This is a genomic window from Bradyrhizobium acaciae, from assembly GCF_020889785.1.
GTDB lineage: Bacteria > Pseudomonadota > Alphaproteobacteria > Rhizobiales > Xanthobacteraceae > Bradyrhizobium > Bradyrhizobium acaciae.
Genome location: NZ_JACMYK010000048.1, coordinates 1 through 47,328, shown reverse-complemented (window position 1 = coordinate 47,328; position 47,328 = coordinate 1). Strand labels below are relative to the sequence as shown.

Below are 47,328 nucleotides of genomic sequence, written 5' to 3'. Positions count from 1 at the left end.
ACGGGCACTGCCGCCTCTCCCCTTGTGGGAGAGGCAAAGTGGAGCGAGTTGCTAAGGGGCGCCCTACGTCGGCGACATCGCGCCCTTGATCGCACCCGCGGGCTGTGACGTGCCGGCCAGCCTTGCACGCTCGGTGTTCGGCCACAGCAGCAGCAAGCCGAGCACGCCCGATCCCGCCATGATCGCGGCGTTGATGGTGAAGCCGCTCATATAGCCGGCCATCGGCGTGGTCGCGTGCTGGATCACATTGCCCATCACCTGCGGCGCCAGAATGCCCGACAACGTGTACAGCGCACCATAGATCGCGATCATCGCGCCGCGCTGCGACACCGGCGTAAACTCGCCGAGCATCGCCGGGCACACTACATAGATCGCGCCGCACAGGCCGGAGCCGATCACCAGCAGCGGTATCAGCCAGCCGGTCGGAACGTAGGGCAGCGTGGCGAGAATGCAGCCGCCGACGATCAAGGGCACCGAACCGAGAACGCCGCGCGCGCCACGCGTGGTGAAGCCGCGCGCCAGCATCAGCTGCGAGATCCAGCCGGACAGGATCACGACAACCGCGCCGAAGACCCACGGCAGGATCGAGATGAAATTGGCCTGCTTCTGGGTGTAGCCCAGCCCTTCGATAATGAACGACGTGAACCAGGTGAGCCCGAGCGACAGCGCCCAATAGGCGCCGAAGGTCGCGGCAACGCAGCCGATGAAGGTGCGCGACGTCAAGAGCCTCCAGTAGGGGACCCGTTGCTCGTCGGCGACAACCGCTGACGTCGACGCCAGCGGTCCTTCCTTGCCGAACGCGAACCAGGCGACGGCCCAGAGCAGGCTGACGATGCCAAGCACACCGAAGGCAAGATGCCAGCTATAAGTGTTGATGACCCAGCCCAGCGCAGGCATCGTCAGGATCACGCCGAACGCCGAGCCTTGCGACAGGATCGCGGTCGGCAGCGTGCGCTTCTCGTCGGGGAACCACTTGTAGATCGCATGAATGGCAACCGCCGCCGCCGGTCCTTCGCCGGCGCCGAGGATGATGCGACAGATCACCAGCGTCGTGAAGTCGACAGTCCCGACCATCGGAAACTGCGTCACCGCCCAGATCAGCGCCAGGATCAGCAGAATCCAACGCGTCGACGCGCGGTTGGCGACGAAGCCGATCACGATCGCCGAGATCGAGAACAAATAGAAGAACGACGATCCGAGGGTGCCGAACTGCTCCGGCGTGAGACCCAGATCCTTCTTGATCGGGACGCCGGCCAGACCGACCACGATCTTGTCCGCAAAGTTCACCACCATGAATAGGAAGAGAAGGAAGGTGATCTGCCAGGCGCCTTTGGGCGTCCCCGTTGACGTCCACTTGGACGTCGGTTGCGTCGTCATGTCTGGCTCCCCGTCGTTTCGTTTTTTGGCTTCGTAAGTTCGGCCCCGTCAGGCGATGCTAGCCACGCCTCGGCGCGCAACGCAACACCGCATTTCCTCGGGGCCCGGCGCTCCCCGCGCGCTGCTGACGGCCGATCACGATCGCGTCGGCGCGCCAGTTGAAGCGGTGAACTGTCATGGCCGCCCTGCTATGTTCGGGGCCAACGAAAAGCCCGGGGTTATTTCATGAACAGATTGATCCTTCGCGCGGTCGCCTGCACTGCGCTCGCGACCGCCACGCTGCTCGCCGCGCCGGCTGTCCGCGCAGATGACGCCGTCAGTCCCGACTACGCGGCGATCGTCGCCGCTCCCGATCGCAGCGATGCGGATCGCCAGGTCGACCAGCGCCGCCAGCCGGCCAAGATGCTGGCCTTCGCCGGCGTCAAGCCGGGCATGACCGTCCTCGACATGGCAGCCAGCGCCGGCTACAGCACCGAATTGCTGGCGCGCACCGTCGCCCCATCGGGTAAGATCTACGCGCAGGACTCGGCTACCGTGCTCGAGCGCTTCGTCAAGGACAAGTTCGACAACCGGGCGAAGGCGCCCGCGATGAAGAACGTGGTGCACGTGGTGCGGGACTATGACGACCCGATCCCGCCCGAGGTCAAGAACCTCGACATGATCACCTTCTTCTTTTTCTATCACGACATCAGCTATCTGCCGGTCGATCGCGCCGCGATGAACAAGAAGATGTTCGCCGCGCTCAAGCCCGGCGGCTACCTGATCATCGCGGACCACTCGGCCAAGGCCGGCGACGGCACCAACGTCGCCAAGACGCTGCACCGGATCGAGGAAAGCACCCTGAAGCAGGAGATCGAGGCCGCCGGCTTCAAGCTGGTCGCCGAGGGCGATTTCCTGCATCATGCGGAGGACCCGAAGGACATTCCCGTCTTCAAGGCGCCGGTGCCGATCGACGAGTTCGTCCTGAAATACCAGAAGCCGCAATGAGGCACGGCCATCGCTTCATCTGACCAGACCGCCGCGGTGCTTCGCGTCACCGGCCTGACCAAGAGTTACCGCTCTGCCGGTGAAGACGTCGCGGTGCTCCGCGGCGTCGATCTCACTGTCGCGACCGGCGAGAGCGTCGCGCTATCGGGCGAATCCGGCAGCGGCAAGAGCACGCTGCTGCATCTGATCGCGGGGCTCGATGCCGCCGACAGCGGCGAGATCGCCCTCGCCGGCCTCCTCGTCTCCGGACTCAACGACGCCGGCCGCGCCGAGCTGCGGCGCGACCGGCTGGGCCTCGTATTCCAGCAGTTCAATCTGATCCCGAGCCTGACGGTCGCGGACAATCTCGTGTTCCAGTCGCGCATCGCCGGTCGGCACGATGCCGCCTGGCATGACGAATTGATCGAGCGCCTCGGCTTGAAAAACCTGCTGAAGCGCTATCCCGAGCAATTGTCCGGCGGCCAGCAGCAGCGCGTCGCGATCGGCCGCGCGCTGGCGCCGAAGCCATTGTTGCTGCTCGCCGACGAGCCGACCGGCAATCTCGACGAGGACACTGCCGATGAGGTTCTGCATCTCGCGCGCGATCTCGTTGTGCGCACGGGCTGCGGTTTCCTGATGGTCACCCACAGCGCGCGGCTCGCCGCGACGCTCGACCGCCAGGTCACCCTGCATGCCGGAGTGGTCGCGTGAGGCGCCCGCTCTGGATCCTCGCCGTGCTGCTCAGCCATTGGCGGCGGCATCCGATGCAGCTTGCGACGCTGCTGATCGGGCTGATCTCGGCGACCGCGCTGTGGAGCGGCGTGCAGGCGCTGAACCAGCAAGCCCGCTTCGCCTATGACCGCGCCGCCGCAACCTTCGGCGGCGCACGCACCGCTGTTCTGGTCGGCAAGGACAGCGCGACCTTCCCGCAACAACTGTTCGTCGACCTGCGCCGCGCCGGCTGGCCGGTGTCGCCGATGCTGGAGGGCCGCGTCCAGATCGACGGGCGCAGCTTCCGCCTGCTCGGCGTCGAGCCGGTGACGCTGCCGTCCGAGGTCGGCAATGCGCCGGCGGTCGGCCGCGGCAGCCTGCAATCCTTCGTCACGCCGCCGGGCGAGGTGCTGGTGGCGCCGGAAACGCTGCGCGATCTCGGCCTCAAGGACGGCGACCGGCCACAGGCGAATGGCCTCACGCTGCCGCCGCTGCGTGTGCAGGCGGAGCTCGCGCCCGGCGCGCTGATCGTCGATATCGGCATCGCGCAGGACATTCTGAAGCTGCCCGGCCAGCTGTCGCGTCTGCTGGTCGGCAAGTCCAAAGCACCGCATGCAACGCTCGAAAGCGTGGCGGGTGACAAGCTCCGCCTAGTCGAGCCGAGCGCCGAGAGCGACCTCGAACGGCTGACCGACAGCTTCCATCTCAACCTCACCGCGTTCGGCCTGCTGTCGTTCTTCGTCGGCCTGTTCATCGTCAACTCCGCGATCGGACTTGCCTTCGAGCAGCGGCTGCCGATGCTGCGGACGCTGCGCGCCTGCGGGGTCTCGGCGCGGATGCTCAACACCGTGCTGGTGATCGAGCTGGTGTCGCTGGCGCTGGTCGCAGGCCTGATCGGCCTGGTCTGCGGCTATTTCATCGCAGCGGCTTTGCTGCCCGATGTCGCCGCCTCCCTGCGCGGGCTCTACGGCGCGCAGATTCCCGGGCAGCTTTCACTGAAGCCTGTCTGGTGGTTTGCCGGCATCGCGATCAGCATTCTCGGTGCGCTGGCCGCCGCTGCCGCGAGCCTCGCCAAGGCGATCCGGATGCCGGTTCTGGCGACGGCGCAGCCGCAGGCCTGGCAGCAGGCGCAGCGGCGCTGGCTGATGTTGCAGAGCGTAGCGGCGCTCGCGGTGTTTGCGGTCGCTGCGGCACTCGTTCAGTTCGGCGATTCCCTGATCGCGGGCTTTGCCGTGCTGGCCGCGCTGATGCTCGGCGCGGCCTTGATCCTGCCGATGATCCTGCAGATCGCGCTCGCGCTCGGCCAGCGCAGCGCGCGGGCACCGGTCGGCATCTGGTTCTGGGCCGACAGCCGCCAGCAGCTGTCGGGCTTGTCGCTGGCGCTGATGGCGCTGCTGCTCGCACTGGCCGTCAATGTCGGCGTCGGCACCATGGTGGAAAGCTTCAGCCGCACCTTCCTGGTCTGGCTCGACGGAAGGCTCGCCGCCGACGTCTACATCAGCGCCGCCAGCGATCAGCAGGCAAAGGAGATCAAGGCCTGGCTGCGCGATCGTCCGGAGGTTCAGGCCATCCTGCCCGGCGGCCGCGCCGACACCCAGCTCGGCGGCACGCCGATCGAGGTGCTCGGCCTGCCCGACCACGCGACCTATCGCGACAACTGGCCGCTGCTCGAGAGCACGGCGAATGCCTGGATCAGGCTGCGCCCCGGCGACGCCGGCCTGATCAGCGAGCAACTGTCGCGGCGGATGAAGCTTGCGATCGGCGATCATATCGAGGTACCCGCCCCCGGCGGCAGCTGGCCGCTCGAGATCGTCGGCATCTATGCCGATTACGGCAACCCCAAGGGCCAGATCGCGGTCAACTTCGCCGCGCTGACGCGCCACTTCCCGCAGACGCCGCTGACCCGGATCGGGCTCCGCGTCGCGCCCGATCACATCGCGCCGCTGATCACGGCGTTGCAGGAGAAGTTCGGCCTCGACGACCGCAACGTTGCCGACCAGGCGACGATGAAGCGGGAATCGAAACGGGTGTTCAATCGCACCTTTTCGGTCACTGCGGCGCTCAATGCCTTCACGCTCGGCGTCGCCGGCATCGCGCTTTTGACCAGCCTGCTGACGCTCGCCAATTCGCGGCTGCCGCAGCTCGCGCCGCTATGGGCGATCGGCCTTACGCGGCGGCGGCTCGCGGCACTCGAGCTGCTGAAGACCATGGCGGTTGCGCTGATCACCGCGCTGTTCGCGCTGCCGCTCGGTCTATTGGTCGCGTGGTGCCTGCTTGCGATCGTCAATGTAAAAGCGTTCGGCTGGCGACTGCCATTCCACGTCTTCCCGTTGCAGCTGATCGAGCTGCTTGCGGTGGCGATGGCCGCGGCGCTCTGTGCCGCTGCGCTCCCGGTCGCTAGACTGGCCCGCATGCAGCCGGCCACCCTGATCCGGACCTTCGCCAATGAGCGTTAGCGGCACCATCACGCGTCGCGCCTTCGCCGGCGGCGCAATGGCGCTGGCGCTGGGCGGCAAGAGCTTTGCGCAGGGCTTCGCCGGGCTCGGCGAGAGCGCCGAGGGCTTTGCCGCCGTCACGCCGGGCAAGCCGTTCACGTTCCCCGCCGATCAGGGCCCGCACCCGGAATTCCGGATCGAATGGTGGTACGTGACCGCGAACCTGTCCGATGCCGGCGGCGCGGCCTATGGCGCGCAATGGACGCTGTTTCGCCAGGCGATGAAGCCGGGCGGCCCCAGCGAAGGTTGGGCCAACCAGCAACTCTGGATGGGCCACGCCGCAGTCACCAGCGCCGGCACACATCGCTTCAGCGAGACCTTTGCGCGCGGCGGCGTCGGGCAGGCCGGTGTCGAGGCCGCGCCGTTCCGCGCCTGGATCGACGCCTGGGAGCTGCGCGGGCTCGATGCATTCGATCCGCAACGCATCGCGCCGCTCGAGCTCAAGGCCTCCGCTGCCGACTTCAGCACTACGCTCCGCCTCGACGCCGAGCGCGCGCTGGTGCTGCAAGGCGACCACGGCTACAGCCGCAAGTCGGACCGCGGACAGGCCTCCTACTACTACAGCCAGCCGTTCTACAAGGCGTCCGGCCGCATCGTGATCGACGACAAACCCGTCGACGTCACAGGCACGGCCTGGATGGATCGCGAGTGGAGCAGCCAGCCGCTCGCCGCCGACCAGACCGGCTGGGACTGGTTCTCGCTGCATCTGCCCGGCGACGAAAAGCTGATGCTGTACCGGCTGCGCCAGAAGGATGGCCACGAGAACCTGTTCGGCAACTGGATCACGCCGGACGGCCGCTCGGCCGAGATCGCAGCGAGCGGCAACAGCATCACGCCGATGGCGACCACCGAGATCGGGCACCGCAAGCTGCCGACATCATGGCGCGTCACCCTGCCCGCACGTGGCCTCGCCATCGAGACCACGCCGCTCAATCCAAAAGCCTGGATGGGAACCAGCTTCCCCTATTGGGAAGGCCCAATCCGCTTCTCAGGCAGCCACGCGGGAAACGGCTATCTTGAGATGACGGGATACTAGGACGCCGACGGAAGATCGGCGCAAAAAAGCCTTGCAGTCACGCCGGGCCTCGTTGCCCCGTCATGACATCGGGGCCAACAGAAACCAGAGGAAGCGCCTGACATGTACCACTACACGGCCATCGTCACCTGCCTTGCGGTCGCGCTTTACTTCTTCCTCGCGACCCAGGTCGCGCGCGCCCGCATCCGCTACGGGGTCAAGCTGCCGGCGATCACGGGCAATGCGGATTTCGAGCGCATCTACCGGATCCAGATGAACACGCTGGAATGGACCCCGATCTTCCTGCCGTCGCTGTGGCTGTTTGCGATCTACATCGGCGATGCCGCGGCCGCCGCCGTCGGCGCGATCTGGGTGATCGGCCGTATCGTCTACTTCATCGGCTATCGCGAGGCGGTGGCGAAACGCAGCCCGGGATTCTTCATCCAGGCCCTGGCGGCCACCATCCTGTGGGTCGGCGCAATCGGGGGCGCGGTGTGGCAGCTGGCGCATTGAGGCCGAGACGGTGTCGCGCACTCACTGTCGTCCCGGGGCTGGACCCGGGCCCCAGTTTTGCGATGGCTGGGGCCCGAGCCCGTCGCAACACCCAGGTGCGGTGGTTATGGGTCCCTGCGTTCGCAGGGACGACGGTGATGTTGTATCGCGCGTTGCGTGATACGTCAGCTCCGCGTCACTTGGTCAGCGGGCAGCCGCTTTCCTTGGCGGTGAAGAATGCCTTGTCGCCGGGCACCACGGCGATCTGCTTGTAATAGTCCCAGGGCTTCTTCGATTCCGACGGCTTCTTGACCTCGAATAGATACATGTCGTGCACCATGCGGCCGTTCGCGAGCACCTTGCCCTGCGCGAAGGCGTCATCGACCGGCAGCTCCTTCAGCTTCTTGGTCACCGCGTCGGAGTCCTTCGTGCCGGCGGCTTTGACCGCCTTGAGATAGCTCAGGGTCGCCGAATAGGTACCCGCCTGGATCATGTTCGGCATGCGGCCCGTGCGCTTGAAGAAGCGTTCAGAAAAGGCACGCGTCTTGTCATCGCGATCCCAGTAGAAGCCCTCGGTCAGGACCAGCCCCTGCGCGGTCTCAAGCCCGAGACCGTGCACGTCCGAAAGCACCATGAGCAGGCCGGCGAGCTTCTGACCGCCCTTCACGATGCCGAATTCAGCCGCCTGCTTGATCGAATTGACCGTGTCGAGACCGGCATTGGCGAGCCCGATGACCTTGGCCTTCGAGCTCTGTGCCTGCAGCAGGAAAGAGGAGAAGTCCGACGAGTTGAGCGGCACGCGAACCGAGCCCAATACCTGACCGCCACTCTCTTTTACGATTTCGCTGGTATCCTTTTCCAGCGCATAGCCGAACGCATAGTCGGCGGTGAGGAAGAACCAGCTGTCGCCCCCCGCCTTCACCAGTGCGCTGCCGGTGCCGACGGCGAGCGCGCGTGTGTCGAACGCCCAATGGAAACCGTAGGGCGTGCAGGCATCGCCGGTGATGCGCGAGGTCGCCGCGCCCACCACGATGTCGATCTTCTTCTTCTCGTTGGACAGTTCCTGGACCGCGAGCGCGACCGACGACGTCGTCAGCTCGGTGATCATGTCAACACCCTCGGTGTCGTACCAGCGCCGCGCGATCGCGGTCGCGAGGTCGGGCTTGTTCTGGTGATCGGCGGTGATCATCTCGATCTTCTGGCCGAGCACCTCGCCGCCGAAATCCTCGATCGCCATCCTGGCGGCTTCGACCGAGTACTTTCCGCCGTAGTCAGCGTAGACGCCCGACTGGTCGTTCAGGATGCCGATCTTGACACCCTGGGCCATCGCCGGCGCCGCAAGCATCAGGCTGCACGCCGCGACGGCGGCCAAAAATCCCGACTTCATTGTTATGCTCTCCCAGCAGTTTTCTCATCAGGAAAAATCGACGCGACATTATTTTATAACCCCGCGCCTGCCCATCGATTTCAGTTCAGCCAATAGTATGGGCTTAGAGGCCTCGCACGAAACCTAGACCCGTCACCCTGAGGAGCGCGGAACGCGCGTCTCGAAGGGTCGACGGCCACCAGCCGGGCCGTGCATCCTTCGAGGCTCGCTCCGCTCGCACCTCAGGATGACGGGAAGGACTCGTGCACCGGAATGCTTGCTCGCCCGCTATCCCGCCACGGTCGCCGCGGGCTCCTTCGGCTTGCCCTCGTTCTTTCCTTCCGCGAGGTTGCGCACCACCATGTAGAAGATCGGCGTGAAGACCAGGCCGAACAGGGTGACGCCGAGCATGCCGAAGAACACGGCAACGCCGACCGCCTGCCGCATCTCCGAGCCCGAGCCGGTCGACACCACCAGCGGCAGCACGCCGAGGATGAAGGCGAACGACGTCATCAGGATCGGCCGCAGGCGGAGCCGGCAGGCCTCGATCACCGCCTCCAGCCGCGGCCGGCCCTCGAGCTCGATATCGCGCGCGAACTCGACGATCAGGATCGCGTTCTTGGCGGCAAGCCCCACCAGCACCACGAAACCGATCTGGGTCAGGATGTTGACGTCCTGGCCCATGATGCGCACGCCGATCGTAGCTGCGAACAGGCACATCGGCACGATCAGGATCACCGCGAACGGCAACGTCCAGCTGCCATATTGCGCGGCCAGCACCAGATAGACGAACAGCACGCAGATCGGGAACACGTAGAGGCCGGCATTGGCGCCGTTGACCTGCTGGTAGGACAGGTCGGTCCACTCGAACGAGAAGCCGCTCGGCAGGGTTTCGTCCGCGATCTTCTTGATGGTGTTGAGCGCCGTCGTCGAGCTGACGCCCGGCGCCGGCTCACCCTGCAACTCGGACGCCGAGTAGAGATTGTAGCGCGCGACGCGGTCGGGGCCCGAGATGTCCTTGAAGTCGACGACGCTGCCGAGCATCACCATGTCGCCACTGGCGTTGCGGGTGCGCAGCCGCGACAGATCGGTAGTTTCCTTGCGGAACGGCAGATCGGCCTGCGCGGTGACGTGGTAGGTGCGCCCGAACAGGTTGAAGTCGTTGACATAGGTCGAGCCGAAATAGGTCTCGATCGTGTCGGTGATGTTGGCGATGGGAACGCCGAGCTTCTGCGCCTTGACGCGATCGATATCGACGAACAGCTGCGGGGTGTTCGCAGAATACGGCGAGAACACCGAGGTCAGGTTCGGCGACTTGCGCGCAGCCTGTACCAGCTCGTCGGTCGCGGACGCCAGCAGTTCGGGCCCGCGCCCCTGCCGGTCCTGGACACGGATGGTGAAACCACCGCCGGTGCCGATGCCGGGCACGGCCGGCGGCGGAATGACGATGATGAAGGCGCCTTGGATCACCGACAGGCGCTTGCGCAAATCGGCCGTGATCGCAGTCGCCGTCAGCCCCTTCTTCAGGCGAGCCTCCGGCTCGTCGAACACCGGGAACAGCGCCGCGGCATTGCCCGCTTGCGTGCGCGTCGCGCCGGAGAAGCCGGCGAACGCCGCGACGCGGACGATGCCCGGAGTATCCAGCGCAATCCGCTCGATCTCCCGCACAACAGCGGTGGTCCGCGCCAGCGATGCGGCGCCCGGCAGTTGCGCCGAGATGATGACGTAGCCGCGATCCTGCGCCGGGATGAAGCCCTGCGAGGTGGTCGCGAGCAGCCAGCCGGCGCTGCCGATCAAGACGAGGTAGACCGCGACCATCACCACGGTGTGCCGGATCACGAAGTCGGCGACACCGGCATAGCCGTGGGCCAGCCGGTCGAACACCCGGTTGAACAGTGCGGTGAAGCTGTCCCAGCCGCGCGCGATGATGTTCCAGCGTGCAGGCGGGCGTTTCTCCTCGTGCGGCACCAGGATCTGCGAGGCCAGCGCCGGCGACAGCGTCAGCGAACAGAAGCAGGAGATCGCGGTCGCGACCGCGATCGTGACCGCGAATTGCTGGAAGAACTGCCCGGAGATGCCGCCGAGGAAGGCGGTCGGCACGAACACCGCGCACAGCACCAGCGCGATCGAGACCAGCGCGCCGCCGACCTCCTCCATGGTCTTGAGCGCAGCCTCGCGCCTGGACATGCCGTGTTCGAGATGCCGCTCGACATTCTCGACCACCACGATGGCGTCGTCGACCACGATGCCGACCGCCAGCACGAGGCCGAACAGCGTCAGATTGTTGATCGAGAAGCCGAGCGCGGCCATCACCGCGAAGGTGCCGACCAGCGACACCGGGATCGCGATGATCGGGATGATCGCAGGCCGCCAGCCCTGCAGGAACACCAGCACCACGATGACGACGAGCGCCATCGCCTCGTAGATGGTCTTGATCAGCTCATGAACCGATTGGGCGATGAATTCGGTCGGGTTGTAGCCGATATTGTAGTCGAGCCCCTTCGGGAAGCCCGCCTTCATCCGCTCCATCGTGTCGGTGATGCCCTTGGCGGTGGCGAGCGCGTTCGATCCCGGCCGTTGCGTCACCAGCAGCGCGACCGCCGATTTGCGCAGCAGGAAGCTGTTGGTAGCGTAGGACAGCGCGCCGAGCTCGACGCGGGCAACGTCGCGCAGCCGCACGGTGCGGCCGTCGGAGCCGGCCTTCACCACGATGTCCTCGAACTGCCTGATGTCCTTGAGGCGGCCGGTGAAGACGAGGTTCGGCTGGAATGCGCGATCGGCGATCGGCGGCTCGGCGATCTGGCCGCCCGCGATCTGCAAATTCTGCGCCCGGATCGCCGCCAATACCTCGGTCGAGGTCAGGCCGAGATTGGCGATCCGGTCCGGATCGAGCCAGAGCCGCATGGAGTAATCGCGCGCGCCGAACATCTGGATATCGCCAACGCCATCGAGCCGCAGCAGCTGGTCGCGAACCTGCAGCAGCGCGTAGTTGGAGATGTAGAGCTGGTCGAACGTGTCGTCGGGCGACAGCATGAACACGACCATCAGGATATCGGGCGAGTTCTTGCGCGTGGTCACGCCGTTGCGCTGCACTTCCTCGGGCAGCCGCGGCTGCGCGATGGCGACGCGGTTCTGCACCAGCACCTGGGCCTTGTCGAGGTCGGTGCCGAGCTTGAAGGTCGCGGTGATCGTGAGCTGGCCGTTCGAGGTCGCCTGGCTGTAGAGATACAGCATGTCCTCGACGCCGTTGATCTCCTGCTCGATCGGAGCGGCGACGGTGTCGGACACGGTCTGCGCCGAAGCGCCGGGATATTGCGTCGTCACCACGACGGTCGGCGGCACGACCTGCGGATATTCCGAGACCGGCAGCGTCGGATAGGCAATCGCGCCGACGATCAGCAGCACGATCGACAGCACCATCGCGAGGATGGGCTGGTTGATGGAAAGCCTTCCGAGATTCATGGCTTCGCACCTGCCGCGGGCTTGGCATCAGCAGCGGGCTTGTCGCCTGCCGGAGCTTTAGTTTCCGCAGGCGCCTGCGCTATTTTCGGCGTCACCTTGGCGCCGACGCGGGCGCGCTGCAGCCCGTCGACGATCACGTGATCCTCCGGCTTGAGGCCTTCGCGGATCACGCGCAGGCCCTCATCCAGCGGCCCGAGCGTCACCGCTCTTGCTTCCACCGTGTTGTCGTCCTTGACCACGAACACGATCTTGCGCGACTGGTCGGTGGCGATGGCGGTGTCCGGAATCAGCAGCGCCTCATAGGGCGAGGAGCCGATCAGGCGGACGCGGCCGAACTGGCCGGGCAGGATCGAAAGATCCTTGTTCGGGATCACCGCGCGGCTGCGCAGCGTTGCGGTCGAGACATCGAGGCGGTTGTCGAGGAAGTCCATCTTGCCTTCATGCGAGGGCTTGGTCTCGCCGGTCAGCGTCACCTGCACCGGATTCGCCGTGTCGCGCGAGCTCGGCCGCCGGCCTTCGAACCACAGCTTGCTGTTGCGCTGGTAGGTCGCCTCGTCGACGTCGAAATAGATGTAGATCGGATCGAGCGACACGATCGAGGTCAGCAGCGTCGCGCCGCCCTCGCTGCCCTGCACGAGGTTACCCGGGGTCACCAGATGGCGGCTGACGCGGCCGGTGATCGGCGCCAGCACATGGGTGAATTCGACGTTGAGCTGCGCGGCCTTCAGCGTGCCCTCGGCTTGCGTCTCGGCTGCGCGCGCCGCCTGCAACGCCTGGCGGCGCTGGTCGACGACCTGCTCCGAGACCGCGCTGGTCTGCACCAGGTTGAGCCCGCGCTCGAGATCGCGCTTGGCAAGCTCGCCCTTGGCGCGCGCGTCGGCGAGTTGACCTTCGGCCTGCAGCACGACCGCCTCGAACGGCCGCGGATCGATGATGTAAAGCAGATCGCCGGCATGGACGATCGCACCGTCCTTGAACTCGACGCTGTTGACGAAGCCGCCGACGCGGGCGCGGACCTGGACTTCCTCGATCGCCTCGAAGCGGCCGGTGAACTCGTCCCAATCGGTGACGGTGCGCTTGACCGGCTGTGCGACGGTCACGGGCGGCGCCGGCGGCGCGGCCTGCGATTGCGCGCTCTTGTCGTCGCAGCCGCCGAGCGTCAGCGCGGCAAGCAAGCCAATCGGCGCAAGGCCGAGCCAGCACGCCCTGACGAATGCCCTGACGAATTCCTGGCGGCGAAGCGAATGACGCTCGACGCCGCTCACCGGAACCGGACGCTCCGTTCTGTCAATCGAACTCAATTCCCTCTCCCCAAAAGACCACGAAGCACGCCGACCAAAGCAGGGCTACGAAAGTCGCAACGAAATTGCGGTGATTCAACACGGATGGACCACCGCAATGTCGCGGCAGCGGACGTCACAGATGTGGCCGCACCCCAGTCTGTTCAAGATGGCGGCCGGATCAAGCAAATAGTTGCGTAGTCTGAAAGCCTTACGACACGCTCGCGAAACCGTGACGACGAAAAGGGGCAGTTTGGCTGGCCTATCGAAGGCGGAAGGTCACAGACGGATCGTCCCGAATCAATCACAGCGCGAACTCGCTTCACGGATTCGTCACCCTGCCTCGGGTTCGACTTTTGGCGCAACAACCTCGGCGCGCAGATGCCAGGATCGGTGGAGTTCCATCACTCTACCTCTCGCTGCAAGACGAAATCATCGTTAACGACGCGGTTGTCATCCGCACACACATTGACACGCGAAAATTTCGCCAATACGGTCATGGTTGCCAAAGCATGAATTTTGTTGGCCGGCCGCATTTTTCTCGGACATTCATTGTGTTTTGTCGCGGCGCGAGTGTGTGAAAGCGACTACGTAAATGGCAAGCGCATTTGACCTTGCTGCAGCCACGGCTCCGCGGACATCGCGGCCTTCTCGAATTGCAGGCGACTCGGCGCGATCGCCGGTCGCGGGCGGTCAACTTCAACGTGTGAACGGCTTCACACGTCATCGTCCCCAACAATTGTAAATATTGATCGGCTTCCAGGCCGGTCGCAGGAGCGCTCATGACGACCATACCTGCCTATACAATCGGTGGTTTAACTCGCCCCGAGCTTCACCTCGATCCAACCGGACATATCATCCTCGATCCGGCCGCGCAGGCGTTCGCCGACACGTATGGTCTGCAATATCTCTACCTTGGTTGCCCTCCCGGCACGCTGTGGCCGCCAGTCCAGGGCTTCCTGGCGCCACCGACCGACACCAATTCCAGCACCAACACCGTCGTCGAAGGCGCGGCAGCCAACACCTCGGTCGGCATTACCGCGCAGTCGAGCAGCCTGATCGGCCTTCCCGTCACCTATTCGCTGACCGCGGATTCCTCCCATGGCGGCTTCAAGGTCGATCCGAACACCGGCGTGGTCTCGGTCGCCGATCCCGCCAAGGTCGACTTCGAAAGCTCCGGCGGCAGCTACATCGTCAATGTGCAGGCAACCGACGGCGTCTTCGTCTCGTCGCAGAGCTTCGTGATCGCGGTCAGCAATGCGCCGCCCTCGACGCCGGTCGACAGCAACGCCGTCGCCAATGCCGTCAACGAAGGCGCCGCGGTCAATACCCTGGTCGGCATCACCGCAGCGTCGACCGACGTCAACGGCCCCGGCGTCACCTATTCGCTGACGGCGGATTCTTCCAACGGCGGCTTCAAGATCGATCCCAATACCGGCGTCGTCACCGTCGCCGATTCCACCAAAATCGACTTCGAGACCGCACCGGGCCACGCCTATACCATCACCGTGCAGGCCAGCGACGGCCATGGCGGCATCAGTTCGCAGAGCTTCACGATCAACGTCAACGACGTTCCGGTGTCGACGCCGGTCGACGTCAATCCCGCCGCCAACAGCGTGGTCGAAGGCGCCGCCGTCAACACGCTGGTCGGCATCACCGCGTCAGCGGTCGATCCGAACGGTCCGGCAACCACCTACTCGCTGACCGGCGACACCTCCGGCGGCGGCTTCAAGATCGATCCCAATACCGGCGTCGTCACGGTGGGCGATCCGACCAAGCTCGACTATGAGAGCGCGCCCGGCCACGCCTACACCATCACCGTGCACGCAACTGCCGGCGCGACCTCGTCGACCCAGACCTTCACCATCGGCGTCACCGACGCGCCGCCGTCGGCACCGACCGATACCGACGTCACCGCCAACTCGGTGGTGGAAGGCGCCGCGATCGGCACCACGGTCGGGATCACCGCGCACGCCACCGACATCAATGGCGGCGCCGTGACCTATTCGCTGGTCGGCGATGCGCACGGCTTCACCATCGATGCTGCGACCGGTGTCGTCACCGTCGCCGATCCGACCAAGATCGATTTCGAAACCGCCCCCGGCCACGCCTACACCATCACCGCGCAGGCCAGCGACGGCACGCTGACCAGCACGCAGACCTTCACTATCAACGTCACCGACGTCGCGCCATCGACCCCGGTCGACAGCGATGCCACCGCCAACCACGTCGTCGAGGGCGCGGCCACCGGCACCGCGGTCGGCGTCACCGCGCACGCGACCGACGTCAACGGTCCCGGCGTCACCTATTCACTGACCGGCGACACCTCCGGCGGCGGTTTCGCGATCGATCCGACGACCGGCATCATCACCGTCGCCGACTCGACCAAGCTCAACTACGAGAGCGCGCCCGGCCACGCCTACACCGTGACGGCAACCGCCAGCGACGGCACGCTCGCGAGCTCGCAGACCTTCACCATCGACGTCACCAACGCTCCGCCCTCGACCCCGGTCGACGCCGATGCCACGCCCAATTCGGTCGCCGAAGGCGCCGCCGCCGGCACCACCGTGGGAGTCACTGTATCCTCGATCGATGTCAACGGCCCGCCGGTCACCTATTCGCTGGTCGGCGACAGCTCCGGCGGCGGCTTCACGATCGATGCGACAACCGGCGTCGTCACCGTCGCCGATCCCACCAAGATCGATTACGAAACCAGCGGCGCGGGTCACAGCTATACCATCACCGCGCAGACCAGCGACGGCCAGGGCGGCACCAGCACGCAGAGCTTCACCATCAACGTCTCCGACGTCGCGCCGTCGACCCCGGTCGACAGCGACGTCGCCGCCAACACCGTCGCTGAAGGCGCAGCCGCGGGTTCCATCGTCGGCATCACAGCGTCTGCAACCGACGTCAACGGCCCGACCGTGACCTATTCGCTGATCGGCGACACCTCCGGCGGCGGCTTCACCATCAACGCCGCGACCGGCGTCGTCACCGTCGCCGATCCGACCAAGATCGACTACGAGAGCAGCGGCCCAACCCATTCCTACACGGTGACCGCGCAAGCCAGCGACGGCACGCTTGGGAGTTCGCAGACCTTCACCATCAACGTCTCCGACGTTGCGCCGTCAGCCCCGGTCGACAGCGACGCCGCGGCCAACAGGGTCGTCGAAGGCGGCGCCGCCGGCACCACGGTCGGCGTCACCGCGTCTTCGACCGACGTCAATGGTCCCGCCGTGACCTATTCGCTGATCGGCGACACTTCCGGCGGCGGCTTCACCATCGATGCGACAACCGGCGTCATCACCGTCGCCGATCCCACCAAGATCGACTACGAGAGCAGCGGCCCGACCCATTCCTACACGGTGACCGCGCAAGCCAGCGACGGCACGCTCACGAGCTCGCAGACCTTCACCATCGCCGTCAACGACGCCGCGCCGTCGACCCCGGTCGATGCCGACGTCGCCACCAACACGATCACCGAGGGCGCGGCCGCCGGCTCGACCGTCGGCATCACCGCGTCCGCGACCGACGTCAACGGCCCGGCCGTGACCTATTCGCTGATCGGCGACACCTCCGGCGGCGGCTTCACCATCAACGCGACGACGGGTGTTATCACCGTCACCGACCCCACCAAGATCGATTACGAGAGCAGCGGCCCCACCCATTCCTACACGGTAACCGCCCAGGCCAGCGACGGCACGCTGGCGAGCTCGCAGACGTTCACCATCGCCGTCACCGACGTCGCGCCGTCGACCCCGGCCGACAGCGACGGCGCCGCCAACCGCGTCGCGGTCGGCGCGCCGGTGGGCAGCTATGCCCACCTGACGGCGTCCTCGACCGACGTCAACGGACCCGCAGTGACCTATTCGCTGGTCGGCGACACCTCCGGCGGCGGCTTCACGATCGACCCCAACACCGGCAAGGTCACGGTCGCCGATCCGACCAAGATCGTCTTCGATCCCGCGAACCCGTCCTACGACGTCACGGTCGACTCCTCCGACGGCACGCTGCACAGCCAGCAGACCTTCATCATCCAGGTCGTCGTCGATCAGGCACCAGTCGTGACTGCCGGCCATACCCTGAACTACACGGAAAATCAGGCCGCGACCGCGATCGATACGGCGATCACCGTATCCGACGCCGACGACGCCAATCTGGTGTCCGCGACGGTGCACATCACCGGCAATTATGTGCCCGGCGAGGACGTTCTCGGCTTCAACCCGCAGAACGGCATCACAGGCTCTTTCGACGCCGCGACCGGAACGCTGACGCTGACCGGCACCTCCAGCGTCGCGAACTACCAGGCCGCGCTGGCGTCGGTGACTTACTTCAACACCAGCGACAATCCGTCCGGACTGGCGCGCACCGTGACGATCACCGCCAATGACGGCACGCTCGACAGCACGCCCGTCACCGACACCATCAACGTCACCCCGGTCAACGACCCGCCCGTGGTCACCGCCGGCCACACCCTGAACTACACCGAGAACCAGGCCGCGACCGCGTTCGACCCCGCGATCACCGTCACCGACGTCGACAACACCACGCTGGCCGGTGCGACGGTGCAGATCACCGGCAACTATGCCAACGGCCAGGATATCCTGGGTTTCACCAACACCGCCAATATCACCGGCACGTTCGATGCCGCGACCGGCAAACTGACGTTGACCGGCACCGACACGGTCGCCAACTACCAGGCCGCGCTGGCGTCGGTGACCTATGTCAACACCAGCGACAACCCGTCGGGCCTGGCGCGCACGGTGACCATCATCGCCAATGACGGCGCGGCGAACTCCACGCCGGTCACCGACACCATCAACGTCACGCCGGTCAACGATCCGCCGGTCACGACAGCCGGCGGCACGCTGAACTACATCGAGAACCAGGTCGCGACCGTGATCGACGCGTCGGTCAGCGTGTCCGACGTCGACAGCGCCAACATGGCGGGCGCCACGGTTGCCATCACCGGCGGCTTCGCCGCCGGCCAGGACGTGCTCGGCTTCGTCGGCCAGAACGGCATCAGCGGATCGTATAATGCCGCGACCGGCGTGCTGACGCTGACCGGCTCCTCCAGCGTCGCCAACTACAAGGCCGCGCTCGATTCCATCACCTATTTCAACTCCAGCGACAATCCGTCCGGGGCGGATCGCACCGTCAGCTTCACCGTCAACGACGGCTCGCTGGACAGCAACACCTCGACCGCGACCATTCACGTCACGCCGGTCAACGACGCGCCGGTGATCAGCTTCGGCGCCATCACTGGATTCACCGAACCGCCGAACGGCACGCCGGCGGCGAACTCGACACCGGTCACGATCACGCCGAACCTGACGATCACGGACGCCGAAGGCAACAACCTGACCGATGCGACCTTCGTGCTGAACGATCTGAAGCCGTCGGATGCGCTCTCGATTGCGGGGCACGCCGGCAGCAGCGGCGATATCGGCGGCATCCACTTCGACATCACCAGCACCGCCGGCACCGAAACGATCAGCTTCACCGGCACCGACACGCTGGCGCACTACAATGCGGCGCTCGGCCTGATCCAGTTCAACAACACCAGCGAAAACCCCGACACCACCGCGCGCTCCTATACCCTGACCGTGCACGATGACGGCGGCACCGCGAACGGCGGCAACAACACCGGGACGGGGTCGACGACCGGAAGCGTGACTGCGGTGGACGATGCGCCGACCGCGACGGTGCCGGCGGATAATTCGATCGGCACCGCATTCTCGCATACCAATCTCGCGATTTCCGGCCTGTCCGTCGCCGACGTCGATTCCGACCCCGGCACCGTCACGGCCACGATCAGCTCAGCTCATGCGGCGCTGAGCTTCAATACCAACGGGCTCTCGGGCTTCACCAACAACAACAGCCACACCGTCACGCTCACGGGAACGGCCGCGCAGGTCAACACCGCGCTGGCGACGCTGACCTACAACAGCGACGACGGCTTCACCGGCACCGATACGGTGACGCTGAACGTCGGCGACAACGGCCACAACGGCACCGGCGGGCCGCTCTCATCGGGCGCCCAGACCTTCCATGTCGGCGTCGTCCCGCAGGTGTTCTACATCGACAATTCGACGGGCGGCACCAGCCTCAACCTCGGTACCCAGCACGATCCATACACCTCGATCGCGGCCTTCAACGCGGCAAATCCGGCCGGCTCCGGCGATTACGTCGTGCTCGAGCACGGCACCGGCACCTACAGCGAAGCCAACGGCATCAATCTCGCCAACGGCGTCAACCTGATCGGCGGTAGCCATACCCTGCAGTTCACCAATCCGGTGACCGGCCAGGTGGTCACCGCGAATGCCGGCTCCGGCTCGGATCCGGTGATCAAGGTCACCGGCGCCGACAATGGCATCGACCTGCTCGGCACGTCGGGCCACACCATCACCGGCGTCAGCATCGACACCTCGGCCTCGACCGGTATCGGCATCAGCGACGACGGCAACAATGTCGGCACCGTCTCGATGTCCGACATCGTAATCAAGACCGCCAGTGGCGCCGGCATGAGCTTCACCCATGGCGGCACGATTACCGTCACCGGCAGCAACAACACCATCACATCAGGCACCGGCACCGCGCTCGACGTCGAGAACACCAATATCGGATCGGGCAACATCACCTTCCAGAGCATCACGTCGAGTGGCGGGTCCAACAACGGCATCATCCTCTCCAATACCGGCACGGCCGCCGGCAATGGCGGCCTGCACGTCACCGGCGACGGCTCGACGGCGGGCAGCGGCGGCACGATCACCGACAAGACCGGCGCCGACGGCAGCACGACGCAGGGCAGCGGCATCTACCTGAACAATACCAAGGACGTTGAGATCTCCTATCTGACGATGCACGACTTCCAGAACTACGGCATTGTCGGCACCAGCGTCACCGGCCTTGCCCTCGGCAACACGACGGTGACCGGCACCAACGGCGACAATGTCGGCGGCATCGGCGAAGGCGACGTCTACTTCACCGGCCTGTCCGGCACGGCCTCGGTGACCAACTCGACCTTCACGGGCGCGGCACTCGATGCGTTCCACGTCTTCAACAACAGCGGTCAGATCCTCAACCGCATCACCATCACCGGCTCGACCTTCGCCACCAATTCGGCGTCCGGAAACCAGTCGGGCGATGCGCTGGTGTTCCAGGCCACCGACGGAACGTTCAACGCGACGATTCAGGGCTCGACGTTCACGTCGGCGCGCGGCGACCTGTTCCAGCTCGATTTGCATGGCGGCGTCAGCTCGGACCTGGTGCTGGGCGGCGCGACCGCCGCGCTCGGAAACAGCTTCTCGAACAACAACCAGAACATCGTCTCTGGCGGCGGCGGCATCACCATCAGTTCCGGCGGGACCGGCGACCACGCCAACCTGACCTTCGACATTGCGAACAATACCATGCGCGATGCCCTCGGCTCGGCGCTCGGTATCAGCACCGGATCGGGAGCAAGCTCGTTTACCGGCACGATCGATTCCAACACGATCGGCGTCGCGGGCACTGCCAATAGCGGATCCGCCCAAGGCAGCGATATCGGCTTCATCACCGATGGCGGCGCCAATTCCAGCGTCACGATCACCAACAACCATCTGTATCAGTACAACAACGACGGCATCTACCTGCAGACCGGTGACGCGGTCGACGGCGGCAACGCCCTATTGACCGCAATCGTCATGGGCAACACGGTGTCCAACCCCGGCGGATTCGGCAATCACGGCTTTGAGCTCAACGCCGGCACGGTCGCGGGCGATGCGCAGAGCGTCTCGCTGACGCTGGGCGGCAGCGGTACCCAGAAAAATCAGTTCCTCGGTTCGGGCGCGAATGGCGGTACCGATATCCGGCTGCGCGATCGCGACAACACCACCGTCGGCCTGCACGCGGGCGATGGCACGTCCTACAGCGGCAGCGCGACCGATACCGCGGCAATTGCGAGCTACGTTCTGGCGCACAATACCGTCACCACGGCGCCGACAGTCAGCGTCACGGCGGCCAGCACCCACGGATTCGGCGCATCGCCGCTGCTCGCCGCGGACGGCGGCGTTCAGGCCGATGTCGCGACCCCCGGTGAAACCCACCTGACACAGAGCGAGCTCAACTCGGTGGTGTCGTCGGCGATCGCGCAATGGGCGGCAGCAGGCGCCAGCACGGCCCAGCTCTTCCTCCTGCATGCCGTGACCTTCAGCGTCGCCGATCTGGGGGGCCAGATTGTCGGTCTGGAAAGTGCCGGCCACATCACGATCGACACCGCTGCCGCCGGCCACGGCTGGTATATCGACCCGACACCGTCGGACAATTTCGAGTTCACGCACGCCCTCAATGCGTCCGGCACCGATCTGCTGACCGATTCGTCGACCGCAGCGGCGGGGCATCTCGATCTCCTGACCACCGTGACGCATGAATTGGGACATGTGCTCGGCCTCCCCGACACCATCTCGCCGTCCGATGTCCACGACCTGATGTATATCGGCCTTGCCGACGGCGAGCGGCGGCTGCCGAGCGCCGCCGACGTCGCGAAAACCGGCGTGACGCCGAGCACCAGTTACACGCAACAGAACTTCGTGTTCGCACAGACCGACACGTTCGCGGGCCAGCAGGCGACCAACCCATCGCCGACCGGCGCGAGCCACTCCGACCTCGCGGCGTTTGCCCAGAATGCCCAGGCACTGACCGATCTGTTCAGCGGGCAGTCCAGTTCCGGCACAGCCTGGTGGTCGGGCCACGAGACGCAACTCGCCGCCATGGGCGGTACACCGGTCGACAACCACGTCCAGACCCATCACGATCTGGTGGTCTGATCCAACGTCGCGCAACAACAACGCCTGCCGGCACGATCCGGCAGGCGTCCTGCATTTTGGTCGCGCTGCATTCGCGTCGATCGCAATCGTGAAGAATTCGTGACCGTTGCAATGACGCGAACGTGCAAAAATTGCAAACGCCCGACAATCGTTGAGGTTGCACTGTTTGCAAAACACGCTATCGTGCAGACGTTGCACACGCAGCATCATTGCTTCGAATTATTCACAAATCATACGACGTATTCGCGGAGGACCGATGGCCGAGCCGTTTCTTTCCGAAATCCGCATGATGTCGTTCAACTTTCCGCCAAAGGGTTGGGCGTTTTGCAACGGCCAGTTGCTGCCGATCAATCAGAATCAGGCGCTGTTCTCGTTGCTGGGCACGACCTATGGCGGGAATGGGCAAACCACTTTTGCCCTGCCCGACCTTCGCGGCCGGGTGCCGATCAGCATGGGCTCTGGCTACACGCTCGGCCAACGTAGCGGCGAAGAGGGCCACACGCTCACGATCAACGAGATGGCGCAGCACAATCATTTGGCCAACGCCACCAACAACAACGGTACCCAGCCGATCGATGCGGGCGCTTATCTCGGCGCGTTCAACAACGGCTACAGCACCTCGATGGCCAACATCACCACGCTCAATCCCCTGACCGTAGGCAATGTCGGCGGCAGCCAGGCCCATCAGAACATGCAACCATTCCTGACGATCAATTTCAGCATCGCCCTCCAGGGCATTTTCCCCTCGCAGACCTGACGAGAAGCGCCGATGGCACAACCTTATGTAGGCGAAATCCGTATGTTCGGCGGCAATTTCGCCCCGGTGGGATGGAATTTCTGTGACGGCAGCCTGTTGCCGATCTCCGACTACGAAACGCTGTTCAATCTGATCGGGACCACCTATGGCGGCGACGGGCAGTCCAACTTCGCAGTCCCCGATCTGCGCGGCCGTTTGCCACTCCACATGGGCACCGCCAGCAGCGGAACGAGCTATGTCATCGGCGAGACCGGCGGCGTTGAAAACGTAACGCTCACGACACAGACGATCCCGCAGCATTCGCACGCCTTCATTGCCTCGACGCAGACCGGCACCGGGGCGAATCCGCAGGGAAACATTCTCGATCAGACGTCGGGCACGATCGCCTTGTACATCGACGGCCAGCCGCCCGACGGCCCCATGGCAGCCGGAATGCTGACGAATACCGGCGGAAGCCAGCCGCACGACAATTTGCAGCCGCTCCTTTGCGTCACCTTCATCATTTCGCTGTTCGGCATTTTCCCGACCCAGACCTAGGAGCGCGACAACATGGCCGACCCCTTCGTCGCCGAGATCCGCATCTTTCCGTTCAACTTCGCGCCCAAAGGCTGGGCCTTCTGCAGCGGACAGATCTTGCCGATCTCGCAGAATACGGCGCTGTTCTCGCTGCTCGGCACCACCTATGGCGGTGACGGCAAGTCGACCTTCGCGCTTCCCAACATGCAGGGCAACGCGCCACTGGCGCCTGGACAAGGTCCCGGGCTGTCGCTGTATGACCTCGGAGAGACCACCGGCTCACCCTCGGTGACGCTGCTGCAAAGCGAGATACCGCTTCACAACCACCCCGTGAACGTGGGTACGCAGGACATGGCCGACGTCCAGGTGCCCAGCCCGAATCGGATCCTGGGTAAATCGACCGACGCCTTCGCCTATGTGCCCGGGAACTCGCCGCCGCCCCTGATACAGATGAACGCCGCCATGATCGGCATGACGGGCGGCAGCCTCCCGCACAACAACATGCAGCCTTACCTCACACTGAACTTCTGCATCGCGCTGCAGGGCGTTTACCCGGCGCGAGGCTGAGGTCGTTTTGGATCTCGACGTGCCAGGCACCAGCATGCTCGCGCCTGCATTCGGCTGGGTACGCGCGGCCGCTTCCGGTTGCCGCTTTCGCCGCCTGGCGGAGGCGGATCTGCCGTTCGTCGGCCGGCTCTATGCTTCGACCCGCGCCGAGGAGTTGGCGCCGGTGCCGTGGAGCGAGCCGGATAAGGCGGCCTTTCTCGAGCAGCAATTCCGCGCCCAGCATACGCATTACCAAAAATACTATCCGAACGCCGATTGGCTGGTGATCGTGCGGGGCGACGAGGACATCGGCCGGTTCTACATCGAGCGCTGGCCGAGCCAGCACCGCATCGTCGACATCGCCTTCATGCCGGCGCATCGCGGCAAGGGCTACGGCGAAGCGCTGCTGCGCGATGCGATGGACGAGGCAGCGGCCACCGGCAAGGACGTCTCGATCCATGTCGAGAAGCTCAACCCGGCGATGCGGCTGTATCGCCGGCTCGGCTTCGTCACCGAGGAAGACAAGGGCGTCTACGACCTGATGCGCTGGCGCGGGGCGGCAGGAGCTTCCGGCAAACAGGCCCCGGCTATCAGGTAAAGACCGCCTGATAGCCATTGCCGTCGCCGAGCGGCCCGATCGGCACCAGGAAGATCTCGATCTCGCCCAGCATCGGATGCCGCACCGGATAGATCGCCTGCGGCAACCACGCGCCCTTCGGCCCCTCGAACAGCAGCGAGAACGCGCCGCCCGGCCGGCCGCTGTTGCCCGCAGGCTCGACCTTGGCAAGCTTCAGCGCCACCACGCGATCCGCCGCCTGCATCTCGAACTCCGCATCCTGGTGCGGCGTGAAGTCATCAATATGCAGTTTCGCCAGGTCGACGGTCGATGTCATGCGCACGCCCTTGTTGCTATCGAGGTGTAACACACGCCGCGATGTTGCGGTCAAGATTTCTGCCGTCATCCGCTTTCTGATTCGAAAGTTTCCGTCGTCATCGGAGACGTTGCTCGATCGGGGCAAGTAAACGCAAGACCCGGGCGCGATGCGCCACGAGGATGCGGAGGTATGACTCAATCGAGCACCACATATTCGATGTCGTCCCGGGCAAGCGCAGCGCGACCCGGGACCCATAGCCACCAATGACAATTGCTTCGCCAGCGCTGGGGTCACAGTTCACTTCAACAACACAACCCCATGGTTACGGGTCCTTGCTTTCGCAGGGACGACAGCGGAATAGGCGGCGCGATCGTGCCAAACACCCGCAGGAGCCCTGATGACGGCCCCAATTTCCTCCGCTAACCTCTCCGCAAAGGACCGCCAGCAAGGCGGGCCGTGTTGAGGGAGGATCGCCGCGTGCATCGAGGCCGTGTTGTATTCGGCGCCATGGACGAGGTCGTGTTCGGGCGGCCGGCCCGTGAGGCCGTCGTCGAGCAACTGGACCGGCTTGGCGCCGAGCGCGCCTTCCTGATGGTATCGGGGACGCTGAACCGCGAAACCGACGAGATCGAGAAGATCCGCCACGCGCTCGGCCCGCGCTGCGTCGGCATCTTCGACAAGATGCCGGCGCATACGCCGCGCGCCGCTGTCATTGCGGCGACGGAACAGACCCGCGATGCGAAGGCCGACCTGATCGTCACCATCGGCGGCGGCTCGATCACCGACGGAGCCAAGGCAGTGCAGCTCTGCCTCGCCAACAACGTCACCACATCCGACGGCATCGACACGATTCGCACCCGCGGCGGCGTCTCGCCCGAGATGAAGCCGCCGGTCGTGCGCCAGATCAGCGTGCCGACCACAATTGCGGGCGGCGAGTTCTCCTCGATCGCCGGCGTCACCAACGAGGCCAAGCGGCAGAAGGAGATGCTCCGCCATCCCCTGGTGATGCCGCGCGCCACCATCCTCGATCCGGAACTGTCGGTGCACACGCCGGCCTGGCTGTTCCTGTCGACCGGCATCCGCGCCGTCGATCATTGCGTCGAGGGCATCTGCTCACGCGAGGCACATCCTTACGGCGACGCGCAGGCGCTCAAGGGGCTGGAGATGCTGGCGACCGGCCTGCCGCGGGTGAAGGCGGACCCGAAGGATATTTCAGCGCGGATGGATTGCCAGATCGGCACCTGGCTCTCGACCGGCCCGCTTGCCTCCGGCGTTCCGATGGGCGCAAGCCACGGCATCGGCTACGTGCTCGGCGCCGAGTTCGACGTGCCGCATGGCTACACCTCGTGCGTAATGCTGCCTGCGGTGATGCGCTGGAACAAGCGCGACAATGCCGACCGGCAGGCGCTGGTCGCCGCCGCGATGGGGCATCCCGGCAAGGACGCCGGCGACGTGCTCGACCGCTTCATCCACGACCTCGGCATGCCGCGCAGCTTGCAGGAGGTGGGCGTCGGCCCCGAACATCTCGACCGCATCGCGGCGGGCGCGATGCGGACGCCCTGGGTGCCGCGCAATCCGCGCAAGATCGACGGTCCATCCCAGGTCCGCGAGATTCTGGTGATGGCTGCTTAAGGCAAAGACAGAGGGGAGACCTGGAGTTCGATGTACACCGGCAAGCATGCTCACCTGCGCCCGCTGCAGCCCGCCTTCATCATGGCCGGCACCGGCGAGATCGTCACCTATCGCGAACTGGAGGCGCGCAACAACCGCCTCGCGCATCTGTTCCGCAACCGCGGCATGAAGCGGCTCGACCATTATTCGATCTTCATGGAGAACAACAACCGCTACCTCGAGGCCTGCGGCGCCGGCGAGCGCGCGGGGCTCTATTTCACCTGCGTCAACTCCTACCTCACCGCGGGCGAGCTCGCCTACATCCTGACCAACAGCCAGTCGCGGATCCTGATCACCTCGAAGCTGAAGCTCGACATCGCGCGCGAGGCGCTGAAGGAGTGCCCGCAGGTCGAGCTCTGCATCGTGGTCGACGGCGAAAGCGAGAGCGAGCGCATCGTCGGCTTGCTGCAGGCCACCGCCGGCCTGCCGGCAACGCCGATCGCGGATGAATATGCGGGCACCGCGATGCTCTACTCGTCCGGCACAACCGGTCGACCGAAAGGCATCGTGCGGCCGCTGCCGGAGCAGCCGCCGTCGCAAAATCTGCCGCTGTTCGATTTCCTGACCAGCCTCTGGCACTACCGCGAGGGTATGGTCTATCTGTCGCCCGCACCGCTCTATCACTCGGCGCCGCAGGCCGCGGTCAATCTCACCATCCGGATGGGCGGCACCGTCGTCATCATGGAGAGCTTCGATCCCGAGCGCTATCTCCAGCTGGTCGAGAAATGGGGCATCACCCACAGCCAGCTGGTGCCGACGATGTTCTCGCGCCTGCTGAAGCTGCCCGAGGAGGTTCGCAACCGCTACGATTTGTCGACGCTCGAGATCGCGATCCACGCCGCAGCGCCCTGCCCGGCGCTGGTCAAGGACGACATGATCAAATGGTGGGGCCCGATCATCCACGAATATTACGGCGCGACCGAGGGCCTCGGCTTCACCGCCTGCAACAGCGAAGAATGGCTCGCGCATCGCGGCACCGTCGGCAAGGTGCTGCTCGGCGACCTGCATATCCTCGACGAGAACATGCAGCCCTGCCCGAAGGGAACGCCGGGCACGGTGTGGTTCAAGACCGCCACGCCGTTCGAGTATTTCAACGATCCGGCCAAGACCAGCGAGGCGCGCTCGGCGGACGGCAGCATGAGCACGGTCGGTGACGTCGGCTACGTCGACGACGACAACTTCCTCTATCTGACCGATCGCGCCACCTTCATGATCATCTCCGGCGGCGTGAACATCTATCCGCAGGAATGCGAGAACCTCTTGATCACCCATCCCAAGGTCGCCGACGCCGCGGTGTTCGGCGTGCCCAATGTCGACCTCGGCGAAGAGGTGAAGGCGGTGGTGCAGCCGGTCGACGGCATCGCGCCGGGGCCGGAGCTCGCCGAAGAGCTGATCGCCTTCTGCGCAAGCGCGCTGTCGCGCCAGAAGGTGCCGCGCTCGGTGGATTTCGAGGCCGAGCTGCCGCGGCTGCCGACCGGCAAGCTCTACAAGCGCCTGCTGCGTGATCGCTATTGGGGCAACAAGACCTCGCGGATCGTGTGAACCGGACGGCACGGCGAGCCGGGCGGGTGCAGCTGGGAATGCCGGACGGTGTAACGGACTCGCCGGTCGCGTGGATTTGGCGTTATGTTGTGCGATCGCAAGCAAGCTTCGCCGGAGGCCACCATGCCGTCGCCCCAGCCGCGTGAGCCGGAGCCGTTACAGGCCGGCAGGCTCGAATTCACCGCCGCCGAGATCGGCGCGCTCGCCCACCTCTATCGCGGCGAGGTCTACCGCAGCACGGTCTGGCGTACCCGGCTCGACAGCTCGACCAACTGGGCTGTGGTCACGACCGGAATCGCGTTGTCGGCGACCTACAGCAATGCGGAGGCTTCGCCCTTGCCGATGGTGCTGGTCGGCCTGCTGGTTACGGTGTTCCTGCTGTTCGAAGCGCGCCGCTATCGCTACTTCAACGTCTGGCGTGCCCGCGCGCGGCTGCTCGAAACCGATTTCTACGCGCCGATGATCCGCGGCGAAGACCCCTCGCCGAATGCGCCCTGGACCGAGTTGCTGGCCAACGATTATCGCCATCCGAACTATCACATCAGCTTTGCCCGCGCGGTCGGCCGGCGGTTGCGCCGCACCTATGGCTGGATCTTTGCGATCCAGGCGATCGCCTATTACGGCAAGCTCGCGATCCATCCGCTGCCGCTCACCGAGATGAGCGAGATGTGGGACCGTGCCTCGATCGGCCCGATTCCCGGAACCATCGTCATCCTCGCCGGCGTTGCCTTCCACTCCAGCTGGGCGCTGTTCGCCTTCGTCACGCAACGCATGGAGGTCGCTGACCGGCGCACCCGGCACAGTCTGATCGCAATGGGGTGAGGCGGCGCAAGCCGCGTTGCCGGTGGCGGGCTTTTCCCCTAACCTCGTCTCAACAAGAAAAATCAGGGAGGACTTGCCGATGGAAGTGATCCCACTGCGCGCGGGGTTCGGAGCCGAACTGCGCGGCGTCACGCTGTCTGACGTGGCCGCCAGCGATGCCGCCTATGCGGCGGTGCGCGCTGTGTTCGAGGAACATTCGGTGCTGGTGTTCCGCGGCCAGGAGGTCAGCGACGACATCCAGCTCGCCTTCTCGCGCCGCTTCGGTCCGCCTGAGACGACCAAGGTCGGATCGATGGGCACCGGCTCGCATTTCGTGATCCTCTCGACCTTCGGGCCCGACGGCAAGGTGGTGCCGTCGGACCATCGGCAGCAACTGCGCGCCAAGGCCAACCAGCTCTGGCACACCGACTCCTCTTTCAAGCGTGTGCCGGCGCTGACCTCGATCCTGTCGGCGCGCATCATCCCCGAACATGGCGGCGAGACCGAGTTCGTCTCGATGCGGCTTGCGTTCGAGCGACTCGACAAGGATGTGGCGAAGCGGCTGGAGAACTCGTTCGCCTGGCATTCCTACGCGCATTCGCGCAGCAAGGTCGCAACCGGGCTCGCGACAACGGAAGAAGTCGACGCGCTGCCGCCGGTGTGCTGGCGCATGGTGTGGCGCAATCCCGTCAACGGCCGCGGCGCGCTGTATCTTGCCTCCCATGCCTATGGCGTCGAGGGCATGGATGCCGAAGCCGGCAAGGCGCTGATCGAGCAACTGACCGAAGCCGCGACCGCACCCGGTGTCAGCTATCTGCACCAGTGGAAGCAGGGCGACGTCGTGATGTGGGACAACCGCGCCACCATGCATCGCGGCCGTCCCTGGCCGGCGCATGAGGGCCGCCTGATGATTCGCACCACGATCTCGGCAACCGAGGCCGATGGCGTCGCGAGCGTGAGCCCACCCTCGTCGCAGGCGGCGGAGTGACGGGATGCTCTTTAACCGTCATCCTGAGGAGCGCGGAACGCGCGTCTCGAAGGATCGACGGCCCGACTGTGGCCGTGCATCCTTCGAGGCTCGCCCAGCGGCGCAATTGCGCCGCAAGGCTCGCACCTCCAGCGACAGAGGCGGAGCCTTTGCGCGGGGATGACGGAACGGCATCGCGATTTGCTCGGCGACAAACTGTCGCTGATTGCGAGACGCTTCACGCCGCGCACTTCGGCAATAGCAATCGAATTCAAGCGGAGGTACGCCGCTGCATGGCAAAACAACCGGAGTTCCCCGCGATCGCTGCCTCCATTACCGCTCCGCGGATATTTTAAAGCTCTCGCGTCATCCGAATTGCCAATCCCCTCGCGACCCTCGCTGGTTGCCCGACAGCCTCACCGTGGTATCGTCGATGCCAATCGGCCATTGAGACCGACATGTGGGAGGGGACCATGCGGAGCGTGCGAGCGCTGGCCGTTGCGGTGTTGTCTGTGCTGGCAATCAGCGACGCGTCGCGCGCGGCCGAGCCGAAATCCGGCGGCATCTTCAGGATCTATCATCGCGACAGTCCCGGCAGCGCCTCGATCCACGAGGGCGCGACCTATTCGCTGAACGTGCCGTTCATGCCGATCTTCAACAATCTCGTCATCTTCGATCAGCACATCGCCCAGAACAGCACCAGCACGATCCGGCCCGAGCTGGCGGAGAGCTGGGCCTGGAGCGGCGACAACAAGACGCTGACCTTCAAGCTGCGCAAGGACGTGAAATGGCACGACGGCAAGCCGTTCACCGCAGCCGACGTCAAATGCACCTTCGACCTGCTGATGGGCAAGTCACAGCAGAAGTTCCGGCAGAACCCGCGCAAGTCCTGGTACGAGCAGGTCGACGAGGTCACCACCAACGGCGATGATGAGGCGTCGTTCAAGCTGAAGCGGCCGCAGCCGGCGCTGTTGTCGCTGCTCGCCTCGGGCTATTCGCCGGTTTATCCCTGTCATGTGTCGCCGGCGGAGATGCGCACCAAGCCTGTTGGTACCGGCCCGTTCAAGTTCGTCGAATTCAAGGCCAACGAATCGATCAAGCTCACCAAGAACCCAGACTACTTCAAGAAGGGCCTGCCCTATCTCGACGGCATCGAGTTCACCATCATCCCGAACCGCTCGACTGCGATCCTCGGCTTCGTTTCGGGCAAGTTCGACATGACGTTCCCGACCGAGGTCTCGATCCCCTTGCTGAAGGACGTCAAGTCGCAGGACCCCAAGGCGGTCTGCGTCGTGGAACCGAACAACGTCTCCACCAATATCATCATCAATTCGACCGCGCCGCCGTTCGACAATCTCGACATCCGCCGCGCGCTGGCGCTGGCGCTCGACCGCAAGGCGTTCATCCAGATCATGTTCGAGGGACAGGGCGACATCGGCGGCACCATGGAGCCGGCGCCCGACGGCCTGTGGGCGATGCCGAAGGACATGCTGGAGCAGATCCCCGGCTATGGTCCCGATATCGAAAAGAACCGCGAGGAAGCCCGCAAGCTGATGCAGAAGGCGGGCTATGGCCCGGACAAGCATTTGCAGATCAAGGTGTCGACCCGCAACATCGCGGTCTACCGCGATCCCGCGATCATCCTGATCGACCAGATCAAGAGCATCTACATCGACGCCGAGCTCGACGTCGTCGACACCGCGCAGTGGTTCCCGAAGATCGCGCGCAAGGACTATTCGCTCGGCCTCAACCTCACCGGCAATGCCGTCGACGAGCCCGACCAGTCCTTCTACGAGAACTATGCCTGCGGCTCGGAGCGGAACTACACCAACTATTGCAACAAGGACATCGAGAAGCTGTTCGACCAGCAGTCGGAAGAGATCGACCTCGACAAGCGCAAGAAGCTGGTCTGGGAGATCGACAGGAAGCTGCAGGAAGACGTCGCGCGTCCGATCATCTTCCATGCCCGCACCGGCACCTGCTGGAAGCCTTACGTGAAGAATGTCACGATCATGTCCAACAGCTCCTATAACGGCTATCGTTACGAAGACGTCTGGCTGGATAAGTAGCGCATAGCATTTTCGAGCGAAGTGGATACCGGTTAGCGTCAAGAAAACGCGTCAAAGAGAAAGCCTCGGGCGGGATCAGGGAGAGAGCCAGGGTGTTTGCCTATATCGTGCGGCGGCTGTTCCTGATGCTCGTGACCCTGTTCGGGATCTCGGTCATCATCTTCGTGCTGCTGCGCGTCGTTCCCGGCAACATCGTCGACATCCTGTTCGACGCCGCGGGCTTCGTCGACCCCGCCGACAAGGCCAATCTCGAGCGCGAACTCGGCCTCAGCCAACCAATCGTGATCCAGTACCTGCACTGGATCGGCGGCCTGCTGCACGGCGACCTCGGCTATTCCTATGTCTCCGAGAAGCCGGCGCTGGAGGAGATTCTGCCCCGGATTCCGATCACCGCGCGGCTCGCGGGGCTGGCGCTGCTGTTCTCCGCCTCGATCGGCATTCCGCTCGGCGTCATCAGCGCCGTACACCAGGGTTCCAAGCTCGATTATGCGCTACGCGTCGTCAGCCTCAGCGGCCTGTCGCTGCCGTCGTTCTGGCTCGGCCTCCTGATCCTGATGGCCTCGGTCTCGCTGTTCGGCACCATGCCGATCTTCAATCCGAATCCGAAGACCTGGATCGAGGCGCTGACCATCTATGCGGTGCCGGCGATGGCGGTCGGCTTCCGCAGCGCGGCGCTAACCATGCGCATCACCCGCTCCTCCATGCTGGAAATCCTGCGCCAGGACTATATCCGCACCGCGCGCGCCAAGGGCGCCTCCGAGGCCTCCGTGAACTACCATCACGCGCTGAAGAATGCGGTGCTGCCTGTCATCACTGTAATCGGCATCGAGGCCGCGTTCCTGATCGGCGGCCTGATCGTGACCGAGACCGTGTTCAATATCCCCGGCATCGCCCGCTTCCTGGTCGAGGCGCTGCGCTGGCGTGATTACCCGATCGTGCAGAACCTCGTGATGTTCATCGCGGTTGTCGTCGTGGTGGTGAATTTCATCGTCGACATGCTCTATGCGGCAATCGACCCGCGCATCCGGTTCGGAGACTAACCTGATGGCGACGGTCAACTTCGACAGCGAACTGCGGCGCGCCGGGGCCAACACCACCGGCGGCTGGGGACGGCTCGTTTTCCTCGCACAGCGCCACGTGCTCGGCACGATCGGCCTGATCATCATGCTGCTGTTCGTGCTGACCGCAATCTTCGCCGACGTCATCAGCCGCTACGATCCGCTCACCGTCGATTCTGCGCACCGGTTGGCGGCGCCCTCCACGCTGCACTGGTTCGGCACAGATTCCTTCGGCCGCGACGTCTGGAGCCGCATCATCCACGGCGCGCGTATCTCGCTTGCGGTCGGCATCGGCTCGACGACCTTGGGCGCTACGCTCGGCGTGATCGTCGGCCTCACCTCCGGTTATCTCTCCGGCTGGGTCGATCTCGTGTTCCAGCGAGTGACCGACATCCTGCAATCGCTGCCGCTTCTGGTGCTCGCGCTTGTCATGACCGCGGCGCTCGGCCCGTCGCTGCCGAATGTGATCCTGGCGATCGCCATTCCCCTGATCCCGACCGTCGCCCGCGTGATCCGCGCCAACACGCTGGCGCTGCGCGAACAACCATTCGTGGAAGCCGCAAAATCAATCGGCATGAGCGAGACTCGGATCGCGCTGCGCCACGTGCTGCCGAACACCATCGCGCCACTGATCGTGCTCGCGACTGCTCAGCTCGGCTCGACCATCCTGACCGAGGCGTCGCTGTCGTTCCTCGGCCTCGGCATTCCCGAGCCTTATCCATCATGGGGCCGCATGCTGTCGGAATCCGCCGCCGAATATGTCCGCACCGCGCCGTGGCTGGTGATCTTCCCCGGCATTGCGATCAGTCTCGCGGTGTTCGGCACCAATCTGTTCGGCGACGCGCTGCGCGACATCCTCGATCCGAGGCAGCGCGGCTGATGAGCGAGGCGATTCCGGCAGAGACGGTTCTCGACGTAAGGAACCTGCAAACGGTGTTCTTCACCAATTCCGGCCTGTTCCGCGCGGTCGACAACGTCTCGTTCTCGGTCCGTCGCGGCGAGACGCTGGCGATCGTCGGTGAGTCCGGCTGCGGCAAGAGCGTCAGCGCGCTCTCGATCATGCGCCTGGTGCCCGATCCGCCCGGCCGCATCGTCGGCGGCTCGGTGACGCTCGAGGGTACCGACCTCTTGAAGCTCGACGATGCCGCGATGCGCGGCATCAGGGGCAACCGCATCTCGATGATCTTCCAGGAGCCGATGACCTCGCTCAACCCGGTGATGCGGATCGGCGACCAGATCATCGAGGCGGTGCGGCTGCATCAGAAGGTGAGCAGCAAAGAGGCCTGGAAGCAGGCCGTCGACATGCTGCGGCTGGTGCGGATTCCGGAGCCGGAGCGCCGCGCCCAGGAGTATCCGCATCAGCTCTCCGGCGGCATGCGCCAGCGCGCGATGATCGCGATGGCGCTGGCCTGCCGGCCGGCGCTGTTGATCGCCGACGAGCCGACCACGGCGCTCGACGTCACCATCCAGGCGCAGATCCTGGCGCTGATCGTCGATCTGCAGCAGCGGCTCGGCACCGGGCTGATCCTGATCACCCATGACCTCGGCGTCGTCGCGCAGACCGCACAGCGCGTGATCGTGATGTATGCCGGCAAGAAGGTCGAGGAGGCGACGGTTGAAGCGTTGTTCGAGACGCCGCTGCACCCTTACACAAGCGGGCTGATGGCCTCGATGCCGGCCGTGATCGCGCTCGGCGCAGAGAGCGACGCGCGGCTGAACGAAATACCCGGCATGGTACCGTCGCTGACCAATCTGCCGCCCGGCTGCGCCTTCGCGCCGCGCTGCAAGCTCGCGATCGACCGCTGCCGTCAGGAATATCCGCCGCTCAGCGAGGTCAAACCCAATCACTGGGCGGCATGCTGGCGCGCCGGCGAGATCGCGGGGGCGTCATGACAGAACAGCGCCCGCTCCTCGAGGTCACCGATCTCGTCAAGCACTATGCGGTGCGCGGCGGCGTGCTGCGCCGGCAGGTCGGTACCGTGCATGCGGTCGACGGCGTCAGTTTTGCGCTAAGCGCCGGCGAGACGCTCGGCCTGGTCGGTGAATCCGGCTGCGGCAAGTCGACGGTGGCGCGCACCGTGCTGCGGCTGGTCGAGCCGACCAGCGGCGCGATCAAGCTTGATGGCGAGGACATCGCCCCGCTCAGCAAGACCGCGCTGCGGCCATACCGCCGTTCGATGCAGATCGTGTTCCAGGATCCGTTCGCCTCGCTCAACCCACGCATGACGGCCGGCGACATCGTCGGCGAGCCATTGAGCGTGCACGGCATCGCGACCGGCGCGAAGAAGCAGGAGCGCGTCGCGGAATTGTTCCAGCAGGTCGGGCTGCGGCCCGACCAGATGAAGAATTTTCCGCATCAATTCTCCGGCGGCCAACGCCAGCGCATCTGCATCGCACGTGCGCTGTCGCTCGGGCCGCGGCTGATCGTCTGCGACGAACCGGTCTCGGCGCTCGACGTCTCGATCCAGGCGCAGGTGATCAACCTGCTGATCGACTTGCAGCGCAAGCAGAACTTCTCCTATTTGTTCATCGCGCACGATCTCGCTGTCGTCGCCCATATCAGCCACCGCGTCGCCGTGATGTATCTCGGCCGCATCGTCGAGATCGCCGACAAGCACGAGCTGTTCGCCAACCCGCGCCATCCCTACACCCAGGCGCTGCTGGCGTCGGTGCCGATCGCCGACCCGAAGGCCAGGCGCACAGCTCCCCTGATCGACGGCGACGTGCCGAGCCCGATCAACCCGCCCTCCGGCTGCGCCTTCCACACCCGCTGCCGCTATGCGATGGATCGCTGCAAGACCGAACGCCCGGCGCTGCAAGCGGCCGGCACCGCGCATCAGGTCGCGTGCTGGCTGAACGATGGGACGGGGCGGAGCGAATAGGGCTGTCGTCCCTGCGAAAGCAGGGACCCATAACCACCGTTGCTGATTGTTGCGCGGGGCTGTGGCCACAGCCTGCTGCAACAATCTCGATCGGTGGTTATGGGTCCCGGGTCGCGCGGAGCCTGTCATCGGGCAGCGCTACACGCCGACCCGTTGGCTTGCCCGGGACGACAGTCCTCATGCCGCGGCTTCGATCTCCACCACGATCTTCCCCGTCGTCACCTGTTCGCCCTCGGCGACGTCGATCGACGACACCGTGCCCGCGACACCGGCGGTGTGGACATGCTCCATCTTCATCGCCTCCAGCGTCATCACCGGCTGGCCGGCCGCAACCTTGTCGCCGGCCCTGACCAGCACCGCGACGACCCGCCCGTTCATGGCGGCGCGGACCTTGCCGTCACCGCCGGCAGCGGATGCGCTCTCCGGCGGCGCGAGCGTGAGATCGCGGACCGACAGCGTAACGCCACGATGGAGGATATAGAGCCGATCCCCGTCACGGAGGAACGTGGCCTGCTCCATCAGGCCATCGTGATGGAAGCGGATGCTGTCCTGACTGAGCTCGTCGATCACGAAGCTGAAGCGATCGCCATTGCGGGTCGCGAGGTAGCTGCCGTCGCGCTCGCGGACGATCTCGATCTCCTGTACGCCGTGACCGAGGTCGATCCGCAAACCGAGCGGGAATGTCGCAGCCAGCGACCGCCCGCGCTGCCATGGCGGCGCGTGCGGATTGGTGACGTAGAGCAGCAGCGCTGCAAGCGCGATGTCGCTGCCGCGATGGGGCCGCGGCGCCAGCAGCACGTCGCGATTATTGCCGATGAAAGCCGTGGTCGCCTCGCCCTTGGCGAAGACCGGATGGCGCAGGCAATCGATCAGGAAACCCTGATTGGTTATGACGCCGAAGGCCGTGACCTGCTCCAGGGCGCAAATCAGCCTGCCGCGCGCCTCGTCGCGGGTCGCGCCGTGACTGATGACCTTGGCGATCATCGAATCGTAGAACGGCGGGATCTCCGAGCCGGACTGCATTGCGTGCTCGACACGGATACCGTCAGGCATCTGCCAGCAAGCCATTGTGCCGGATTGCGGCATGAAGTCATGCCCGGCATCTTCCGAGCACAGCCGCACCTCGATCGCATGACCGGAGAAGGTGATGTCCTCCTGCCGCAAGCCAAGCGGCTCACCCCGGGCGACACGAAGCTGCAATTCGACCAGATCGAGCCCGGTGATCGCCTCGGTAACGGGATGCTCGACCTGCAGCCGCGTGTTCATCTCCATGAAGTAGAAATTACCGGCGCGATCGAGCAGGAATTCCAGCGTGCCGGCGCCTTCGTAGCCGATCGCCTTGACCGCCTGGACGGCGACTGCGCCCATCCGCGCGCGCAGCTCCGCCGTCACCGCGGGCGACGGCGCTTCCTCGATCAGCTTCTGGTGCCGCCGCTGCACCGAGCAGTCGCGCTCGCCGAGATGGATCGCGTTGCCATGGCGGTCGCCGAACACCTGGATCTCGATGTGGCGGGGATCGACAATCGCGCGCTCCAGAATTACGATGGGATCACCGAACGCGCCCTGCGCCTCCGACCGTGCGCTGCGCAACGCGTCGGGAAATGCCGCCGCGTCGGCCACCAACCGCATGCCGCGACCGCCGCCGCCGGCGACCGCTTTGATCATCACGGGGAAGCCGATGCTCTTCGCTTCCGCCAGCATCACGGCATCGCTCTGGTCGGCTCCTTGATAGCCGGGCACGCAGGGCACACCGGCTTCTCTCATGATCTCCTTGGCGCCGGCCTTGTTGCCCATCGCCAGGATCGCTTCCGGCGACGGGCCGATGAACACCAGCCCCGCATCGCGGCAGGCCTGCGCAAAGTCCTCGTTCTCGGCGAGGAAGCCGTAGCCGGGATGCACGGCGCCGGCGCCGCTTGCCTTGGCGGCTGCGATGATCGCGTCGATCTTCAGATAGGATTGCGCCGGCAGCGCCTCGCCGATCCGCACCGCCTGGTCGGCTTCGCGCACATGCAGCGCGTCGCGGTCGGCGTCCGAATAAACGGCGACGACGCCATAGCCGAGCCGCCGCGCCGATCGCATGATGCGTAGCGCGATCTCGCCGCGGTTGGCGACCAGGACCTTGAAGAACGGTGTCCGCTTCACGATGGCACCGCTCATGGCCGTGCCACCGAGAACTGCATGCGCTGCGGGGTGCGTGCCTCGGCCTCGCGGCAGATCGAAAGCACCTCTGACAGCACCGTCCGCGTATCGCGTGGATCGATCACGCCGTCGTCGAGCACCCGGGCGCTGGTCGAGAACACGTCCATCTGGCTGTCGAACACGCCGGTGATCTGCGCTTTCATCGCCTCCAGCTTCTCCTTCTCGATCGGCTTACCGCGCCTCGCGGCGGCGGCTTCGGTGACGATCGCCATGGTTTCGGCAGCCTGCTCGCCGCCCATCACGGCGGTCTTGGCGTTGGGCCAGGAGAAGCAGAAGCGCGGATGGAAGCCGCGGCCGCACATGCCGTAATTACCGGCGCCGAACGAGGCGCCGCAATACAGCGTGATCTGCGGCACCGTCGCCGAGGTTACCGCCTGAATCATCTTGGAGCCGTGCTTGATCATGCCGGCCTCCTCGTAGGCCTTACCTACCATGTAGCCGGTGGTGTTGTTCATGTAGAGGATCGGCGTGCGCGACTGGCAGCAGGCCTGGATGAAATGCGTCGCCTTGTTGGCGCCGGGTACGTCGAGCGGGCCGTTGTTAGTGATGATTCCGATTGCCTGCCCCTCGATCCGGGCGTGGCCGCAGACCGTCGCGGGGCCGTAATTGGCGCCGAACTCAGTGAAGTCGGAATCATCGATGAAGCGTGCGATCGCCTGCCGCATGTCGACGGGACGCTTGTGGTCCATCGGCATGACGCCGAGCAGCTCTTCGGCGTCATAGCGCGGCGGTTTGAACGCTGCCGGTTCGAGTAAGGGCCGATCCCAAGGCAGCTTGGCCATGATGTCGCGCGCGATGCGCAGCGCAGCGCGGTCGTCCTCGGCGAGATAATCGCCGAGGCCGGAAATCGAGGTGTGCATCTCGGCGCCGCCGAGCTCCTCCTCGGTCGCGATCTCGCCGGTGGCAGCCTTCAGCAGAGGCGGCCCGGCGAGGAAGGCGCGAGTACGGCCGCGTACCATCACGATATAGTCGGAGAGGCCGGTCTGGTAGGCACCGCCCGCGGTCGAGGACCCGTGGGTGACGGTGACGACCGGAAGCCCCGCCGCCGAGAGCCGCGCCAGGTTGCGGAAGATGTTGCCGCCGCGGACAAAGTCCTCGACGCGGTAACGCAGCAGATTGGCGCCGGCGCTTTCGACCAACTGCACATAGGGCAGCTTGTTCTCCAGCGCGAGCTCCTGCACCCGCAGTGTCTTGTCGAGGCCGTAGGGCTGCAACGCACCGGCGTCGATGCCGGCATCATTGGCGCTGACCATGCAGCGGATGCCGGAGACGAAGCCGATGCCGGCGACCAGCCCGCCGCCGGGCACGCTCTTGTCCGCATCCGGCACGTCGAACATGTAGCCGGCGAGCGTCGACAGTTCGAGGAACGGCGAGCCGGGATCGAGCACCAGCGCGACGCGCTCGCGAGGCAAGAGCTGACCGCGCTTGTGGAAGCGGTCCTTTGCCGCGGCCGACGCTGTGCGCGTCCGTTCCTCCAGCCCGCGCATCCGGGCGATCAGCGCCAGCATGCCGTCGCGATTGCGCTGGAAGCCGGCGCTGCCTGTGGAGATGGTGTTCTCGATGATGGCCACTAGGCGCGCTCCACAAAATACTCGCTGTACTGCTGCCGCAGTTCGACCTTGCGCAGCTTGCCGGTCGCGGTCATCGGCATCTCCTCGAGGATACGCACCAGCTTCGGCACCTGGAAGCCGCCGAGATGCTTTCGACAATGCGCTTCGATGCCGGCCTCGTCGGCCACCGCGCCGGGCTTCAGCTTGACGAAGGCGGAGACCGCCTCGCCCCATTGCGGATGCGGCAGGCCGACTACGGCGGCGTTTTGCACCGCCGGATGCGCCAGCAGCGTCTCCTCGATCTTGACGGAGGCGACGTTCTCGCCGCCCGACTTGATCATGTCCTTCTTGCGATCGAGGAACAGCACCTCGCCATTGGCGTCGATCAAAGCAAGATCGCCGGTATGATGCCAGCCGAACTTGCGTGCCTCCTCTGTCGATTTGGCGTCTTTGTAATAGCCCATCATCACGTTGGGTCCGCGGTGCACCAGCTCGCCGATCTCGCCACGCGGCAGCAGATTGCCGTTGTCGTCCATGATCGCGGTTTCATTGACGATCAGCGACTCGCCCCAGTAATTGCCGAAGCGATCGAGCTGCACTTCGGGCCGCGACATCGTGGTTGCCGGATACATCTCGGTCTGGCCGCTGGTCAGCACGAAATTCGGGCACATGTCCGCCATTGCGCGCTCGAGCAGCGGCTTGCCCATCGGCGCCATAGTGTAGATGCAGCGACGCAGGCCGGACAGGTCGTATTCGCGCCGGCGTGGATGATCGAGGATCGCCTGGTACATCAGCGACAGGCCGACGAACACGGTGAGCTTGTCGCGGACGATCGCCTCCATGCAGACCACCGGATCGAAGCCGCGCATCAGCGCCATGCGGCCGCCGACGGAGAGGTAACTGAGCAGCAGCACATGGCCGGCGCAATGGAACAGCGGAAACTGCCCGGTGATCCCGTCATCGCGCGAGAGCTGCATCTCGATACAGTTGCTCATCACGGCCATGACCACCGCGAGGTGGCAATGCATCGCGCCCTTTGGTCGCGAGGTCGTGCCTGAGGTGTAGATGATCATCGCGAGATCGCGGTCGTTGATCTCGATCTCGGGCTCGATGTCGGATTGTCCCTTCAGCAGGCTGTCGAATTCCTGCAATCCGGTCTTGCTGGCATTTCCGGTCAGGTCGATCGCGATCATCTCCATGCTGCGCGCTTCCAGCGTGGCGCGGCGGTCGGCCTGGGCGTGAAGATTGTCGTCAATGATGGCGAAACGCACCTCGGCATGACCGAGAATGTAGTCCATGTCGGCGGGACCGAGCATGGTGTTGATCGGCACCCAGACCAGGCCGGCGCGGTGGATGCCGAACAGCGCTTTGACGAACTCGACCGAGTTGTTGCAGATGGTCGAGATCTTCTCACCCGGCTTCAGCCCGCGCTGCACCAGATGATTGGCGAAGCGGTTGGCGTCGCGCTCGAGCTCGGTGAAGGTGACCTGCCTGCCGCCATCGGTCAGCGCGACCCGATCCGGAAACCGTCGCGCGGCCCGCTTCAGGAGATCGCCGATCGCGACCCGCCCGATGCGGCCCGGTCCGGTGACACCGCCGGTTGCTGCCAGATTGTCCATGCCTGACTCTCCTCTCAACCGTCATTGCGAGGAGCGAAGCGACGAAGCAATCCATACCTTCCACGCGGCAAGATGGATTGCTTCGCTTCGCTCGCAATGACGGGACGACGCCTAGTGCCTGACCCCGAAGATCTGCCGTGCTTCCGCGGGGCTCGCGATCTCACGGCCGGCGCGACGCGCGCAGGCGGCGAGCCCTTCGACCAGCTGCCCGTTCGACGTCACCTTGGTGCCGTCGCCGAGATAGAACGTATCCTCGAGCCCGCTGCGCAGATGGCCGCCGAGGTCGGCGGCACGCTGGTGCAGCGGCCAGATCTCGGCGCGGCCGATCGCGGTGACCTGCCAATGCGCGTCCGGCGCCTTAAGCTTCAGGAGGATCGGCAACAGCTCCGGATCGGCCGGCATGCCCGAGGCGACGCCCATCACGAAATTGTATTCGAGTGGGCCGGAATACATGCCGGTCTGCCGGTACATCCCGACGCAACGCACGATGCCGACGTCGAAGCACTCGAATTCTGGAATGGTGCCGGCGACCTTCATGACGTCGAGATAATCCTGCACCTTCTCGACCGCGTTATCGAACATCATCGGCGGCCAGGCCCAGGTGTTGTCGGCCTTGACCTTCAGATAATTCAGCGAGCCGGCGTTGCAGGCAGCGATCTCGGGCCTGGTCTCGCGCACGCAGTCGAGCGCGCCCTGGTAGTTCGGCCCGGAGGTGCCGGTGGTGTGGTTGATGATCACGCCGGGACAGGCCTCGCGGATCGCCTGCTGGATTTCCTTGCTGACGCCGACCTCCCATGACGGCAGATGGCCCTTGTTGGGCGCCTGCTGACGCAGATGGATGTGCATGATGCTGGCGCCGGCGTTGAACGCGGCCTTGGCCTCGCGCGCCATCTCTTCCGGCGTCACCGGAACATTGTGCTGCTTCGGGTCGGTAAGCACGCCGTTCAGCGCGCAGGTGATGACGGCCTTGTCGCTCATGGGTCTCTTGTCCGCTTTGCAGCGCACATGCCGCTGCTGATTTCCCATGATGAGAAATTTGCCTTCGCGCCATCTTGCGTTGACTGGCTAAGTGGATGCGCCGGCGCTGTAATTCGCCGCCAGCCGGTTAACACAAGACGCGGAACGCGCCTGACGCATAGGCTCCGCTTCAAGCAGAAGCGGCGCAACAAGCCGGCATCACGGGGAGAACGTCATGGTCTCGATCAACCGGCGCACATGGCTCACCGGCGCGACGGGCGCGGGGCTAGCCGCCTTTACAGGCCTCAGGCCTTCGCTGGCCGAAGATACACCCGGCGTCACCGCGACCGAGATCAGGATCGGCAGCACCACCTCGCTGAGCGGCCCGGTGTCCGCGCTCGGCGTGCAGGCGCGCTGCCAGGAAGCCTATTTCAAGATGCTGAACGAGCAGGGCGGCATCGCCGGCCGGCAGATCAAGTACATCTATTACGACGACGCGTTCAATCCGGCGAAGACGGTCGAGCAGGTGCGCCGCCTGATCGAGAGCGACAATGTCGCCTTCCTGTTCAACATGCTCGGCACCGCGCCGAACTCGGCCGTCGTCAAATACATCAACGCGGCCAAGGTGCCGCATCTGTTCCTGTCGGTGAACGGCGACAAATGGGGTGACTATAAGAGCTATCCCTGGACCATGGGCTTTGCGCCCAGCGCGCGGACCGAGGCCCAGGTATTCGTCAAATATGCGCTGAGCCAGCACAAGGACGCGAAAATCGCGGTGCTCTACCAGAACGACGACCTCGGCAAGGACTTCGTCGCCGGTACCAAGGATGTGCTCGGCGAGCGGTTCGCGACATCCGCCGTGGTGATTTCGCACGAGGTCACCGATCCCACGATCGATTCCCAGATCGTCAGCCTGCGCGGCGCCAATCCCGATGTGCTGATCTCGGGCACCACGGCCAAGTTCTGCGCGCAATCGATCCGCAAGATCCATGAGCTCGGTTGGAAGCCGATGCATTTCATCGCCAGCGGCGCAGCGTCACTGTCCTCGACCATCATCCCCGTCGGCCTCGACAAGGCGCAGGGCACGATCTCATCGGCCTATATCAAAGACGTTGCCGACCCGGCCTGGGCCAATGACCAAGGCGTGAAGGATTTCCTCGCCTTCATGGAAAAATACTTCCCCGACGGCAATCCGAAGGAAGGCTACAACCTTTACGCCTATATGGTGGCGAACGTGCTCAAAATCGTGCTCGAGCAATGCAATGGCAATTTCACCCGCGACAACATCATGGCGCAGGCGAACAATTTGAAGGACGTTTATGTCCCGACGCTGCTGCCCGGCATCAAGGTCAACACCAGCCCGACCAATCACCACCCGCTGCAGCAGCTTCAGCTGCAACGGATCGAAGGCCCGGGCTGGTTGCGATTCGGCGAGGTGATCCAGGGCGCGAATCTCTGACCGTCGTCCCGGGCAAGCGAAGCGCGACCGGGGACCCATTGCCACGAATGTTAGTTATTTAGGTACGCTGGAGCCACAGCCGTCTAAATTGCAGAGATCGGTGGTTATGGGTCCCGGCCTTCGCCGGGACGACGGATGGTCAGGTCAGCGCGCGCTCTTGCCCCGTCCGGTAGATCGCAAGATCGCGCGAGCCCGAGAAGATCGCGCGCGGCTTCAGGCCATAGAAGCGGCGGATCGAGTGGCTGAAATGCGTGCTGTCGGGATAGCCGATGTCCTGCGCGAGATGCGCGAGGTTGATGTCCTGGTTGGCGAAGTGCAGCAGATGGCGCGCGCGCTTCCAGGCGCGGAACGAGCGGAACGAGATCCCAGTCTCCTCCTTGAACAGATGCAGGAAGCGCGACGGCGACAGCCCGGCCTCGGCCGCGCAGCCGGCCGCGGTCACCGGCTCACCGGAGAACTGCCCGATGCGGCCGATCGCCCGCACGACGCGCGGATCGAGCGCACGCTGCGGCAGCGCGTCGCCGAAGCACATGGTGTCGAACTCGGCATTGGCGATCGCATCGCGATGCTGCATCTCGCCGAGCGTCGCATAGGCGTTGCGAATCCGGTTGGCGAACAGATGCGAGTCCGGTCCTTGCAGGCGACGGGCGACGGCTTCCAGCGTGCCATCGGGCACGCTCTCCGGCTCGATCGCAACGCAGATCGCGGAGCGATATTCGCTGGTGATGGTGTGGCGCAGGTTCGGCATCGTCACCGCGAGCTCGCCATGGGATTCGCGGCCCTCGCTGGTCGACAGCTGCAACCCGTCGCGGATCGCGACATAGACATGGAATGCGCCGGGACAGCGCTCGCGCGGACGCCCGAGCAGCCCGGCATAGAACACCCGTTCCGGCGTGATCAGCATCCGGTGGCCGGACTGCTGGCCGGACTTCTGGCACTTCGCGTCCACGATCGCGTCCATGGCGGTTCCTCCTCGCGCGGCTCTTTGGGCCGCTGCGGCTCACCTACCATAGCGCAAATTCGCAACCTGTCACCGACGCCAAATGTCGTCATTCCGGGGCGCATCGAAGATGCGAGCCTCAGATGCGCCCTGGCGCATCGGGGAATCCCGAGATTCCGGGTTCGATGTCAACGCGTCGCCCCGGAAAGACGGAGAAGTTACGGCCGTGCCCGCGGCGCAACATTCTGTTCGAGCCCGGCTTTTTGTTCCGCCGCCACCGCGCGCTGGTAGCCGTCGCGCTGCTGCAGCCGCGCCCAATAGGCCGCGACATTCGGCCCGAAATCCTTGGCAAGGCCGATATTGCCGGCGAGCCGGAGCGCATAACCGTTGGCGATGTCGGCGGCAGTGAAGCGTTCCGCGCAGAGGAATTCCGATTTCGCGGCGGCGGCTTCGACCGCGCGCAGGCGGCCCAGGAACCATTTTGCGTAGTCACCGGAGACCTGCGGGTTGCGCCGCTCCTCCGGCTCCAGTTGGCTGTAGCGGAGCACCAATGTCTGCGGAAAGGTCAGCGTTGCATCCGAAAAATACATCCAGTTCAGGAACGCGCCGTAGGCCGGCTCGTCGACGCTGACGATCAACGGCGTCGGGCCATGTTTCGTGCCGAGGTAATGGCAGATGCCGGACGACTCCGTCATCCTGGTCTCGCCATCGACCATGAACGGGATGGTGCCGAGCGGATTGATGCCGAGATATTCCTTGGCGAACACGCGCGGCGGGAACGGCAGCATCTTCAGCTCATAGGGCAGCCCGAGCTCCTCCAGCATCCACAGCGGGCGGAACGAGCGCGCGGCGTCGCAGTGATAGAGCGTGATCATCAGGCGTTTCCCTTTTGCTTCATGCCGGGCAGCGTACCCATCATCTTGCACAATACCATGAGCATCACCTCATCGGCGCCGCCGCCGATCGAGGTCAGGCGGCTGTCGCGATAGGCGCGGCTGACCGGCGTCTCGTTGGTAAAACCCATGCCGCCCCAATACTGCAGGCAGGCATCGGTGAGCTCGCGGCCGAGCCGGCCGGCCTTCAGCTTGGCCATGGTCGCGAGCCGGGTGACGTCCTCGCCCGCCACCAGCGCCTCGCCGGCGCGATAGATCAGCGAGCGCAACAGCTCGACCTCGGTCTGCATCTCCGCCAGCTTGAAGTGCACCACCTGATTATCGAGGATCGAGCCGCCGAACGCCTTGCGGTTGCGCGTATACTCGATGGTCGCGTTGATGATGAATTCATGCGCCTTCAGGCAGGCCGCCGCGCCCCACAGCCGCTCCTCCTGGAACTGGATCATCTGGTAGGTGAAGCCTTGGCCTTCCTCGCCGATCCGGTTGCGCTTCGGCACCCGGACATTGTCGAAGAAGATCTGCGCGGTATCGGACGAGCGCATGCCGAGCTTGTCGAGCTTTCGCGCGACCTGCACGCCCTTGGTCTTCATCGGCACGCAGATCAGCGACTTGTTGCGATGGACCGGACCGTCACTGGTGTTGGCAAGCAGGCAGATCCAGTCGGCCTGGGTGCCGTTGGTGATCCACATCTTGCCGCCATTGATGACGTAATCGTCGCCGTCGGAGCGCGCATGGGTCTTGATCGAGGCGACATCGGAGCGGCGCCGGGCTCGGAGACGCCGATGCAGGCGACCTGGTCGCCGGCAATTGCTGGCGACAGGAACTCGCGGCGCACCTCGTCCGAGCCGAAGCGCGCCAGCGCCGGCGTCGCCATATCGGTCTGCACCCCGATCGCCATCGGCACGCCGCCGCAGGTGATGGCGCCGAGCTCCTCCGCCATCATCAGCGCGTAGGAATAATCCAGCCCCTGGCCGCCGAACTCGACCGGCTTGTTGAGGCCGAGGAAGCCGAGACTGCCGAGCTTCTTGAACAGCTCATGCGCCGGGAAGATGTCGGCCTTCTCCCATTCGTCGACATGGGGATTGATCTCGGCCGCGATGAATTTTTGCAGCGCGCGGCGCGGTTCGTCGTGGTCGGCGGTGAAGAGCATGTTCTATCGATCCCTCGTCATTCCGGGCTCTCGCTTCGCGAACCCCGGAATGACGGCTGTGAGTGAGAAGCATTCAAAGCCCCATCTGGCGCGACGCGAGATCCTTCATGATTTCCTCGGTGCCGCCGCCGATGGCGTTGACCTTGACCTCGCGGTAGATGCGCTCGACCTTGATGCCGCGCATGAAGCCGGCGCCGCCGAAAATCTGCACCCCCTCGGAGGCGCAATGCGCCATGGTTTGCGTCGCCTGGTTCTTCATCATGCAGATCTCGGCGACCGGGCTTTCGCCCTGGCCGAGCCGCCATGCCAGCATCTCCAGCATCGCCTGCGAAGCCGCGACCTTCTGCGCCATGTCGACGATCTTGTGCCGAATGACTTGATGTTGCGCGATCGGCTTGCCGAAGGTCTTGCGCTCCTTGGCATAGGCGATCGCCTCGTCGAGGCAGACCCGCGCGTAGGCGGTGCAGCTTGCCGCCATGCCCATGCGCTCGCTGTTGAAGTTGTACATGATCTGCTTGAAGCCCTGGCCCTCCTCGCCGATCAAATTCTCGACCGGCACGCGGCATTCGTCGAAATGAAGGGTCGCGGTATCGGACGCCCACCAACCCATCTTCTTCAGCTTGGTACGAGACAGGCCGGGCGTATTGCCCTCGATCAGCAGCAGGCTGACGCCGCCGGGGCCTTCGCCACCGGTGCGCACCGCGACCGTCAGATAGTCGGCGCGCATGCCCGAGGTGATGAAGGTCTTCTCGCCGGAGACGACGTAGTGGTCGCCGTCGCGCCGCCCCTTGGTGCGGAGGTTCGCGACGTCCGAGCCGCCGCTCGGCTCGGTGATCGCAAGCGCTGAGATCTTCTTGCCCGCGAGCACCTCCGGCAGCACCCGCGCCCTGACCTCGGGCCGGGCGG

The 47,328-nt window shown here is 65.0% G+C and carries 32 protein-coding genes and 1 pseudogene; 20 read left to right on the top strand and 13 right to left on the bottom strand.

What is annotated here, in order from left to right; all coding sequences use genetic code 11:
• Positions 1–63: 63 nt before the first annotated feature.
• Positions 64–1,377, bottom strand: coding sequence for an MFS transporter (locus H8A92_RS19660; RefSeq protein ID WP_229197292.1), 1,314 nt, complete (start codon positions 1,375–1,377; stop codon positions 64–66).
• 225 nt (positions 1,378–1,602) lie between these two features.
• Between H8A92_RS19660 and H8A92_RS19655 the strand changes: the two genes are divergently transcribed.
• From H8A92_RS19655 to H8A92_RS19635, 5 genes are all read left to right on the top strand, one after another.
• Entirely contained in the window at positions 1,603–2,364 is a 762-nt protein-coding gene (locus H8A92_RS19655) for a class I SAM-dependent methyltransferase (protein ID WP_229197291.1), read from the top strand.
• Positions 2,365–2,400: 36 nt separating this feature from the next.
• Positions 2,401–3,054: an ABC transporter ATP-binding protein gene (locus H8A92_RS19650; RefSeq protein WP_229197290.1), complete on the top strand. Its 654-nt coding sequence runs from the start codon at positions 2,401–2,403 to the stop codon at positions 3,052–3,054.
• On the top strand, positions 3,051–5,510 hold the full coding sequence (locus H8A92_RS19645; protein WP_229197289.1) for an ABC transporter permease: 2,460 nt from the start codon (positions 3,051–3,053) through the stop codon (positions 5,508–5,510). Before H8A92_RS19650 ends, H8A92_RS19645 begins: the two co-directional genes overlap by 4 nt.
• On the top strand, positions 5,500–6,585 hold the full coding sequence (locus H8A92_RS19640) for a lipocalin-like domain-containing protein (protein ID WP_229197288.1): 1,086 nt from the start codon (positions 5,500–5,502) through the stop codon (positions 6,583–6,585). The genes H8A92_RS19645 and H8A92_RS19640 overlap by 11 nt, the downstream gene beginning before the upstream one ends.
• A 102-nt stretch (positions 6,586–6,687) precedes the next feature.
• Positions 6,688–7,077, top strand: a complete 390-nt coding sequence (locus tag H8A92_RS19635) for an MAPEG family protein (protein WP_229197287.1) — start codon at positions 6,688–6,690, stop codon at positions 7,075–7,077.
• A 175-nt stretch (positions 7,078–7,252) separates the two neighbouring features.
• Here H8A92_RS19635 and H8A92_RS19630 read toward each other — a convergent pair whose 3' ends face one another.
• The 3 genes from H8A92_RS19630 to H8A92_RS19620 all read right to left on the bottom strand — a co-directional run bounded on the left by H8A92_RS19630 (position 7,253) and on the right by H8A92_RS19620 (position 13,149).
• Positions 7,253–8,443 (bottom strand): ABC transporter substrate-binding protein, encoded by a 1,191-nt coding sequence (locus tag H8A92_RS19630; protein ID WP_229197286.1) that lies wholly within the window; start codon positions 8,441–8,443, stop codon positions 7,253–7,255.
• Between the two features lie 267 nt (positions 8,444–8,710).
• The gene (locus tag H8A92_RS19625) at positions 8,711–11,884 is read right to left on the bottom strand and encodes an efflux RND transporter permease subunit (protein WP_229197285.1); all 3,174 of its coding nucleotides are present in this window, start codon (positions 11,882–11,884) and stop codon (positions 8,711–8,713) included.
• Positions 11,881–13,149 carry an efflux RND transporter periplasmic adaptor subunit gene (locus tag H8A92_RS19620; protein ID WP_229197293.1) on the bottom strand — a complete coding sequence of 423 codons (1,269 nt, stop codon included), beginning with the start codon at positions 13,147–13,149 and terminating at the stop codon, positions 11,881–11,883. The genes H8A92_RS19625 and H8A92_RS19620 overlap by 4 nt, the downstream gene beginning before the upstream one ends.
• Before the next feature lie 797 nt (positions 13,150–13,946).
• On the opposite strand from H8A92_RS19620, the gene H8A92_RS19615 reads away from it, so the two are divergent.
• The 5 genes from H8A92_RS19615 to H8A92_RS19595 all read left to right on the top strand — a co-directional run bounded on the left by H8A92_RS19615 (position 13,947) and on the right by H8A92_RS19595 (position 24,388).
• Positions 13,947–21,971, top strand: coding sequence for a cadherin domain-containing protein (locus H8A92_RS19615; RefSeq protein WP_229197284.1), 8,025 nt, complete (start codon positions 13,947–13,949; stop codon positions 21,969–21,971).
• A gap of 256 nt (positions 21,972–22,227) precedes the next feature.
• Positions 22,228–22,728 (top strand): phage tail protein, encoded by a 501-nt coding sequence (locus H8A92_RS19610; RefSeq protein ID WP_163160450.1) that lies wholly within the window; start codon positions 22,228–22,230, stop codon positions 22,726–22,728.
• Positions 22,729–22,740: 12 nt separating this feature from the next.
• On the top strand, positions 22,741–23,265 hold the full coding sequence (locus H8A92_RS19605) for a phage tail protein (protein ID WP_229197283.1): 525 nt from the start codon (positions 22,741–22,743) through the stop codon (positions 23,263–23,265).
• A 12-nt stretch (positions 23,266–23,277) separates the two neighbouring features.
• Complete coding sequence (locus H8A92_RS19600) at positions 23,278–23,811, top strand: phage tail protein (protein WP_229197282.1); 534 nt, start codon at positions 23,278–23,280, stop codon at positions 23,809–23,811.
• 19 nt (positions 23,812–23,830) lie between these two features.
• Complete coding sequence (locus H8A92_RS19595) at positions 23,831–24,388, top strand: GNAT family N-acetyltransferase (RefSeq protein WP_229197281.1); 558 nt, start codon at positions 23,831–23,833, stop codon at positions 24,386–24,388.
• On the opposite strand, the gene H8A92_RS19590 is transcribed toward H8A92_RS19595, so the two are convergent.
• Positions 24,381–24,683, bottom strand: a complete 303-nt coding sequence (locus H8A92_RS19590) for a DUF6916 family protein (protein ID WP_229197280.1) — start codon at positions 24,681–24,683, stop codon at positions 24,381–24,383. The two genes, H8A92_RS19595 and H8A92_RS19590, sit on opposite strands and share 8 nt — an antisense overlap.
• Positions 24,684–25,142: 459 nt before the next feature.
• On the opposite strand from H8A92_RS19590, the gene H8A92_RS19585 reads away from it, so the two are divergent.
• The 9 genes from H8A92_RS19585 (at position 25,143) to H8A92_RS19545 (ending at position 35,655) form a co-directional block, all read left to right on the top strand.
• Entirely contained in the window at positions 25,143–26,297 is a 1,155-nt protein-coding gene (locus H8A92_RS19585; protein WP_229197279.1) for an iron-containing alcohol dehydrogenase, read from the top strand.
• Between the two features lie 30 nt (positions 26,298–26,327).
• On the top strand, positions 26,328–27,878 hold the full coding sequence (locus H8A92_RS19580) for an AMP-binding protein (protein ID WP_229197278.1): 1,551 nt from the start codon (positions 26,328–26,330) through the stop codon (positions 27,876–27,878).
• Between the two features lie 123 nt (positions 27,879–28,001).
• The gene (locus H8A92_RS19575) at positions 28,002–28,700 is read left to right on the top strand and encodes a DUF2270 domain-containing protein (RefSeq protein WP_229197277.1); all 699 of its coding nucleotides are present in this window, start codon (positions 28,002–28,004) and stop codon (positions 28,698–28,700) included.
• Between the two features lie 79 nt (positions 28,701–28,779).
• The gene (locus H8A92_RS19570) at positions 28,780–29,667 is read left to right on the top strand and encodes a TauD/TfdA dioxygenase family protein (protein WP_229197276.1); all 888 of its coding nucleotides are present in this window, start codon (positions 28,780–28,782) and stop codon (positions 29,665–29,667) included.
• A gap of 452 nt (positions 29,668–30,119) precedes the next feature.
• On the top strand, positions 30,120–31,715 hold the full coding sequence (locus H8A92_RS19565) for an ABC transporter substrate-binding protein (RefSeq protein ID WP_229197275.1): 1,596 nt from the start codon (positions 30,120–30,122) through the stop codon (positions 31,713–31,715).
• A 92-nt stretch (positions 31,716–31,807) separates the two neighbouring features.
• The gene (locus H8A92_RS19560; protein WP_229197274.1) at positions 31,808–32,755 is read left to right on the top strand and encodes an ABC transporter permease; all 948 of its coding nucleotides are present in this window, start codon (positions 31,808–31,810) and stop codon (positions 32,753–32,755) included.
• 4 nt (positions 32,756–32,759) lie between these two features.
• Positions 32,760–33,653 (top strand): ABC transporter permease, encoded by an 894-nt coding sequence (locus H8A92_RS19555; RefSeq protein ID WP_229197273.1) that lies wholly within the window; start codon positions 32,760–32,762, stop codon positions 33,651–33,653.
• Entirely contained in the window at positions 33,653–34,666 is a 1,014-nt protein-coding gene (locus tag H8A92_RS19550; protein WP_229197272.1) for an ABC transporter ATP-binding protein, read from the top strand. The genes H8A92_RS19555 and H8A92_RS19550 overlap by 1 nt, the downstream gene beginning before the upstream one ends.
• Complete coding sequence (locus H8A92_RS19545) at positions 34,663–35,655, top strand: ABC transporter ATP-binding protein (protein WP_229197271.1); 993 nt, start codon at positions 34,663–34,665, stop codon at positions 35,653–35,655. The genes H8A92_RS19550 and H8A92_RS19545 overlap by 4 nt, the downstream gene beginning before the upstream one ends.
• A 177-nt stretch (positions 35,656–35,832) precedes the next feature.
• Here H8A92_RS19545 and H8A92_RS19540 read toward each other — a convergent pair whose 3' ends face one another.
• The 4 genes from H8A92_RS19540 to H8A92_RS19525 all read right to left on the bottom strand — a co-directional run bounded on the left by H8A92_RS19540 (position 35,833) and on the right by H8A92_RS19525 (position 42,001).
• Positions 35,833–37,812 carry an acetyl/propionyl/methylcrotonyl-CoA carboxylase subunit alpha gene (locus H8A92_RS19540; RefSeq protein WP_229197270.1) on the bottom strand — a complete coding sequence of 660 codons (1,980 nt, stop codon included), beginning with the start codon at positions 37,810–37,812 and terminating at the stop codon, positions 35,833–35,835.
• Positions 37,809–39,425, bottom strand: a complete 1,617-nt coding sequence (locus H8A92_RS19535) for an acyl-CoA carboxylase subunit beta (protein WP_229197269.1) — start codon at positions 39,423–39,425, stop codon at positions 37,809–37,811. The genes H8A92_RS19540 and H8A92_RS19535 overlap by 4 nt, the downstream gene beginning before the upstream one ends.
• A complete protein-coding gene (locus H8A92_RS19530; RefSeq protein WP_229197268.1) occupies positions 39,425–41,023 on the bottom strand; it encodes an AMP-binding protein in 1,599 nt (532 codons plus the stop codon). The genes H8A92_RS19535 and H8A92_RS19530 overlap by 1 nt, the downstream gene beginning before the upstream one ends.
• Before the next feature lie 111 nt (positions 41,024–41,134).
• Positions 41,135–42,001 carry a beta-keto acid cleavage family enzyme gene (locus H8A92_RS19525; RefSeq protein WP_163162511.1) on the bottom strand — a complete coding sequence of 289 codons (867 nt, stop codon included), beginning with the start codon at positions 41,999–42,001 and terminating at the stop codon, positions 41,135–41,137.
• Between the two features lie 214 nt (positions 42,002–42,215).
• Here H8A92_RS19525 and H8A92_RS19520 point away from each other — a divergent pair, with 214 nt between their 5' ends.
• The gene (locus tag H8A92_RS19520) at positions 42,216–43,439 is read left to right on the top strand and encodes an ABC transporter substrate-binding protein (RefSeq protein WP_229197267.1); all 1,224 of its coding nucleotides are present in this window, start codon (positions 42,216–42,218) and stop codon (positions 43,437–43,439) included.
• 139 nt (positions 43,440–43,578) lie between these two features.
• On the opposite strand, the gene H8A92_RS19515 is transcribed toward H8A92_RS19520, so the two are convergent.
• The 4 genes and pseudogenes from H8A92_RS19515 to H8A92_RS19500 form a co-directional block, all read right to left on the bottom strand.
• Positions 43,579–44,400, bottom strand: a complete 822-nt coding sequence (locus H8A92_RS19515) for a helix-turn-helix domain-containing protein (RefSeq protein WP_229197266.1) — start codon at positions 44,398–44,400, stop codon at positions 43,579–43,581.
• 197 nt (positions 44,401–44,597) lie between these two features.
• Entirely contained in the window at positions 44,598–45,254 is a 657-nt protein-coding gene (locus H8A92_RS19510; RefSeq protein WP_229197265.1) for a glutathione S-transferase family protein, read from the bottom strand.
• Positions 45,254–46,422, bottom strand: a pseudogene (locus H8A92_RS19505) (acyl-CoA dehydrogenase family protein). The gene H8A92_RS19510 and the pseudogene H8A92_RS19505 overlap by 1 nt, the downstream one beginning before the upstream one ends.
• Before the next feature lie 73 nt (positions 46,423–46,495).
• Positions 46,496–47,328: acyl-CoA dehydrogenase family protein (locus H8A92_RS19500; RefSeq protein ID WP_229197264.1), on the bottom strand; the 833-nt coding region annotated here is incomplete at its 5' end.

Excerpts from the sequence above, each read along its gene's own strand:
- H8A92_RS19625 (WP_229197285.1), bottom strand. The coding sequence starts at position 11,884 with ATGAATCTCGGAAGGCTTTCCATCAACCAGCCCATCCTCGCGATGGTG.
- H8A92_RS19640 (WP_229197288.1), top strand. The coding sequence starts at position 5,500 with ATGAGCGTTAGCGGCACCATCACGCGTCGCGCCTTCGCCGGCGGCGCA.
- H8A92_RS19605 (WP_229197283.1), top strand. The coding sequence starts at position 22,741 with ATGGCACAACCTTATGTAGGCGAAATCCGTATGTTCGGCGGCAATTTC.
- H8A92_RS19570 (WP_229197276.1), top strand. The coding sequence starts at position 28,780 with ATGGAAGTGATCCCACTGCGCGCGGGGTTCGGAGCCGAACTGCGCGGC.
- H8A92_RS19635 (WP_229197287.1), top strand. The coding sequence starts at position 6,688 with ATGTACCACTACACGGCCATCGTCACCTGCCTTGCGGTCGCGCTTTAC.
- H8A92_RS19660 (WP_229197292.1), bottom strand. The coding sequence starts at position 1,377 with ATGACGACGCAACCGACGTCCAAGTGGACGTCAACGGGGACGCCCAAA.
- H8A92_RS19590 (WP_229197280.1), bottom strand. The coding sequence starts at position 24,683 with ATGACATCGACCGTCGACCTGGCGAAACTGCATATTGATGACTTCACG.
- H8A92_RS19510 (WP_229197265.1), bottom strand. The coding sequence starts at position 45,254 with ATGATCACGCTCTATCACTGCGACGCCGCGCGCTCGTTCCGCCCGCTG.
- H8A92_RS19630 (WP_229197286.1), bottom strand. The coding sequence starts at position 8,443 with ATGAAGTCGGGATTTTTGGCCGCCGTCGCGGCGTGCAGCCTGATGCTT.
- H8A92_RS19580 (WP_229197278.1), top strand. The coding sequence starts at position 26,328 with ATGTACACCGGCAAGCATGCTCACCTGCGCCCGCTGCAGCCCGCCTTC.
- H8A92_RS19515 (WP_229197266.1), bottom strand. The coding sequence starts at position 44,400 with ATGGACGCGATCGTGGACGCGAAGTGCCAGAAGTCCGGCCAGCAGTCC.
- H8A92_RS19600 (WP_229197282.1), top strand. The coding sequence starts at position 23,278 with ATGGCCGACCCCTTCGTCGCCGAGATCCGCATCTTTCCGTTCAACTTC.
- H8A92_RS19550 (WP_229197272.1), top strand. The coding sequence starts at position 33,653 with ATGAGCGAGGCGATTCCGGCAGAGACGGTTCTCGACGTAAGGAACCTG.
- H8A92_RS19610 (WP_163160450.1), top strand. The coding sequence starts at position 22,228 with ATGGCCGAGCCGTTTCTTTCCGAAATCCGCATGATGTCGTTCAACTTT.
- H8A92_RS19520 (WP_229197267.1), top strand. The coding sequence starts at position 42,216 with ATGGTCTCGATCAACCGGCGCACATGGCTCACCGGCGCGACGGGCGCG.
- H8A92_RS19565 (WP_229197275.1), top strand. The coding sequence starts at position 30,120 with ATGCGGAGCGTGCGAGCGCTGGCCGTTGCGGTGTTGTCTGTGCTGGCA.
- H8A92_RS19540 (WP_229197270.1), bottom strand. The coding sequence starts at position 37,812 with ATGAGCGGTGCCATCGTGAAGCGGACACCGTTCTTCAAGGTCCTGGTC.
- H8A92_RS19525 (WP_163162511.1), bottom strand. The coding sequence starts at position 42,001 with ATGAGCGACAAGGCCGTCATCACCTGCGCGCTGAACGGCGTGCTTACC.
- H8A92_RS19555 (WP_229197273.1), top strand. The coding sequence starts at position 32,760 with ATGGCGACGGTCAACTTCGACAGCGAACTGCGGCGCGCCGGGGCCAAC.
- H8A92_RS19530 (WP_229197268.1), bottom strand. The coding sequence starts at position 41,023 with ATGGACAATCTGGCAGCAACCGGCGGTGTCACCGGACCGGGCCGCATC.
- H8A92_RS19575 (WP_229197277.1), top strand. The coding sequence starts at position 28,002 with ATGCCGTCGCCCCAGCCGCGTGAGCCGGAGCCGTTACAGGCCGGCAGG.
- H8A92_RS19545 (WP_229197271.1), top strand. The coding sequence starts at position 34,663 with ATGACAGAACAGCGCCCGCTCCTCGAGGTCACCGATCTCGTCAAGCAC.
- H8A92_RS19615 (WP_229197284.1), top strand. The coding sequence starts at position 13,947 with ATGACGACCATACCTGCCTATACAATCGGTGGTTTAACTCGCCCCGAG.
- H8A92_RS19655 (WP_229197291.1), top strand. The coding sequence starts at position 1,603 with ATGAACAGATTGATCCTTCGCGCGGTCGCCTGCACTGCGCTCGCGACC.